The 57,273-nt window shown below is 71.8% G+C and carries 47 protein-coding genes and 1 pseudogene (1 of these 48 only partly in view); 24 read left to right on the forward strand and 24 right to left on the reverse strand.

From position 1 onward, the window contains the following. Positions 1-66 precede the first annotated feature (66 nt). A complete protein-coding gene (locus tag ACFWU9_RS30005) occupies positions 67-2,190 on the reverse strand; it encodes a SpoIIE family protein phosphatase (RefSeq protein ID WP_384323974.1) in 2,124 nt (707 codons plus the stop codon). 340 nt (positions 2,191-2,530) lie between these two features. After that, the gene (locus ACFWU9_RS30010; protein WP_384324068.1) at positions 2,531-3,499 is read right to left on the reverse strand and encodes a Gfo/Idh/MocA family protein; all 969 of its coding nucleotides are present in this window, start codon (positions 3,497-3,499) and stop codon (positions 2,531-2,533) included. A 157-nt stretch (positions 3,500-3,656) separates the two neighbouring features. Between ACFWU9_RS30010 and ACFWU9_RS30015 the strand changes: the two genes are divergently transcribed. Continuing rightward, complete coding sequence (locus tag ACFWU9_RS30015) at positions 3,657-4,988, forward strand: multidrug effflux MFS transporter (RefSeq protein ID WP_384323976.1); 1,332 nt, start codon at positions 3,657-3,659, stop codon at positions 4,986-4,988. Between the two features lie 41 nt (positions 4,989-5,029). Here the strand turns inward: ACFWU9_RS30015 and ACFWU9_RS30020 are convergent, their stop codons facing one another. Continuing rightward, on the reverse strand, positions 5,030-6,346 hold the full coding sequence (locus ACFWU9_RS30020) for a hypothetical protein (protein ID WP_384323978.1): 1,317 nt from the start codon (positions 6,344-6,346) through the stop codon (positions 5,030-5,032). 214 nt (positions 6,347-6,560) lie between these two features. On the opposite strand from ACFWU9_RS30020, the gene ACFWU9_RS30025 reads away from it, so the two are divergent. Then, a complete protein-coding gene (locus ACFWU9_RS30025; protein WP_384323980.1) occupies positions 6,561-7,658 on the forward strand; it encodes a small ribosomal subunit Rsm22 family protein in 1,098 nt (365 codons plus the stop codon). On the opposite strand, the gene ddaH is transcribed toward ACFWU9_RS30025, so the two are convergent. Continuing rightward, positions 7,650-8,507: a dimethylargininase gene (gene ddaH, locus ACFWU9_RS30030; protein ID WP_384323982.1), complete on the reverse strand. Its 858-nt coding sequence runs from the start codon at positions 8,505-8,507 to the stop codon at positions 7,650-7,652. The genes ACFWU9_RS30025 and ddaH overlap by 9 nt on opposite strands. A gap of 195 nt (positions 8,508-8,702) precedes the next feature. Between ddaH and ACFWU9_RS30035 the strand changes: the two genes are divergently transcribed. Beyond that, on the forward strand, positions 8,703-9,335 hold the full coding sequence (locus tag ACFWU9_RS30035; RefSeq protein WP_384323984.1) for a TetR/AcrR family transcriptional regulator: 633 nt from the start codon (positions 8,703-8,705) through the stop codon (positions 9,333-9,335). Positions 9,336-9,636: 301 nt separating this feature from the next. Next, positions 9,637-10,389 (forward strand): bifunctional DNA primase/polymerase, encoded by a 753-nt coding sequence (locus ACFWU9_RS30040; RefSeq protein ID WP_384323986.1) that lies wholly within the window; start codon positions 9,637-9,639, stop codon positions 10,387-10,389. 127 nt (positions 10,390-10,516) lie between these two features. Here ACFWU9_RS30040 and ACFWU9_RS30045 read toward each other — a convergent pair whose 3' ends face one another. Genes ACFWU9_RS30045 through ACFWU9_RS30060 form a run of 4 tightly spaced genes read right to left on the reverse strand, consistent with a single transcriptional unit; the run spans position 10,517 to position 14,586 of the window. After that, on the reverse strand, positions 10,517-11,506 hold the full coding sequence (locus ACFWU9_RS30045) for a hypothetical protein (RefSeq protein WP_384323988.1): 990 nt from the start codon (positions 11,504-11,506) through the stop codon (positions 10,517-10,519). Beyond that, positions 11,503-12,414 (reverse strand): heme ABC transporter ATP-binding protein, encoded by a 912-nt coding sequence (locus ACFWU9_RS30050; protein ID WP_384324070.1) that lies wholly within the window; start codon positions 12,412-12,414, stop codon positions 11,503-11,505. The genes ACFWU9_RS30045 and ACFWU9_RS30050 overlap by 4 nt, the downstream gene beginning before the upstream one ends. Positions 12,415-12,428: 14 nt before the next feature. Then, on the reverse strand, positions 12,429-13,559 hold the full coding sequence (locus ACFWU9_RS30055; RefSeq protein WP_384323990.1) for a FecCD family ABC transporter permease: 1,131 nt from the start codon (positions 13,557-13,559) through the stop codon (positions 12,429-12,431). A 1-nt stretch (position 13,560) separates the two neighbouring features. Continuing rightward, a complete protein-coding gene (locus tag ACFWU9_RS30060) occupies positions 13,561-14,586 on the reverse strand; it encodes a hemin ABC transporter substrate-binding protein (RefSeq protein ID WP_384323992.1) in 1,026 nt (341 codons plus the stop codon). A 181-nt stretch (positions 14,587-14,767) separates the two neighbouring features. On the opposite strand from ACFWU9_RS30060, the gene ACFWU9_RS30065 reads away from it, so the two are divergent. From ACFWU9_RS30065 to ACFWU9_RS30075, 3 genes are all read left to right on the forward strand, one after another. Next, positions 14,768-16,312: an HtaA domain-containing protein gene (locus ACFWU9_RS30065; RefSeq protein ID WP_384323994.1), complete on the forward strand. Its 1,545-nt coding sequence runs from the start codon at positions 14,768-14,770 to the stop codon at positions 16,310-16,312. A 63-nt stretch (positions 16,313-16,375) separates the two neighbouring features. Next, positions 16,376-17,980, forward strand: a complete 1,605-nt coding sequence (locus ACFWU9_RS30070; protein ID WP_384323996.1) for an HtaA domain-containing protein — start codon at positions 16,376-16,378, stop codon at positions 17,978-17,980. Positions 17,981-18,091: 111 nt separating this feature from the next. Next, a complete protein-coding gene (locus tag ACFWU9_RS30075) occupies positions 18,092-18,760 on the forward strand; it encodes a PhzF family phenazine biosynthesis protein (RefSeq protein ID WP_384323998.1) in 669 nt (222 codons plus the stop codon). A 22-nt stretch (positions 18,761-18,782) separates the two neighbouring features. Here the strand turns inward: ACFWU9_RS30075 and ACFWU9_RS30080 are convergent, their stop codons facing one another. Further along, the gene (locus ACFWU9_RS30080; RefSeq protein WP_384324000.1) at positions 18,783-19,445 is read right to left on the reverse strand and encodes a heme oxygenase (biliverdin-producing); all 663 of its coding nucleotides are present in this window, start codon (positions 19,443-19,445) and stop codon (positions 18,783-18,785) included. A gap of 222 nt (positions 19,446-19,667) precedes the next feature. Beyond that, the gene (map, locus tag ACFWU9_RS30085; RefSeq protein WP_384324001.1) at positions 19,668-20,525 is read right to left on the reverse strand and encodes a type I methionyl aminopeptidase; all 858 of its coding nucleotides are present in this window, start codon (positions 20,523-20,525) and stop codon (positions 19,668-19,670) included. A gap of 73 nt (positions 20,526-20,598) precedes the next feature. Between map and ACFWU9_RS30090 the strand changes: the two genes are divergently transcribed. Next, positions 20,599-20,826 carry a hypothetical protein gene (locus tag ACFWU9_RS30090; RefSeq protein ID WP_384324003.1) on the forward strand — a complete coding sequence of 76 codons (228 nt, stop codon included), beginning with the start codon at positions 20,599-20,601 and terminating at the stop codon, positions 20,824-20,826. A gap of 22 nt (positions 20,827-20,848) precedes the next feature. Here the strand turns inward: ACFWU9_RS30090 and ACFWU9_RS30095 are convergent, their stop codons facing one another. Next, complete coding sequence (locus ACFWU9_RS30095; RefSeq protein WP_384324005.1) at positions 20,849-22,174, reverse strand: MFS transporter; 1,326 nt, start codon at positions 22,172-22,174, stop codon at positions 20,849-20,851. 166 nt (positions 22,175-22,340) lie between these two features. After that, positions 22,341-22,970 carry a hypothetical protein gene (locus tag ACFWU9_RS30100; RefSeq protein WP_384324007.1) on the reverse strand — a complete coding sequence of 210 codons (630 nt, stop codon included), beginning with the start codon at positions 22,968-22,970 and terminating at the stop codon, positions 22,341-22,343. Positions 22,971-23,117: 147 nt separating this feature from the next. Between ACFWU9_RS30100 and npdG the strand changes: the two genes are divergently transcribed. From npdG to ACFWU9_RS30115, 3 genes are all read left to right on the forward strand, one after another. Then, entirely contained in the window at positions 23,118-23,828 is a 711-nt protein-coding gene (gene npdG / locus ACFWU9_RS30105; protein ID WP_384324009.1) for an NADPH-dependent F420 reductase, read from the forward strand. Between the two features lie 132 nt (positions 23,829-23,960). Then, positions 23,961-24,134, forward strand: a complete 174-nt coding sequence (locus ACFWU9_RS30110; RefSeq protein ID WP_384324011.1) for a hypothetical protein — start codon at positions 23,961-23,963, stop codon at positions 24,132-24,134. A 175-nt stretch (positions 24,135-24,309) separates the two neighbouring features. Further along, on the forward strand, positions 24,310-27,795 hold the full coding sequence (locus ACFWU9_RS30115) for a BTAD domain-containing putative transcriptional regulator (RefSeq protein ID WP_384324013.1): 3,486 nt from the start codon (positions 24,310-24,312) through the stop codon (positions 27,793-27,795). Positions 27,796-27,893: 98 nt separating this feature from the next. Here the strand turns inward: ACFWU9_RS30115 and ACFWU9_RS30120 are convergent, their stop codons facing one another. The 3 genes from ACFWU9_RS30120 to panB form a co-directional block, all read right to left on the reverse strand. Further along, the gene (locus ACFWU9_RS30120) at positions 27,894-28,754 is read right to left on the reverse strand and encodes an ABC transporter permease (protein ID WP_384324015.1); all 861 of its coding nucleotides are present in this window, start codon (positions 28,752-28,754) and stop codon (positions 27,894-27,896) included. Then, the gene (locus ACFWU9_RS30125) at positions 28,751-29,773 is read right to left on the reverse strand and encodes an ATP-binding cassette domain-containing protein (protein ID WP_384324017.1); all 1,023 of its coding nucleotides are present in this window, start codon (positions 29,771-29,773) and stop codon (positions 28,751-28,753) included. The genes ACFWU9_RS30120 and ACFWU9_RS30125 overlap by 4 nt, the downstream gene beginning before the upstream one ends. Positions 29,774-30,004: 231 nt before the next feature. Then, on the reverse strand, positions 30,005-30,865 hold the full coding sequence (gene panB, locus ACFWU9_RS30130) for a 3-methyl-2-oxobutanoate hydroxymethyltransferase (protein WP_384324019.1): 861 nt from the start codon (positions 30,863-30,865) through the stop codon (positions 30,005-30,007). Positions 30,866-31,073: 208 nt separating this feature from the next. Here panB and ACFWU9_RS30135 point away from each other — a divergent pair, with 208 nt between their 5' ends. From ACFWU9_RS30135 to ACFWU9_RS30145, 3 genes are all read left to right on the forward strand, one after another. After that, positions 31,074-32,702, forward strand: coding sequence for a DHA2 family efflux MFS transporter permease subunit (locus ACFWU9_RS30135; protein WP_384324072.1), 1,629 nt, complete (start codon positions 31,074-31,076; stop codon positions 32,700-32,702). A 91-nt stretch (positions 32,703-32,793) separates the two neighbouring features. Then, on the forward strand, positions 32,794-33,441 hold the full coding sequence (locus ACFWU9_RS30140) for a TetR/AcrR family transcriptional regulator (RefSeq protein WP_384324021.1): 648 nt from the start codon (positions 32,794-32,796) through the stop codon (positions 33,439-33,441). Positions 33,442-33,637: 196 nt separating this feature from the next. Then, positions 33,638-34,663: an endonuclease/exonuclease/phosphatase family protein gene (locus ACFWU9_RS30145; protein ID WP_384324023.1), complete on the forward strand. Its 1,026-nt coding sequence runs from the start codon at positions 33,638-33,640 to the stop codon at positions 34,661-34,663. Positions 34,664-34,687: 24 nt separating this feature from the next. Here the strand turns inward: ACFWU9_RS30145 and ACFWU9_RS30150 are convergent, their stop codons facing one another. The 5 genes from ACFWU9_RS30150 to ACFWU9_RS30170 form a co-directional block, all read right to left on the reverse strand. After that, positions 34,688-36,448: an NAD+ synthase gene (locus tag ACFWU9_RS30150; protein WP_384324025.1), complete on the reverse strand. Its 1,761-nt coding sequence runs from the start codon at positions 36,446-36,448 to the stop codon at positions 34,688-34,690. A gap of 191 nt (positions 36,449-36,639) precedes the next feature. Then, positions 36,640-37,059 (reverse strand): CBS domain-containing protein, encoded by a 420-nt coding sequence (locus ACFWU9_RS30155; protein WP_384324027.1) that lies wholly within the window; start codon positions 37,057-37,059, stop codon positions 36,640-36,642. A gap of 211 nt (positions 37,060-37,270) precedes the next feature. Beyond that, positions 37,271-37,975 carry a DUF305 domain-containing protein gene (locus ACFWU9_RS30160; RefSeq protein ID WP_384324029.1) on the reverse strand — a complete coding sequence of 235 codons (705 nt, stop codon included), beginning with the start codon at positions 37,973-37,975 and terminating at the stop codon, positions 37,271-37,273. Continuing rightward, complete coding sequence (locus tag ACFWU9_RS30165) at positions 37,972-38,625, reverse strand: DUF3105 domain-containing protein (RefSeq protein ID WP_384324031.1); 654 nt, start codon at positions 38,623-38,625, stop codon at positions 37,972-37,974. The genes ACFWU9_RS30160 and ACFWU9_RS30165 overlap by 4 nt, the downstream gene beginning before the upstream one ends. Before the next feature lie 79 nt (positions 38,626-38,704). Continuing rightward, complete coding sequence (locus ACFWU9_RS30170; protein WP_384324033.1) at positions 38,705-39,136, reverse strand: hypothetical protein; 432 nt, start codon at positions 39,134-39,136, stop codon at positions 38,705-38,707. A 136-nt stretch (positions 39,137-39,272) separates the two neighbouring features. On the opposite strand from ACFWU9_RS30170, the gene ACFWU9_RS30175 reads away from it, so the two are divergent. Then, positions 39,273-39,800 carry a MarR family winged helix-turn-helix transcriptional regulator gene (locus ACFWU9_RS30175; RefSeq protein ID WP_384324035.1) on the forward strand — a complete coding sequence of 176 codons (528 nt, stop codon included), beginning with the start codon at positions 39,273-39,275 and terminating at the stop codon, positions 39,798-39,800. Between the two features lie 152 nt (positions 39,801-39,952). Further along, positions 39,953-41,314 (forward strand): type I glutamate--ammonia ligase, encoded by a 1,362-nt coding sequence (gene glnA / locus ACFWU9_RS30180; RefSeq protein WP_384324037.1) that lies wholly within the window; start codon positions 39,953-39,955, stop codon positions 41,312-41,314. A 75-nt stretch (positions 41,315-41,389) separates the two neighbouring features. On the opposite strand, the gene ACFWU9_RS30185 is transcribed toward glnA, so the two are convergent. Both ACFWU9_RS30185 and ACFWU9_RS30190 read right to left on the reverse strand, forming a co-directional pair. Then, complete coding sequence (locus ACFWU9_RS30185; protein ID WP_384324039.1) at positions 41,390-42,148, reverse strand: sulfite exporter TauE/SafE family protein; 759 nt, start codon at positions 42,146-42,148, stop codon at positions 41,390-41,392. A gap of 141 nt (positions 42,149-42,289) precedes the next feature. Further along, entirely contained in the window at positions 42,290-42,802 is a 513-nt protein-coding gene (locus tag ACFWU9_RS30190) for a pyridoxamine 5'-phosphate oxidase family protein (protein WP_384324074.1), read from the reverse strand. A 180-nt stretch (positions 42,803-42,982) separates the two neighbouring features. On the opposite strand from ACFWU9_RS30190, the gene ACFWU9_RS30195 reads away from it, so the two are divergent. Then, positions 42,983-46,051 (forward strand): bifunctional [glutamine synthetase] adenylyltransferase/[glutamine synthetase]-adenylyl-L-tyrosine phosphorylase, encoded by a 3,069-nt coding sequence (locus tag ACFWU9_RS30195; RefSeq protein WP_384324041.1) that lies wholly within the window; start codon positions 42,983-42,985, stop codon positions 46,049-46,051. Here the strand turns inward: ACFWU9_RS30195 and ACFWU9_RS30200 are convergent. Together ACFWU9_RS30200 and ACFWU9_RS30205 are read right to left on the reverse strand one after the other, a co-directional pair. Then, entirely contained in the window at positions 46,036-47,121 is a 1,086-nt protein-coding gene (locus ACFWU9_RS30200) for a phosphatase PAP2 family protein (protein ID WP_384324042.1), read from the reverse strand. The genes ACFWU9_RS30195 and ACFWU9_RS30200 overlap by 16 nt on opposite strands. Before the next feature lie 94 nt (positions 47,122-47,215). Next, positions 47,216-48,274 carry a LacI family DNA-binding transcriptional regulator gene (locus ACFWU9_RS30205; protein WP_384324044.1) on the reverse strand — a complete coding sequence of 353 codons (1,059 nt, stop codon included), beginning with the start codon at positions 48,272-48,274 and terminating at the stop codon, positions 47,216-47,218. 404 nt (positions 48,275-48,678) lie between these two features. Here ACFWU9_RS30205 and ACFWU9_RS30210 point away from each other — a divergent pair, with 404 nt between their 5' ends. The 7 genes and pseudogenes from ACFWU9_RS30210 to pulA form a co-directional block, all read left to right on the forward strand. Beyond that, positions 48,679-49,953, forward strand: coding sequence for an extracellular solute-binding protein (locus ACFWU9_RS30210; protein WP_384324046.1), 1,275 nt, complete (start codon positions 48,679-48,681; stop codon positions 49,951-49,953). Between the two features lie 35 nt (positions 49,954-49,988). After that, a complete protein-coding gene (locus ACFWU9_RS30215) occupies positions 49,989-51,002 on the forward strand; it encodes a carbohydrate ABC transporter permease (RefSeq protein WP_384324048.1) in 1,014 nt (337 codons plus the stop codon). 5 nt (positions 51,003-51,007) lie between these two features. Further along, positions 51,008-51,907 (forward strand): sugar ABC transporter permease, encoded by a 900-nt coding sequence (locus ACFWU9_RS30220; protein WP_384324076.1) that lies wholly within the window; start codon positions 51,008-51,010, stop codon positions 51,905-51,907. 107 nt (positions 51,908-52,014) lie between these two features. Next, positions 52,015-53,718, forward strand: coding sequence for a glycoside hydrolase family 13 protein (locus tag ACFWU9_RS30225; protein WP_384324050.1), 1,704 nt, complete (start codon positions 52,015-52,017; stop codon positions 53,716-53,718). Continuing rightward, positions 53,703-54,764, forward strand: a complete 1,062-nt coding sequence (locus tag ACFWU9_RS30230; RefSeq protein ID WP_384324052.1) for a LacI family DNA-binding transcriptional regulator — start codon at positions 53,703-53,705, stop codon at positions 54,762-54,764. Before ACFWU9_RS30225 ends, ACFWU9_RS30230 begins: the two co-directional genes overlap by 16 nt. A gap of 259 nt (positions 54,765-55,023) precedes the next feature. Further along, positions 55,024-56,406, forward strand: a pseudogene (locus ACFWU9_RS30235) (alpha-amylase family protein); the annotation flags it as partial. 169 nt (positions 56,407-56,575) lie between these two features. Then, positions 56,576-57,273: the beginning of a pullulanase-type alpha-1,6-glucosidase gene (gene pulA, locus ACFWU9_RS30240; protein WP_384324054.1), read on the forward strand. It continues 4,645 nt past the right edge of the window; the window shows 698 of its 5,343 coding nt (coding positions 1-698); its start codon is at positions 56,576-56,578; the stop codon falls past the right edge of the window.

Genomic DNA, 57,273 nt, shown 5'->3' on the forward strand with positions numbered 1-57,273 from the left:
CGGTCGGCGACGGAGCCGGCCCCCTGCGTCGTGCGTCGTGCGACGTACGGAGGCCGGTCCGCCCGGTCAGGGGACGGCGTGCCGGCGCAGCAGCAGGAGAGCGATGTCGTCCAGCCGGGGCGCGGACTCCTCGGCGTAGCGGATGAGCGAGTTGGCGAGCTGGTCGAGGTCCTCGCTCCGATCCCGCGCGACCCGCGCCGCGAGGTCGTCGGTGTTGTGCTCGATGTCCGTGCCCGGGATCTCCACCAGTCCGTCGGTGTACAGGGCGAGCACCGAACCGGGCGGCAGAGGGATCTCGGTGGTGGGGTACTCGGCGTCGGGCTGGATGCCGAGGAGCAGCCCCGGTGGCACGCGGAGGACGTCGGTGGTGCCGGAGGAGTGGCGGAGCAGCGCCGGCGGGTGCCCGGCGCTGGCGATGTGGAGACGGTGGTGGATGAGGTCGAGACGGGCGATCAGACAGCTGGTGAAGAGCCCGGCGTCGAGATCCATCAGGAGCAGATTGGTGCGGGCGAGGAGCTCCCCCGGGGGCGTGTCGGCGTTCGCGTGGGCGTGTACGGCGGTGCGGACCTGTCCCATGAGTGCGGCGGCCGAGGTGCTGTGGCCCTGGACGTCGCCGATCGCCGCGGTGATGGTGGTCGTCCCCCGGACGAGATCGTAGAAGTCGCCGCCGATGTCCGCGCCGTGGGCGGCCGGCAGATACCGGGCGGCGACCTCCAGCCCGGGGAAGCGGGGCAGCGCGCGGGGCAGCAGGGAGGTCTGGAGCGCGTGGGCGAGGGCGTGCTTGGTGTCGTACAGATGGGCGCGGTCCAGGGCCTGGGCGATGAGCCCGGCCAGTGAGGTGAGGACGGCGCGTTCGGCCGGGGGAAAGGCGCGGGGCCGGTCGTAGGAGAGGGTGAGGGAGCCGATGGGGCGGCCGGAGGCGGTCAGCGGCAGGAAGGCCCAGGCGCTCCTGTTCTGGAAGCGGGGCGCTTCGGGGTACTCGTGCAGGAAGTCCGCGAAGGTGGGGAAGAAGACGGGGACGTCGGTCGCCAGGGCGCGCGCGGCGGGGCTGCGGAAGGTCAGGGGAGCGCCGTCGATGCGGTCGATGAACTCGGTGCTGTAGCCGCGGTGGGCGATGACGCGCAGACGGCCTTCGTCGGCCATCAGGATGACCAGGCCCTGGGCGCCGAAGCCGGGCACGATCTGGTCGGCGGCGAGGTCGACCACGTCCTGCACGCCCACGGCCTCGGCGAGTACGGCCGACATGTGCGTCAGATGGTAGAGGCCCATCGCCCCGAACGGTTCGCCGGACGACGAGGTCTCCTGGGGGGTGATGCCCTCCTGTCCGTCGGCGGGGGTGATCTGGACGCTGATACCGCTGCCGCCGGGGTAGAGCTCGAAGTGCAGCGCGGTGTCCGGCGGGCGTACGGCGGTGAACGAGGTGGACCGCCGCGTGATGACCGCGGATCTCCAGCGGTCCTCGAACAACGGGCCGTTCAGCCAGCGCAGCACCTCCCAGGGGTAGTTGCCGACCAGCGCGAGGGGGCCCGCGCCGACGAGGTCGGCCCCGGCGGGATTGATGAAGGTGACCTTGCCGTCGAGGTCGAGTTCGCAGCAGCCGAGAGGGAGGCGTTCGGTGTAGCGGAGCGCGGCCGTGGCGCGGGCGGGGTCCGACTGTCCGGGCGGGGTGGGCAGCAGCCGCGGCTCCCGCGGGGGCAGCAGCGGACGGCCCCGGTCATGGGCCCGCTCGATCAGTCCGGCGGCCTTCCGGCAGAAGGTGGAGACGGCCTCGCTGTCACGCGTACGGAGCCGGGACGGGTGCCGGACCGGCCACAGCAGTGCGATACCGCCCCAGGCCCGGGTGCCGCTGGTCACCGGCAGCGCGGCGAGCATGAAGTCGTACGGCACGACGATGCCCAGCTGCGGGTAGCGGCTGGACATCTCGCCCTGGCTGCCCAGCCACACGGGATGCCGCTGAAGAACGGCGTCCACGACGGGACTTGAGACATCCAGGGGAGCGCGGGCCCACGGCGCGGCGACGCGCGGGGAGACGCCGGTGACCAGCGTCAGCCACAACATCTGCTCGCCGGGCGGCAGCAGATAGAACAGGCCGATCGAGGCGCCCGTGTCGCCCATCACCTCTGTCATCAGTCCGTCCAGGCCACCGAGCCCGGAGCCGGGGTCGGTGTCGGAGTCGGCGGGCTGCGGCACGGCGCTCAGCCGCCCCCGCCGGCCGGCGGGGCGGCGAGGCGAACGCGGCCGAAACGGCTGCGAGCCGCCTCTTCCCGGATCACGGTTTCCTCCTGCCGGTGGCGGCGGGCACGCCACGCGCCTGCCGGTGCGACGGCCGGCGGGTCCGCCGGCCAAGCGCCGGAGAGGGCGGAGCTCCCCACCAGTCGCGGCGAACAAGGTAACCCATAAGCGGACAATAAGCCCGCATTTCTGTGGCGGCATCCCCTCTGCGCCGTACGCCGGAGCGCGCCAGGCCGGAGGCGCGCCGTCCCGTCACGCGGGCCGCCCGGCCGCCCCGCGCCCTTGTCCGGTCCTCCCGTCAGGCCACGTCGTCCACCGGGTAGCGGACGCCGACCCGCTCACGTACCGCGTCCATCGTCCGCATCACCGCCAGGCTGCCCTCCAGCGGCACCAGCGGCGACTCCGTCTCCCCGGCCCGCAGAGCCCGCATCACCTCCGCCACCTCGTGCTGCATCCCCGTCAACCCGCTCTCCACGGTGTGCTGTTCGGGCTCCCGGCCGTCCCGGTGCAGGACAAACGCGTCCGGCGCGAAGAAGCCGCTCGGCAGCTCGATCCGGCCCGCCGTGCCGGTGACCGTCGCGGTCGTCGCGGTCGCGGCGGTCACCGAGCAGCTGAGCAGGGCGGTCGCCCCGGACTCCCAGCCCAGCAGCATCCCCGTGTTGAGATCCACCCCCTCGGGCGACAGGAGGGCGTCCGCCTGTACGCGGTCGGGCTCGCCGAGGATCAACTGGGCGAACGACACCGGGTAGACCCCGAGGTCCAGCAGCGCCCCGCCGCCGAGCGCCGGGTCGCGCAGCCGGTGCTCGGGACCGAAGGGGCCCTGGAGACCGAAGTCGGCCTGCACCGTGCGGACTTCACCGATCGCCCCGTCCGCGATCAGCTCCGTCATCCGCCGGATCACCGGACTGCAGTACATCCACATGGCCTCCATCAGGAAGAGACCCCGCTCACGCGCGAGCGCCACCAACTCGCGGGCCTCGCGCGAGTTGAGCGTGAACGCCTTCTCGCACAGCACCGCCTTCCCCGCCTCCAGGGCGAGCCCCGCCGCCGCGCGGTGCGCCGAGTGCGGCGTCGCGACGTACACCACGTCCACGTCCGGATCGGCGACGAGCCCCTCCCAGCCGCCGTACGCCCGGGGGATCCCGAACCGGTCGGCGAAGGCCTTCGCCGACGCCTCACCGCGCGAGGCCACCGCGACCACCTCGGCGCCCGCTGTGCGCAGCACGTCCGAGGTGAAGGTCGCCGCTATGCCGCCCGTGGCGAGCACGCCCCACCGCGTCGTGCCGTCGCCGCCGCCTCCGACGGCGCTCCCGCCCGCGCCGGTCCCGCTGTCCCTGTCCTGTTCCGCAGCCATCCATGCCCCTTACACAAAAACGTCTCGACCACTCGGCCAGAGCTGAGAGCATAGGGAGGCTTTCAACTACATGGAGATGCGAATGCCGGACGGCGGCCAGAGCACACGCGCGCGCAAAGGACACATACCCAGCCCTCCGGCCGCGACGGGGAGCGACACCGGCGTCGACATCCCCGCCGCACGACGCGCCGGAATCGTCGTCACCCTCGTCCTCGGCGGGCTCACCGCCCTCCCGCCGCTGTCGATGGACATGTACCTCCCGGCACTGCCCGCCGTCACCCGCGCCCTCGGCTCGTCGGCCGCCACCGCGCAGCTCACCCTCACCGCCTGTCTGACCGGCATGGCCCTCGGCCAGCTCGTGGTGGGGCCGATGAGCGACAAGTGGGGACGCCGCAGGCCACTGCTGCTCGGCATGGTCGTCTACGTCTTCGCCACCGCGATCTGCGCCCTGGCCCCCACCGTCGAACTGCTCATCGGCTTCCGGCTGCTCCAGGGGCTCGCCGGCGCGGCGGGCATCGTGATCGCCCGCGCGGTGGTGCGTGACCTCTACGACGGTGTGGAGATGGCCCGCTTCTTCTCCACCCTGATGCTGATCTCCGGTGTCGCGCCGGTCATCGCCCCGGTGATCGGCGGTCAGGTGCTCCAGGTCACCGACTGGCGCGGCATCTTCGTCGTGCTCACGGCCGTCGGGATCGCGCTGACCCTCGTCGTCGTGAAGTGGCTGCACGAGACACTGCCGCGTGAGAGGCGGCACGGCGGCGGCGTCGGCGAGGCGCTCGGCACGATGCGGGGGCTGCTCGCCGACCGGGTCTTCACCGGCTACACGCTGGCGGGCGGTCTCGCCTTCGCCGCCCTGTTCGCGTACATCGCCGCCTCGCCCTTCGTGGTGCAGGAGATCTACGGTGCCTCGCCGCAGACGTACAGCCTGCTCTTCGGGATCAACTCCATCGGTCTGATCACCGTCGGGCAGATCAACGGCCGGCTGCTGGTCGGCCGGGTCAGCATGGACAAGGTGCTGGCCGTCGGCCTGGTCGTCATCACGCTTGCCGGGGTCGCTCTGCTGCTGATGACGAGCGGGGTGTTCGGCGAACCGGGCCTCGTCGCGGTCGCCGCCGGGCTCTTCGTCCTGATGTCCGCGATGGGGCTCGCGATGCCCAACACCAACGCCCTGGCGCTGATGCGGACCCCGCACGCGGCGGGGTCGGCGTCCGCCCTCATCGGTACGGCGTCGTTCCTGATCGGCGCCGTGGCCTCACCGCTCGTCGGGATCGCGGGCGAGGCAACGGCGGTGCCCATGGCGGTCGTCCAGGTGGTGTGCGGAGTCGGGTCGCTGGTCTGCTTCCTGGCGCTGTGCCGACCCTGGCAGTCCCAGCACCTGGCGGCCCGGCCGGCCGGACTCTGAGCCGTCCCCCGGCGTCCGGGGCCCTCACGTCCGCCGGGCGGTCAGTCCTCGTCGCGGCGCAGATAGGCGATCAGATGCGGACTGTCGCTGGAGTCCGTCCAGCGGAACAGCCCCACCCCGTTGGCGTCCCCGCTCGGCAGCCGCACATTGAGCGGCAGCGGCTCGGGCTCACCGGTGAGGAGACTCACCTGTACGGGATCGCCGCCCCCGGACAGGGCCTCCGTCACCGTACGGGCGCTCGTCGCCCCGTACGCCACGCCCGTGTCCGTCACCGACGTCAGCGTCAGCGGCCTCGTGCCGTCCGACTCCTCGAAGCAGTACGCCTTCTTCTCGTCCAGGTCGAAGGCGAGCCTGCCCGCGACGAGATAGCGGCCGTTGGGGGAGGAGACGAGCTGCGGGTCGGCGCTCGGGTTGATCGCGGGCTTACGGCACCGCACCTGCGCCACCGTCTTGCCGGTGTCCAGGGCCTGCACCACCCACATCTCATGGGTGGCCGCGTCCTTCGCGCCCTTCTTCTTCTGCCACTTGGCGAGCACGTGCTCGGCCGACATGGACGCCGGCACCCCGGACTTCGGGTCGGTGCCCTTCGGGGCGACCTTCCGGCTGAACCAGCCGCCCCGCACCCAGAACTCCTTGGCGCCGCTCACCAGCAGACCGCTCGCGGTCACGCCGCGCACCTCGGTCAGCTTCTTGCAGTTCGGGCAGCCCTTCGGGAAGCCGAGCGAGCCCGGCGCCGTGCGGGACACGTCGCCGGTCGCGGGGTCGACGACCGCGCTGACGGCCTTGCCGTCGCTGATCAGAATGCCGGGGCCGGTGCCGGTGACGGTCGGCGCGTCCGTCCAGGGCACCTCGACCCGCCGCTGTTCGCCGGTCGTCGCGTCGTACACGTCGAGGGAGACGAGCGAGTCGGCCGACGCCAGCGCGTACTCGCCGAGCCGGCCGTAGGACCAGGTCACGAAGTACTGCTTGTCGCCCTTGGTCACCGAGAGGAGCCGGGGGTAGCGGTCCACCGGCGCCAGCGGCCGCCACGCCTGGCCCGACCAGCCGGCCTTCCCGGTCTCCGTGTACTGGGTACGCAGCTGGTACCGGCTGTCGTCGACCCGCGCCAGATAAGCGACGAGACCGTTGGCCGAGGCGACCGCGTACTGCGGTGAGACGTCCTCGATCTCCCAGCCGCGCCGGGTGTTGTAGGCGTCCGGCACGTTCAGCTGTGTCTCGGGACCCGAACCGCCCACCGGCTTACCGGGTTTGGCGTCGTCGTCCTTGGTGCCGCCGCAACTGGCGAGAACGAGGAGCATCACCAGGATCAGCACCCCGGCGATGAGGGTGACGCGCACGATCTTCTGCCGCTTGGTCATCAAGGACATCGGCGTCAGACCGCGAGCACGGTAAAACGACAACTTGGTCCCCCCGCGAGCACGGTGTGGCGATGGAGCGGCAACGGCCGTCAGCGTAGCAACTGGGCCGGTACCCGCCGCAGTCCGTTCGACCCCGATTCCCTGCCCGTCAGCTGCCCGCCAATTGTCGGACAGGCGGATTCCGGCCACATTCGGGGCGCCTACACTTTCGGCGGTGAACGCCTCCCTCCGCACCGCCGAAGATCTCCGCGCCGCGCTCGCGGGACTGCTCGACGGACTGCCGCCCAGCAAGGCCGCCCAGGCCGTCGAGCGGCTGATCGCCAACTACCGGGGGGTCACCCCGACCGGCACGCCCCTGCTGCGCGACCGCTCAGACGTCGCCGCCTACGCCGCGTACCGGATGCCGGCCACGTTCGAGGCCGTACGGTCCGCGCTCGACGCGCTCGCGGACGCCGCGCCCGGGTGGACGCCGGGCAGCCATGTGGATGTGGGCGGGGGCACCGGGGCGGCGGTCTGGGCCGCCGAGGCGACCTGGCCGGCGGCCGAGAACGGCGGCGGCGGTGCCGGTGCCACTGCCGGTGGGCGGTCCACGAGCGTCCTCGACTGGGCCGAACCCGCGCTCGCCCTCGGCCGCGAGCTGGCCGCCGGGTCCGGCGCGCCCGCGCTGCGGGACGCCGAGTGGCGCCGTACCAGGATCGGCGCGGGCCTGAGGCTCCCGGCCTGCGACCTCGTCACCGTCAGCTATGTCCTGGGTGAACTCACCGACGCCGATCGCGGCGCCCTCGTCACCGAGGCCGCGCGCGCCGGACAGGCCGTGGTGATCGTGGAGCCGGGGACGCCCGACGGCTACGGACGGATCATCGAGGCCCGCGACCTGCTGATCGGGGCGGGCCTGCGCGTCGCCGCGCCCTGCCCCCACAGCGGCGCCTGCCCCATCGAACCCGGCGCGGACTGGTGCCACTTCGCCGCCCGCGTCAGCCGGTCGTCGCTGCACCGGCAGGTGAAGGGGGGCTCGCTGGCGTACGAGGACGAGAAGTTCAGCTACGTCGCCGCGGTGCGCTTCGGCGCGGAGCCGGTACGGGCGCGGGTGACCCGCAAGCCGCAGACGCGCAAGGGGCAGATGCTGCTCGACCTCTGTACCAAGGACGACGGGCTGCGGCGCGAGACGGTGAGCAAGCGGCACGGGTCGCTGTACCGGGCCGCGCGCGACGCGTCGTGGGGCGACGGGTGGCCGCCCCACGACGGGCCGGAGAGCGAGCCGGACGGCGCGCCATCGAGCCATGCACCGGACGGCGCGCCCGGCTCAGGCTGAGAGCCGCAGCTCCCGCCGTACGTCCAGTTCCTGCTCCGGGCGCAGCTCCTGCGTACAGCACTTCACACTGCCCCCGCCCTTGAGCAGCTCGCCCAGGTCCATGGCGATCGGCTCGAAGCCCCGGCGTCTGAGCGGTGCGAAGAGCCCGGCCGCCGCCTGCGGCAGCAGCACATGGCGGCCGTCGCTCACCGCGTTGAGCCCGAGGGCCGCCGCGTCCGCCTCCTCCGCGATCAGCGCGTCCGGGAAGAGCCGGGCGAGGACGGCCCGGCTGCCGGGCGAGAAGGCGCCGGGGTAGTACATGACCTCGTCGGCCGCGTCGTCCAGGACGCAGAGCGCGGTGTCCAGGTGGTAGTAGCGGGGATCGACCAGATCGAGTCCGATCACCGGCCGTCCGAAGAACTCCTGTGCCTCGTCGTGCGAGAGGGGGCTGGACCGGAAGCCGCGCCCGGCCAGGATGTACGAGCCGGTGACGGCGAAGTCGCCCTCCCCCTCGTTGATGTGGGCCGGCTCATGGATCTCGGTGAAGCCGCGCGCGCGGAACCAGGCCAGATGGGCCTCCGCCTCCCCCGTGCGCTCGGGGTGCGCGAACCGTGCGCCGAGCACCCGGCCGTCGATGACGGTGGCGCCGTTGGCCGCGTACACCATGTCGGGCAGGTCGGGTCGGGGTTCGAGCAGGGAGACGGTGTGACCGAGAGCGCGGTAGCGGTCGCGGAGCACCTCCCACTGCGCGACGGCCAATGGAATGTCCACCGGTTTCGACGGATCCATCCACGGGTTGATCGAGTACGTCACTCTGAAATGCGCCGGTGGGCACAGCAGATAGCGCCGGGGGAAGGCGTCACGAGGCAACGAAGGCTCCTCACGAACGATGGGGGCGCACGGGGTGTGTGCGTCGATCCATGGTCCACCCCCGAAGCGTGTTCGGGCAGTGATCCGTTCGAGTGGTTCCCGGAGGGGCGGCATCGGGTGGGCGGCGCGGTCGCGGACGCACCGAGGTGCCGTCGGGCGAGACGCCGCGTCTCGCTAGCCTGGTAGGCTGGCGGAATGGCTGAAAGCAAGGCACCGGACTCCGCCCGCCGCAGTGAGAAGTCGCGCCGCGCGATCTACGCCGCCGCCCTGTCCCTGGTGGGCGAGACCGGCTACGCGAAGACCACGATCGAGGGCATCGCGGCCCGCGCGGGCGTCGGCAAACAGACGATCTACCGCTGGTGGCCGTCGAAGGCCGCCGTCCTCCTCGAAGCCTTTCTCGACCTGGGCGAACAGGCCGCCGAGGCGGCCGGCGGCGGCGACGGCGCCTACGAGATCCCGGACACCGGCGATCTCGCGGCGGACCTCAAACTCGTGCTGCGCGCCACGGTCGACGAGCTGAACGACCCCAGGTTCGAGGCGCCGACCCGCGCGCTCACCGCCGAGGGCATCGTGGACGCGGCGATCGGCGCCCAGTACGTGGAGAGACTCCTGGAGCCTCAGATCGCGCTCTACGTACGGAGGCTGCGGGCGGCGCAGGAGGCGGGCACCGTACGCGACGACATCGACCCGCGCACCGCCCTTGAGCTGCTGACCGGCCCGGTCCTGCACCGCTGGCTGCTGCGGACGCTGCCGCTCACACACGAGTACGCGGACTCCCTGGTCGACTACGCGCTGAACGGACTGGCACCGAGATCATCGGGTCGCTGACCCGGGTGGGTCCCCCTGCCCCGCACGGCTTCCCACCGGCTCTTTCGGACATCTCGCGGCACTGAGTGCCGCACACGCGTCCGGTCCTGTACGGGGTGGGTTCCCGGCCACGCCGGATGTGTCGAACACCACCGGTGCCCATCGCCCGCATCGGTGGCTGATTTCCCGAAATAGCCTGTGATGAGGCCCGGTGATGGGCATCCGGCCCCCTACCCCGGTTGAGGAGTGCGGCCCCCCGAAGCGCAGGATGGTGCGAACATGGAAGAGTCCGAGAGGGCCGATGCATGAGGTGAGGGGATAGATGGGCGACGATTTCGGCCGCTACCGCGGCACTGAGGGCAGGGTTTCCCAGTGGCTGCGCCGACTCGCCAGAAGGACCGACGACGGTCCGGCGTCCGCCCAGGACCCCGACGCCCGACTGGCACTGCTCCTCGCGGTGGCCGCCGCCGGTATGCCCGTCTCGCCCGCCGCGCACCCCCTCGGCTACCGATGTTCGTGCGAACGCATCGGCTGCCCCACCCCCGCCAGACATCCGATCTCCTTCGCCTGGCAGACACAGTCCACGACCGACGAGGCCCAGATCGAACGCTGGGCCACGAACCAGCCCGAGGCCAACTTCATCACGGCGACCGGTCTGGTCCACGACGTCCTCGACGTCCCGCTGGAGGCGGGCAGCAGGGCGCTGGAGCGGCTGCTCGGCGCGGGGATCGACGTCGGTCCGGTGGCCGACTCCGGCGGTGACCGGATGCTCTTCTTCACCGCCACGCGCGGCACGCCCGAGGACGAGGACGAGTGGTGGCCCTGTGAACTGGACTGCCACCCCGAGACGATGGACGAGCACCCCGGCTTCCGCTGGCACTGCCGGGGCAGTTATGTCCTCGTACCGCCGGCGAGGCTGCCCGGCGAGCTGTCGATGACCTGGCTGCGGGGCCCCGAGCATCCGCTGCCCGACCCGCTGACGCTGCTGGAGTCGCTGACGGACGCGTGCGCGCGGTACGCGGGCGAGAACCACGAGCTGGACCCGCACCCGGTGGCCTGGCCGCTCGGCCGCTGACCACCGGAGCGACCACCCGGAGACGACGACCACCGGGAGCGGTCACCGGAGCCGGACCGCCGTCGGATGACGGTCCGCGCCCCGCGCCCCGCGGGGGGTCGCTCGACGCGCGTCCCCCCGAGGGGTGTCAGGAGCCCTCGGCCCCTATCACTCCTTGCAGCCGGCTCACCACGTTCACCTGGTCCGCGTCGGCGCCGCCCGGCTTCACCACCGCCGCCTGGCTCGACACCCACTCCTTGGTGAGGGTGTTGTCCACCTCGCCCGTCATCAGCGCCTTCACATCGGAGCTGACCCGGGGGGTGAAGCCCTCGGCGGCCGTCTGCCGGTCGAAGTACTTGATCGCGAAGAAGACGAGCGCGCCGCCGTCCTCCGTGGCGAGGGCGAGAGGAGCGAAGTCCCCGGTGTCCAGGCGCTGGTCGCTGTACTGGATGGTGAGACCGGGCAGCTTGGCGTTCTTCGCGCGGATGTCGCGCCACTCGTCGGTGTGCGGTCCCGCCGCGAAGTGCTCGGGCTCGCCGTCCTTCAGATACGAGATGTACTCGGCGCCCACGTCGCCGGGCGCGACCGCCGGTGACTCGCTGTCGGCGGGCGCCGGTTCGACGAAGCCGTCCTTGTCCCTCTTGAACTCGGGGAACTCGTCCGGTGTGAGGATCGCGAGATAGGCGACCTCCCACAGCTGGTCGGCCCCGTTGCGTACGAAGACCAGGACCCAGCGGTTGTCCCCGGGGCCGTCGTCCTCGTCACGGTTGCTGTCGGTGTCGGCGACGAACCAGCGCGGCCAGCCCGCCTTCTTGGGGATGAGGAACTTGGCGTCGGTCAGCTCCAGTGGCTGGTGCTTGGCGTTGCCCTCGGGGTCGGTGATGCTTCTGGCCTTGAGCCCGGCCTGGTTGATCGCGCCCAGCGCACCGGTGACCCGGCCGGCGTCCAGCCCCGGGTCGTACGCCTTGTCCGCCTTGTTGTACGCCTCGGTGAAATCCGCGAGGGCCTGGGCCGCCTCGGACCTCTTCGCGCCCGGCAGCACCGCCAGTTCCCCGTGGACCGTCATACACCCACTCGCGACCAGCGACATCACCGTCGCAGTCGCCAGCCCCGCCGCTGCCCGCATCGGCCTTCTCATCGGTCGCCTTCTGCTCCGTGACCCCCACTGACCGTCCGAACCCTACCGGTCCGCCTCGGCACCACGAGCGGAGTCCCGGTACGCGGGTGCGGGAAGACCTCGACGGGCTGTCGGTAGACACGGCCGAGGAGTTGGCCGTCGAAGACGTCGGCCGGCGGGCCGTCCGCCACGATCCGTCCCTCGTGCAGGACGGCGGCCCGGTCGGCGTGCGCGGCGGCCAGCCCGAGGTCGTGCAGGACGACGACCACCGCGTCACCGGCCGCCGCGCGGGCCCGGCAGACGCGCAGGACCAGCTCCTGATGGCGCAGGTCGAGCGCGGCGGTCGGCTCGTCGAGGAGGAGCAGCGGGGCGCGTTGGGCGAGCACCCGGGCGAGCATGACGCGGGCGCGTTCGCCGCCGGAGAGCGCGGAGAAGGGGCGCCGGGCGAACTCGCCGACCTCGGTGGCCGCCAGCGCGTCGGCCACGGCCGCGTCGTCGTCCGCGGCCGACGCCGTGCCCGCCCACGGGGCGCGGCCCATCCGGACGACCTCCTCCACCGGGAACGGGAAGGAGACCGTGGCGGCCTGGGGCAACACGGCCCGCCGTAGGGCGAGTTCGGGCGCCGACCAGCCGTGGGCGGGGCGGCCCGCGATCCGTACCCCGCCGTCGGTGCCCGGGCCGCCGATGGGCAGATCGGCGGCGAGCGCCGCGAGGAGCGTCGACTTGCCGGCCCCGTTGGGTCCCACGAGCGCCAGCACCTCACCCGCGCGTACGAGAAGGTCGACCCCGCCGAGGACCGCGCTTTCCCCGAGCCGCACCCGCAGCCCGCGCGCCTCGGCCACGACGTCCCCGGGCGCGACGGGGGCGGGCAACTCCCGCCCCCGCACGGTGAACAGGCCTCGGACCACGCTGTGCGCCGTGGTCTTCATGAGCGTGCCGGCCCTCATGCCCAGCCCCCCTGCCCGCGCCGTGTCCTGCGCAGCAGCCAGAAGAAGAACGGACTGCCGAAGAGCGCCGTCAGTACGCCCAGGGGCAGTTCGGCCGGGGCCGCCACCGTACGGGCCGCCAGATCGCCCGCCAGCAGGACCAGCGCGCCTCCGAGCGCGCTGCCGGGCACCAGGAAACGGTGGCCGGGGCCGTTCGCCATCCGCAGCAGATGCGGGACCAGCAGGCCGACGAAGGTGATGATCCCCGCCACGGCGACGGCGGCGGCCGTCAGGAGCGCCACGACCAGGACCAGGACGATCCGGAGCCGTTCGACCTCCACGCCCAGATGTCTCGCCGGCCGCTCGCCCAGGGCGAGCAGGTCCAACTTCCGTGCGTAGAAGGGCGCGACGGCCAGACCGATGAGCGCGCACGGCAGTACGGCGAGCACCTTGGGCCAGGTCGCCTGGGCCAGCGAGCCGAGCTGCCAGAAGGTGATCTGGCTGATCTGCGCGTTGTCGGCGACGAAGACGGCCAGCCCGATGAGCGCGCCCGCGAAGGCGTTCACCGCGATGCCGGTGAGGATGAGCGTGACGACCTCCGTACGGCCGCCGGAGCGGGACATGGCGTACACGAGCAGCACCGTCAGAAGCCCGGAGACGAACGCGCAGACGGTGACCGTCCAGTTGCCGAGGAAGCTCAGGCCGAGCGCGATCGACGCGACGGCGCCGACCGCCGCGCCCGCCGAGATGCCGATGACCCCGGGCTCGGCGAGCGGGTTGCCGAACACGCCCTGCATCAGGGCGCCCGCGCAGCCGAGCGAGGCGCCGACGAGCAGCGCGAGGACCACCCGGGGCAGCCGGACCTTCCACAGGACGCTCTCGGGAACCCGTTCGAGCGCGGCACCGCCGAGTCCGGTCCGGTGCCGCACGGAGGAGAGCACGTCGCCGAGCGGGATGTCGTACGCGCCGAGCCCGGCGGAGAGCAGACAGAGCACCAGCAGCGCACCGAGCAGCCCCGCCGTCAACAGCCAGGTCCTCCCCGGCCGTCGAGACGGCTTCCCGGGGTTCTTGCCGGAACTCTTCGCGGAACTCCTGCCGGGCGGGGAGGCGTCCGGCGGCGCGGTGGTCACGGTGGATGTGCCCGTCATGTCACTCGCCGTCCGGGTGGAGCTGCTCGACCAGGGACGCGAGCACCTGGTCCGTACGGGGCCCGTAGTTGAGCAGCACGCCGTCGTCGACCGCGAGGAACCGGCGGTCGAGACCGGCGGGTGTCTCGGCGACGCCCGGGATCCTCACCAGGCCGTCGGGACCTCCCACCGATTCGAGCCCCTTGGTCATCAGCAGGATCGCGTCGGGCGCGGCCTTCGCCAGCGCCTCACTGGTGATCGCGGTGAAGTCCTTGTCGAGCCCCGACTCCTTGCCCGCGTCGACGGCGCCCGCCGCCTCCAGCAGCGAACTCACCCCGGAATCACGGCCGCCCAGCAGATAGACGGACGCCGAGCCGCGCAGATAGAGGAACGCGACGCGCGGCTTCGCGCCGTCGCCGGACGCCGGGATCCGTTTCCGTACGGCGGCGATCCGCCCGGCCGTACGCGAGCTCAGCTCCTCGCCCGCCGTGTCCACGCCCAGCGCGTGCGCCACGGCCGTGATGCGCCTGCCGACGTCGTCCAGGCTCCTCGCGGGCTCCACGACGAGCAGGGGGATTCCGGCGTCCCGGATCTGGTCGACGGCCTCGGCGGGCCCTGTGGTGGTCTCGGCGATGACGAGTGTCGGTCTGAGGGAGAGGACGCTCTCGGCCGAGACGTCGTGCGCCCGGGTCACCACGGGCAGTTTCTCCGCCTGTTCGAAGGTGGCGGTGATGTCACGGGCCACGACGTGTCCGCCGAGGCCGAGGGTGAAGACGATCTCGTTGAGCGATCCGGTCAGCGGGACGATCCGGTCGGCGGAGGTGACGGTGACCTTCGTCCCGTCGGCGGAGTCCACGGTGACGGGCAGTCGCGGCTCGGGGACGGTGGCCAGCGGCTCGACCCGGTCGGCGGGGGCCGTCGCCGCCGCGCCCTTCGCGGTCCCGGCGCCGCTGTCAGCCCCGCCGTCGTCGCCTCCGCCGCAGCCGGTGGCGAGCAGGGTGAGGGTGAGCACCGAGATGACCGCGCCCGCAAGGCGTTGAGTGCGCACGGAGTGCACCGTCCCGTCGTTGTGTGGAGTCCCGTTGAGGCGCCCGGGGCGGAAGGGTTCCGAACCGAGCTGGAGATAGCTTAGGTTAGCCTTACCTTGCTTACCAGGTCCGGGGTGGCTCAACCGGGCTTCTTCGGCGTGCCCGTGGCCGCCGCCGTCTCCCTCGTAGGAGTGATCTCTGATGCTGTCGTCCAGACCGGTGCGCCCACTCACCGTCGCGCTGCTCGCCGTGCTCCTCGGGGCCCTGCTCCCGGCGGCGACGGCTCACGCGGCGGACCGCACCGTGAAGGGCGGCAGGCTCGACTGGGGCATCAGGTCCTCCTTCCAGAGCTATGTCACCGGGCCCGTGGCGGGCGGCAGTTGGAGCCTGACCGGAGGCGCGGCGACCGTGGGCGGCGGCCGGTTCAGATTCCACTCCGCCTCCGGGACGTACGACCCCGAGGGCGGCGCGCTGAGCGCCGGATTCAGCGGCGGCGTCCGGTTCGTCGGCCACACCAGGCCCGACGGTTCGCACGAGCTGGACCTGACCGTCGGCCGGCCCACGGTCCGGATCTCCGGCGGCCGGGGCACCCTCTACGCCGACATGACCAGCAAGGCCAGGGGGAGCGGGAAGGTCACCACGTCGTCGCAGGTCCCGCTCGCCTCGCTCGACCTCGGCGGGATCGACATGAGGGGCGGCGGCAGCCCGGTCGCCCTCACCAACGTCCCGTCGACGCTCACCGCACAGGGCGCGACCGCGTTCGCCGGGTACTACACGGCGGGGACACCGCTCGACCCGGTCAGCCTCTCCGTGGACATGGCCGAGGCGGAGAACCCGGCGGATCGGCCTCCGAGGAAGCCCGCCGAGACCGACAAGGGCGCCGGCGAGGGCTCGGACAGGACGGAGGGCGAGCGGGCCGGGGGCGCTCTGGAGGACGGCGCCGTCGACTGGGGCGTACGCCGGACCTTCCGTGAGTACGTCACCGGCTCGATCGCCAAGGGCCGTTGGACGCTCGACGGTGGCGCCCAGGACGGCGGAGCGCTCTTCCGCTTCCCGCGCGGGAAGGGCACGTACGACGCGAAGAAGCGGACGCTCGACGCCGACTTCGCCGGCAGCGTCCGCTTCACCGGAACCCGGCTGGACCTGACGCTGAGCGCCATCAGCGTGAAGGTGAGGGGCGGGAAGGGCACCCTGGCCGCCGATGTGGCGAGCGACGGGAAGGCGCCGGAGAAGGCAGTCCCGCTCGTGACCTTCACCGCCGGGGACCTCACCCCCAGGAACGGCCTCGCCGCACTCACCGAGGCCCCCGCCACGCTCACCGGGCCCGGCGCCGAGGCCTTCGGCTCCCTGTACCGGGCGGGCACCCCCATGGATCCCCTCTCACTCGCCGTCGCCCTCGACCCGAAGGCGAAGCTGCCCGCGCTGCCCGATCTGGGCAGCGGCGCCGAGGCGTCTTCGGAGCCGGCGTCCGGCGCGACGACCGGCGGGCCCACCAAGCCGGCGGAGGTGGACGATGCCGCGTCCACCTCCGCCTCCTCGTCCGCCTCCTCCCGGGCCCTCACCTACGGAGGGATCGGCGCGGGTGTGCTGCTCGCCGCCGTCCTGGCGGTGTACGTCGGCGTCCGCCGCCGTAACGCGGCACCGGCGACGGCGACGGCGGCCGGGGCCGATGACGGTGCCGACGCCGTCGCCGATTCGGCGGGCGGCCCGGACACCGGTTCCGGCACCCCAGCCGACGGAATCTGACCTCCCCCCGCACCCCACCCCCCTCCTTCAGCGCCTTCCCACTCATCGAGGAGACCCCCGAACATGCCAGCCACCCGTCGTCCCATCGCCCTCGCCGCGGCGGTCGCCACCGTCGTGGCCGTCGGCGCCACCGCGCTCGCCGTCCCGGCGTTCGCGTCCGACAGCACCCCGTCCGCGCCCGCCGTGGCCGCCGCGCCCGAGGCTCCCGCCGCTCCCGCCGCGCCGCGGCTCGACCTGAAGGACGGCACCCTGGAGTGGGGTTTCAAGGAGTCCTTCCGCAAGTACCTGCTCTCGCCCGTCGCGAGCGGGAAGATCACGGCCGCCGACGGTGCGACCCAGGCCACCGGCAACGGCGTGTTCACGTTCACGGGCGGCACCGGCACCTACGACACGGGCACGCACGCCACCGCCACCGCCTTCGAGGGAAGCGTGCGCTTCGAGGGTCACCACGGCGTCCTCGACATCAGGTTGAGCGATGTGAAGGTCAACACCGGCCGCGAGAGCGGGGAGATCACCGCCGACGTCACCAGCGTGACCGAGGGGGAGTCCACGACACGCGACGACGTGCCGATCGCCGATCTCGATCTGACGGCCGTGCGGCCGGGCCAGGGCGAGAACGGCGCGATGGTCTTCAAGGACATCCCCGCCGAGCTGACGGCCGAGGGGTCCGAGGCCTTCGCGGGCTTCTACGCCGCGGGCGCGCCACTGGATCCGGCGACGCTCTCCGTGACGGCGGACAGGCCGCCCACGGACGACCCCACTGACGAGCCGACCGACGACCCCACCGACGACCCGACGGACGACCCCACTGACGAGCCCACCGACGACCCGACGGACGAGCCCACCGACGAGCCCACGAACCCGGCCGTCGTGGACGGCGCGATCGTCGACGGGAATCTCGACTGGGGCGTCAAGAAGAGCTTCCGTACGTATGTGACGGGCCCCGTCGCCAAGGGCAAGGTCGAACTCGCCGACGGCGCGGCCCAGTCGGGCGAGGCGTACCGCTTCCCCGGGGCCACCGGCACCTTCGACGCGGACACCGGGACCCTCTCCGCCGACTTCGGGGGCTCGGTCCGCTTCCTGGGCCACGAGGAGGAGGGCTCCTACGTACTCGACCTGGAGCTCAGCGGTCTGGAGGCCGAGGTCCGGGACGGCGGGGGCACGCTCGTCGCGGACGTCACCACCAAGGACCGGGAGACCCACGAGGTCTCGACCTTCGAGGACCTGACGATCGCCACGCTCGACCTGCCGGCCGGTGACCTGGAGGCGGAGAACGGAGTCGTGACGCTGGACGCCGTACCCGCCTCGCTGACGGCGGACGGCACGAAGGCGTTCGGCGGCATGTACCGGGCGGGCGAGGCGCTGGACGCCGTCACCGCGGCCGTCTCCCTCACGGACGACGCCCAGCTCCCGGGCGGCGCTGCGGGCGGGGGCTCGGGCGGTACGACAGGTGGCACGGGCACCACGGGCGGCAGCGCCGGTACGGCCGGCGGGGGCACCGTCGGCGGCTCGGCCGGGGGCGTGGGAAGTCTCGCGAGCACCGGCGCAGAGGTCCCGACCGGCGCGCTGACCGGCGCGGCGGGCGCGCTCGCCGTCCTGGGCGCCGCCGCCGTGTACGCCGCCCGGCGCCGCAACCCCGCCAACGGCGAGAGCCGACCCGCGAGTTGAGCCTTCGGGCACCATGAGGGGGCAGGGCCGTACCGCGGGAGTCGCGGCACGGCCCTGCCCGTCCGGCACACCTCGTACGTGATGTTCAACGGCTGATGTTTCAATGCCTGCGTGACTGACATCGGCACCGGCGGCATCGAAGTACTGAGCGTCTTCTGCGGGGGCGACGGGCGGCACGGCAACCCGCTCGGCGTCGTACGGGAAGGCCGTGCCTATCCCGACGAGGCGTCCCGGCAGGCGCTCGCCGCCGAACTCGGCTTCAGCGAGACCGTGTTCGTGGACGACCCCGAGCGCGGCCAGGTGGACATATACACCCCCGGGCTGCGGCTGCCGTTCGCCGGGCACCCGCTCGTGGGGGCCGCGTGGCTGCTCGACCTGGAGCTGGTCAACCCGCCCGTCGGCGAGGTGTGGGTGCGCCAGGACGGCGAGTTCACCTGGATCACGGCGCGCCCCGAATGGGCCCCGCCGCGCACCCTGCGCCGCTACGCCACGGCCGCCGAGGTCGAGGCGCTACCCGCGCCTCCGCCGGGCGAGGGCTGGCTCTACGCGTGGGCGTGGGAGGACGAGTCCGCGGGCCGGGTCAGGGCGCGTGCCTTCCCGCGCCGCGACGACGGCATCGTGGAGGACGAGGCGACGGGCGCGGCGGCCCTGCTGCTCACCGCCGAGCTGGGGCGGGCGCTGAACATCACACAGGGCCGGGGGTCGCAGATCCTCACCGCCCCCGGCCCTGACGGCTCCGTCGAGGTCGGCGGACGGGTGCGTCTGCTCCCGTCGCGCTGACCCCCGTCCCCGGCGTCCCCCCTCAGGCGCTGAGGGGGAACTCGCCCTCCAGCTCGTGGAACACGGCGCCGTTGAAGTCGAACGCCCGCTTGCACTCCTCGATGATCCGCTGCTTCTCCAGATCGTCCACCGGCACCGCGTCCAGCAGTTCGCGGTAGGCGCGCTTGAACGCAGCCGGGTTGGCGATCTCGTCGAAGACGTAGAAGCGGACCCCGTCGCCCTTGCGCGCGAAGCCCCAGGTCTTCTCGGCCATGTCACGCACGACCTGGCCGCCGGAGAGATCCCCCAGATAGCGGGTGTAGTGGTGGGCGACATAGCCGCCGGGCCAGGTGCGGGCGCACTCGGTGACCCGGGCCGCGTACGCGGCGGTGGCGGGCAGCGGCTCCAGGCCCTCGCGCCAGTCGGCACCGCGCAGATGCGTGAGGTCGCGCTCCAGGGCGTCGGTGCGCATCAGCTCGGGCCGCAGGAAGGGACCGGCGACCGGCTCTCCTTCGAGGGTCCCCGCGGCGTCCTCCAGCGCGCGGTACACGAACCAGAGCTGTTCGGTGTAGCGCGTGTACGCCTCCACCCCGAAGCGCTGCCCGAGCAGGTCGCTCATGAAGGTCGAGGTGTTCACCTCGGCGTGCTTCTCGTGCGAGGCGACACGGATCATCGTCGAGAACGGAGTGGTGGCGATTGCGTCCAAGGCGGGCCTCCGAGGCCGATGGGAACGGAAGAACCAGACCGGGATCCGGCGCGGCGGCAGGGGCGCCTGCCTTCGCCGATCCTCCTACTTAGGCTTACCTAAGTCAACTGGTTCCCGACGTCCTGTCGGTAAAAGGGATACCCGCCGGCCGCGCGGGGGACACCCGCCACCGGTGTGGCCTCCGCGAACGGCCGAGCTGGTCAGGGGGGCGGCCGAGACGGCTCAGGGCAGGGTCAGGATCTCCGCGCCGGTCTCCGTCACCACGAGTGTGTGCTCGAACTGGGCGGTCCGCCTGCGGTCCTTCGTCACCACGGTCCAGCCGTCGTCCCACATCTCGTACTCATGGGTGCCCAGCGTGAGCATCGGCTCGATGGTGAAGGTCATGCCGGGCCGCATCACGGTGGTCGCGTGCGGGCTGTCGTAGTGCGGGATGATCAGCCCGGAGTGGAAGGACGAGTTGATGCCGTGCCCGGTGAAGTCCCGGACCACGCCGTAACCGAAGCGCTTGGCGTACGACTCGATGACGCGGCCGATGACATTGATCTGCCGGCCGGGCCTGACGGCCTTGATGGCCCGGTTCAGCGCCTCCCTGGTCCGCTCCACCAGGAGCGTGGACTCCTCGTCGACATCGCCGCAGAAGTAGGTGGCGTTGTTGTCGCCGTGCACGCCGTTGATGTAGGCGGTGACGTCGAGATTGACGATGTCGCCGTCGCGCAGCACGGTCGAGTCCGGGATTCCGTGGCAGATGACCTCGTTGACCGAGGTGCACAGCGACTTCGGGAACTCCCGGTAGCCGAGGGTGGAGGGGTACGCCCCGTGGTCGACCATGAAGTCGTGGGCGACCCGGTCGAGCTCGTCGGTGGTGACCCCGGGCGCGATGTGCTTCGCGGCCTCCTCCATCGCCCGGGCGGCGATCCGCCCGGCGGTCCGCATCAGCTCGACGGTCTCCTCGCTCTGCACCTCGGGCCCGGTGTACGGGGTCGGCTGAGGTTTCCCGACGTACTCGGGACGCCGGATCTTCGCGGGAACGGAACGGGCGGGGGAGAGCTCCCCGGGCACGAGCAGTGACTGGCCAGACATGCGAACGAGTCTAACCAGCGTTCAAAAGCCCCCAGTGGGGCAGCATGCCGTTCACCAGAGGAAGGAGCCGACGATGGCCCTGTTCAAGAAGCGCGCGGCGGGTAAGCCGGGCGAGTGGTACTACTGCCTGGAACACAAGAAGGTCGAGGAGGGTCCGGACTGTCCGGCCAAGGACCGCTTCGGGCCGTACGCCTCCCGGCAGGAGGCGGAGCGCGCCATGGCGACCGCGGCCGAACGCAACGCCGACTGGGAGACGGACCCGCGCTGGCACGACAGGCCGGAGGAACCGCCCCGGGGCTGATCCCGCGTCCGGCCGTCCGGCGTCAGGCCACCGCCCCTGGCGCCGGGGCCTCCACGGCGGCCCCGTCCGCCGCCGCGAGCTGAGCCTCCTGACGCGCCTTGCGGCGCAGCGCGTCCTCGTCCGTCTCCGAGTCGTACGTCATCAGCTTCGGCAGCACCGCCGCCAGCAGTCCCACCGCCACCACGCACGCCACCCCGCCGCTCCAGACCGCCGGACGGGTGCCGGTCCAGCCCGCGACCGTGCCCGCGCGGACCTGGCCGAGCTGGGGGCCCACGCTGTACGACAGCACCTCCAGGCCCGCCAGTCTGCCGCGCAGCTCCTCGGGGATGGTCTGGTTCCAGATCGTCGAACGGCCCAGTCCGCTGAGCATGTCGCCGGCGCCCGCCAGGACGAGACAGAACAGCACCAGCCAGATGTTCGGCATCCAGCCCGCGAAGGTCATCGCCAGGCCCCAGCCGCCGGCGCCGAGCACCACCATCAGGCCGTGCCGCCGGATCTTCGAGGCCCAGCCGCTGGTCAGGCTGACCAGTACCGAACCCAGCGGAATCGCCCCGTACATCAGCCCGAGCGCCCACTCCGCCTCCAGGTCCTCCGCGAGGAACGGGAAGATCGCGAGCGGGAAGGCGAAGAACATCGCGCTCAGGTCGACCGCGTACGTGCCCAGCAGCACCGGCTTGCTCCACGCGTACCGGGCGCCCTCGGCGATCCCGCGCAGCGACGGCTTCCCCGCCTCCTTGGAAGGCGGCGCCGGCCGCAGCCGCAGACACATCAGTACGGAGGCGACGAACCCGGCCACGGTCAGGGCGTACGCCGTCGCCGTCCCCGAGAGCGCGACCACCACACCCGCCACCGCGGGCCCCGCGACCGCGGCGGTCTGCCAGCGCAGCGCGTTGAGCGCGGCGGCGGCCGTCGTCTGGGCGTGCGGCACGATCCGCGCTATCAGCGAGTCCAGCGCGGGCCGCTGGACACCGGCCAGCGCGGAGACGCCGGCGGCCACGACGTACAGCGGCCAGAGGGCCGGACGCGGCAGCAGGGCGTTGATCAGCAGGACGACCGCGAGCAGTCCGAGGCAGGCCTCGGAGAGCAGGATCAGTTTGCGGCGGTCGACCGCGTCGGCGAGCGCCCCGCCGTACAGCCCGAAGACGATCAGCGGGACCAGCTCGACGGCGCCCATCGCGCCCACCGCGAGGGGCGAGTCGGTGAGGTCCTTGATCTGGAGCGGCAGCGCGATCATGGCCATGGAGCTGCCGAAATAGGTCACCAGCCCCTGGATCCAGAGGAGTCGGAACTCGCGCAGAGTACGCAGCGGGGTGAGGTCCGGCAGGATCGCGGACAGCTTTCTGGTCACGAGAGGCCATGCTCCGTCGTGGCCGCCGCGCCGGGCAACTCCTTTAGCCGGCCCCCGCCCCCGACCGGCCGACCGTCACCCCGGACCGGCCGGCCCCGCCCCGCCCCGGACCGGCCGCCCCCGCCCCGGACGCCCGCCCGTCACAGCCGTGCCGGCGCCCGGGAGATCACCAGCGGGCGGGCGGCGGTGCCGTCAGCTGGTCGACGAGCCGCGACAGCCGGTCCCGGAAGCGGCGCCTGCCGCGCGCGTCCGGCAGGCTGTTCTCACCGGCCGCCGCGCTCACCAGATGCTGGACGATGTCGAGATCGACGCCCGCCGCGCCCTCCTGGGACGCGTCCGGCGGCCGGGGGGCGATCGTGAGCGCGTCGTGCGCCAGCCCCACCACCTCGGAGTCCCCGCTGCCCAGCGACAGCACGGTCGCCCCGGCCCGCCGCGCGTCGTGCACCCGCTCCAGCAGCCCGCCGTCCGGCCGTTCGGGCGCCACCATCAGCAGCGTCTCGCCCCGCCCCGCCGCTTGGAGCCTGCCGAGCCCGACGGCCAGATGCGGGGGATCGCCCGGCCGCACCCGGTGCCGTACGAGCAGCGGTGTCAGCTCCGGGCGGCCCGACCAGGCCGCCTCGTCCACCAGATGCGCGGCCAGATGCCACGGCTCGTACGCCCGGGTCCCGACCAGCAGCAGCCCGCCCCCGTGCGGCACGACCGAGGACCGCAGGGACGCGGCGAACCGGCGGGTCGCGGCCGGCCACTCCGTTCCGGACAGGACCTCACGGAGAAGGGCGACGCGTACGGCATCCATGGGCCGGGATCCTGCCGCAGCGCCACGCCCCGCACCGGAGGTCAGCGCGGCGTCACCCGAACGGGTCATTCCGGCTGTGCGGTGGGCCAGTCGGGACGGTGAGGGTCGCGCCGGGCGGCCCCCGTACCGGCAAGTACTGTCGAACTCATGACTTCAACTGACAGTGGCAGCACGCCGAAGCCCCCCGCGAAGGACCCCTGGGAGCTTCCCGATGTCGCGGATCTGACGGTGGGTGTTCTCGGCGGCACCGGCGACCAGGGGCGCGGGCTCGCCTACCGGCTGGCACAGGCCGGGCAGAAAGTGATCATCGGCTCCCGGGCCGCCGAGCGTGCCGAGGCCGCCGCCGCCGAACTCGGCCTCGGTGTGGAGGGCGCGGAGAACTCCGAGTGCGCGCGCCGCAGCGACATCGTCATCGTCGCGGTGCCGTGGGAGGGCCATGCCAAGACGCTGGAACCGCTCAGGGACGTACTGGCCGGCAAGCTCGTCGTCGACTGCGTCAACCCGCTCGGCTTCGACAAGAAGGGCGCCTACGCGCTGACGCCGGAGGAGGGGAGCGCCGCCGAACAGGCCGCCGCCCTGCTGCCCGACTCACGCGTGACCGGCGCGTTCCACCATCTGTCCGCCGTGCTGCTCCTGGACCCCGCGGTCGCGCGGATCGACACGGACGTGATGGTGCTGGGCGAGACGCGGGCCGACACCGACATGGTGCAAGCGCTGGCGGCGCGTATCCCCGGTATGCGGGGGGTGTTCGCGGGACGGCTGCGCAACGCGCACCAGGTGGAGTCGCTCGTGGCGAACCTGATCTCCGTCAACCGCCGCTACAAGGCGCACGCGGGCCTGCGCGTCACCCACGTCTGACGGCGGGCGGGGCCGGAGCGGGGCCCCGGGCGGACCGGGCGGGCCGTACCGCATCGGAGGGCGGCCGGGGCATGGGGGACACTGGGCGGTGGCTGTACGCACGTCCTCACGCCCCCGACAGGAGCCGACCCCATGCCCCGCCTCGCTCTGTACGCCCTCGTCGTCTGCCTCCTGGCCATCGCGGCGGCCGTGGTCTCCTTCGTGCGGGGGAACTGGCTCGGCGTCGGCTGGGTGCTGCTGGCCGGGCTGTCCTCGAACATGGCGTGGTACTACCTCCGCCGGTCGAGGGCGACCGCCCCGCGCTAGCCGCACGCGCCACCCGACGGACCCGGTGCGGGGGCCCGCCCGACCGTACGAGCGACACGCGGGAAAACGTCTCGCGCGGGGGACCGAGTTCCGGCGAGGGTGGGGTACGGAGCCGGTGCCATGCGGAGTCGGCGCGTACGGAGGGGGTGGGCGTACGGAGGGGGAGAGGCGGCACATGCGGGGCGGGGACGTGGTGGAGCGGGCGGCCGGGCGGATTGTCGTACCGGACAATGGTGACGTGCGCTACCGGCTTCTCGGCCCCACCAGGGCACTGCGCGCCGACGGCACCCCGTACGCCGTCGGCGGACCGAGGCTGCGCGCGCTGCTGACCGTCCTGGCGCTGCGGCCCGGCCGGACCGTCCCGGTGGCCACCCTCGTCGAGGAGGTCTGGGACGGCGACGCGCCCGCCGACGCCGCCGGCGCCCTCCAGGCCCTGGTCAGCCGGCTCCGCCGGGTGCTCGGCGCCGGGGCGGTCGTCTCCGACACCGGCGGGTACCGGCTCCGCGCCGACCCGCAGGACGTGGACCTGTACCGCTTCGAGCGGCTCACCGCCGAGGGCACCAGGGCCCTGGACGACGGGAGCCCCGAGCGGGCCGCCGAACTGCTGGACGAGGCCCTGGGTCTCTGGCACGGTCCCGCGCTGTCCGACCTGCCCGACCGCAGCGCCGAGTCGGCGCGCTGGGAGGCCCGCCGGCTGGGCGCCCGCCGGGCCCGGCTCACGGCGGCGCTCGCCCTCGGCATGGCGGAGGAGGCGCTGCCGGAGCTGGCGGCGCTCTGCGACGACCACCCGATCGACGAACTGCTCCAGGCGCTGCGTATCCGCGCGCTGCGCGACGTGGGGCGTACGGCCGAGGCGCTGTCGGCGTACGAGGACGTCCGCCGCGACCTCGCGGCCAGGCTGGGCGCGGACCCGGGACCCGAACTGCGCTCGCTGCACAAGGAGTTGCTCAGCCCGGACGAGCACGGGGACGGCGACAGGCCGGGCCCGGCGCCCCGGACGGGGCCCGCCGGTTCGGTCGACGGGGCCGCGCCCGGAGGTCAGGCGCCGCCCGGCACACCCCGGCCCGCGGTCGCGGCGGAGACGGCGACCACGCGCGGCACCGCCGTCCCGGCGCCGGGCCCCGCGCCCACACCGCCGGCCCCCTCACCCACCGGCAACCTCCGCGTCTCACTGACCAGCTTCGTCGGCCGGGACGCCGACCTGGCCGCCCTCCAGGGCGACCTCCAGGACGCGCGGCTCGTCACCCTGCTCGGCCCCGGCGGCGCCGGGAAGACACGGCTTTCCCAGGAGGCCGCCGCGGCGGCCGACCCGGGTGGCTGGCCCGACGGGGTGTGGCTGGCCGAACTCGCGCCCGTGGACGACCCGGAGACCGTGCCCGAGGCCGTACTCCTCGCGCTGGGCGCCCGCGAGACCGTACTGCGCGGCGCCGGTGCCGAGGGGCTGCGCGCCGTCGACCCGGGCGCCAGCGACCCCCTCGTACGGCTCGTCGAGCACTGCTCGCGCCGGCGCATGCTGATCCTCCTCGACAACTGCGAGCACGTCGTGGACGCCGCCGCCCGGCTGGCCGAGGAACTCCTCGCCCGCTGCCCCGGCGTCACCGTCCTCGCCACCAGCCGGGAACCGCTCGGCGTGCCCGGCGAGGTCGTCCGCCCCGTCGGCCCACTGCCGGACCCCATGGCGCTGCGGCTGCTCGCCGACCGCGGCGCCGCCGCCCGGCCCGGCTTCCGTACGGACGAGGACCCGGCCGCGGCCGACGAGATCTGCCGCCGCCTGGACGGGCTGCCGCTCGCGATCGAACTGGCCGCCGCCCGGCTGCGGATGCTCACCCCCCGGCAGATCGCCGACCGCCTCGACGACCGCTTCCGGCTGCTGACCGGCGGCAGCCGCACCGTCCTGCCGAGGCAGCAGACGCTGCGCGCCGTCGTCGACTGGTCGTGGGACCTGCTCGACTCCGGCGAACGGACCGCGCTGGGCGCCCTGTCCGTCTTTGCGGGCGGCTGCGACCTGGCCGCCGCCGAGGCCGTCTGCGGACCCGACGCGCTGGAACTGCTCGGCTCCCTCGTCGACAAGTCGCTCGTGGTCGCCTCCCCCGGCCCCGACGGCGCGATGCGCTTCCGGCTGCTGGAGACCGTCCTGGAGTACGCCGGTGAGCGGCTGGACGAGTCCGGGGGCCGCGCCGCCGCCGAGCGCCGCCATCTCACGCACTACCGGGAGCTGGCCCGGCTGGCCGACCCCAAGCTGCGCGGCCCGGAGCAGCTCCGGTGGATCGAGCGGATCTCGGTCGAGTACGAGAACCTGCGCACCGCGCTGCGCCACGCCGTCGCCACCGAGGACGAGCACGAGGCGCTCTGCCTGGTGCACTCCCTGGCCTGGTACTGGCACATCCGCGACATGCGCACCGACGCCCGGCACTGGTCGGGCGCCGCCGCCGAACTGGGCCCGGACCCCTTCGACCCGCCGGTCACCCCCGCCCCGCCGATCTACGAGCGATGCACGGACGCGCCGCCGCCGATGGCGCCGGAACAGCTCCAGGAGGCGCGGCGCGGGGCCCGGCTGATCCAACTCTCCAACATGGACCACGACTTCGACGTGTGGACCTCGCCCGAGGCCCTGGAGTGGCTGCACCGCGTCAGTGAGGTGTACCGGCCCGGTCTGCCGCAGACCTGCCGTACGCCCGGCTCGCTCTGGTTCTTCTCGATCCTGCTGACGGGGCAGTCCGACCGGCTCCGTGAGGTGACCGACGCGACCGTCCGGGCGTGCCGGGACTTCGGCTACGAGTGGGAGCTCGCCTCCGCCCTCCAGGTGCGGGCCAACATTCTCGCCAACCGGTCCGAGTGGGTCGGCGACGCGAGCCGGGACGCCAACGAGAGCCTGGAGATCTTCACCAGGATCGGCGACGCGTGGGGCGCGGCCGAGGCCCTGTCGGCGCGTGCCGAGGCCTTCGAGCGCAACGGTGAGTTCGAGCGCTCGGCGGCCGACTTCCGCGCGGCCATCGACAACGCCCGGCTGCTCGGCGCCGAGGCGCAGATCTCGCTCCTGCGCACGCGGCTGGCGGGCGTGATGATGGAGACGGGCGACGGCGCGGAGGCCGAGGCGACGCTGCGCGAGATCCTCGCCCAGACCGCCCGGCGGGACTACGAGGCCGAGCCGGCCGCCCGGCTCTATCTGGCGATCTGGCTCGGCCGCACCGGACGCGCCGGCGAGGGCCGCCGTGAACTCGACGTGCTGCGCGAGGACTTCAGCCGTTCCAATCTCGCCCTGTTCGAGGGCTTCGTGTTCGGCCTGCTCTCCTGGCTGGAGAATCTCGACGGGCACTACGCGGAGGGGCTCGACCTCTCACGGCGGGCACTGGACCATACGCGCGACCCGATGTCCCGGGTGGTCGCCCCGCAGATGCCCGCCGTCCATCTGCTCACCGCGGGCTGGGCGCTGGCCGGGTTGGGCGACCCGGAGCGGGTACGGGACGGGGCGCGCCTCCTGGGCGCGTACGAGGCCCACCTGCCGACCGGCCACTACTCGACCTCGCAGGAGCGCGAGTGCCGGGAGGCGGCGGATGCCACGGTCCGCGCCGGGGGGCTTGAGGGCGCCGCGTACGAGAAGGCGCTCGCCGAGGGTCGCGCGCTCACCCTCGACGAGGCCTTCGAACTCGCCGGCGCCTGAGGCGCCTTCGACCTGCCTGCGGTCCGGAGGGACCTGCCTCCTGCCCGGAGGACCGGCCTTCTGCGCGGAGGACCGGTCTCCCGTCCGGAGGCGTGTCCTCAGGTCTTCTTGCGGAACTTGGCCACCGCGATCGGCGCCGTCACCACCGTGATCACCGCCGACCACGCCAGCGTCAGCCACAGGTCGTGCGCGACGGGCCCGCCGATGAACAGCCCGCGCGCCGCGTCGGCCAGATTCGACAGCGGGTTGTAGTCGGTGAAGTTCTGGAGCCAGCCGGGCATGGTGGACGGCGGGGTGAAGATCGAGGAGCCGAACTGGAGCGGCATCAGCACCAGGAAGCCCACCCCCTGCACGGCCTGCGCCGTCTTCACGGTCAGACCGATCAGGATGAAGATCCACATCAACGACGCGCCGAACAGCAGCGAGAGCCCGATCGCACCCAGGACGTGGAGCGGTGAGGTCTCGACCGACATCCCGAGGATGAAGCCCACGATCAGCAGGATCGTGAAGGCGACGATCATCCGGCCGACCTCGACCACGATCTTCGCTATCAGGACCGACGACCGGGCGATGGGCATCGTCCGGAACCGGTCCATGACCCCCTTCTGGAAGTCCTCGTTGATACCGCTGCCGACGGCCATCGAGACGTTGAGCCCCATCATCGCCATCAGACCGGGGACGAGATAGCTCACGTACTCCGACTGGTTGCCCTTGCCCGCGACGGCCCCGCCGAAGACGAAGACGAAGAGCAGCGTGAAGACGATCGGCATCAGCAGGACGTCGAACATCGACTCCGGGTCCTGCTTGATCTGGAGGACGTTGCGGCGCGCGAGGGCGCCGATGTGCCGCAGATTGCCCCGGAGGCCGATCCGGCCCTCGTCGGCGGCGGTTCTGACGGAGTGCTCGGTCCGGGGGACCGGCGCGGGCTCCGTGACTTTGGTCGTTGTCGCCGTACTCATGCCGCGACCCCCTTCAGCTGTGCGTCGGTCTCCGTGTCGTCGGACTGGTCGCTCGTCTTCTCACCCGTGATCGCCAGGAACACCTCGTCCAGGCTGGGCAGATGGGTGCCGATGTGCGCGATGTCGAAACCGCGCCCGCCCAGCAGCCCGATGACGGCGGTCAGTTGCTCGTCGGCGAGGATCGGCACGAAGAGCATTCCGTCGTGGATCTGCGACCCCGCGATGCCGTCCAGGCCCGTCTCGCTCAACGCCAGCGCCATCTCCGGCAGCCGGCCGGGGTCGCTCGGGCGGATCTCCAGGGTCCGGCCGCCGACCTTCGCCTTCAGCTCGTCGACCTTGCCGCCCGCGACGACCCGGCCGCGGTCGATGACCGTCAGCTCGCTGGCCAGCTGCTCGGCCTCTTCCATGTACTGGGTGGTGAGCAGGACCGTCACGCCGTCGGCGACCATCCGCTGGACCTCCGCCCACACCTCGTTGCGCGTGCGGGGGTCGAGGCCCGTCGTCGGCTCGTCCAGGTAGAGCACCGCGGGCTTTCCGATCATCGACGCCGCGAGGTCCAGGCGCCGGCGCATTCCGCCGGAGTACTGGAGCACCGGCTTCTTCGCCGCCTCCGTGAGGGAGAAGCGCTCCAGAAGCTCGTCGGCCCGCCTGCGGGCGGCCGGACGGGCCAGATCGAGCAGCCGCCCGATCATGTACAGGTTCTCCCAGCCGGAGAGCTTCTCGTCGACCGAGGCGTACTGCCCGGTGAGGCCGATGGTGCGGCGGAGCTGTCGCGGCTGCTTCACGACGTCGAAGCCGGCGACGACCGCCGTGCCCGCGTCGGGCAGGATCAGGGTGGAGAGGCAGCGTACGAGGGTGGTCTTACCGGCGCCGTTGGGGCCGAGGACACCGAGGACGGTGCCCTCACGCACGTCCAGGTCCACGCCGTCCAGCGCCTTGGTCGCACCGTAGTGCTTGACCAGGCCCCGCACCGTGACGGCCGTGGTGCCGTCGGCAGGGGTTGTGTCGATTCGCGTCATGCCGCTGATCCTGGCATCCGCCACTGACAAGGGACCGACAGGCGACCGACAGCCTGCCGACACGGAGCTGTCGGGCATGTCACGACCGGTGCCGAAGGCGGGCCCTGAGGAGTCCGCCTTCGGAGGAGTCCGCCGTCGCCACCGGGAAGGGGCCCCGGGAATGCCGACAGCCCGCCGATGGGGGATGTCGGCGGGCTGTCTTCTGTTGCGGCAGTGGCTGCGGTGGTGGGACTAGTGGAAGGTGTGCTCTTCCTGCGGGAACGTTCCTCCTGCGACCTCGTCCGCGAACGCCTTCGCGGCGTCGCCGAGCGTCTGCCGGAGGTTCGCGTACTGCTTGGTGAAGCGCGGCACCTTGCCACCCGTGAGACCCACCATGTCGGTGTACACGAGCACCTGCGCGTCGGTGTCGGGACCGGCGCCGATGCCGATGGTCGGGATGGACAGCGACCGGGTGACCTCGGCCGCCAGCTCGGCGGGCACGAGCTCCAGGACCACGGCGAACGCCCCGGCCGCCTGCGCCGACTTGGCGTCGTGCAGCAGCCGGTGAGCGGCCTCGTCGCCCCGGCCCTGCACCCGGTAGCCGAGGGTGTTGACCGACTGCGGGGTCAGCCCGAGGTGGGACATGACCGGGATACCGGCCTGGACGAGCAGCTCCGTCTGCGGCAGCGAGCGCGCCCCGCCCTCCAGCTTGACCGCGCCGACCCCGGCGTCCTTGACCAGCCGTGTGGCGCTTCGCAGGGCCTGGACGGGCCCTTCCTGGTACGAGCCGAAGGGGAGGTCACCGACAACGAGGGCGCGCTTGGTGCCCCGTACGACGGCCGCGGAGAGCATCGTCATCTCGTCGAGCGTGACCGGTACCGTGGTCTCGTAGCCGAGATGGACGTTGCCCATCGAGTCGCCGACGAGCATGACCGGGATGCCGGCCTCGTCGAAGACGGAGGCGGTCATCGCGTCGTAGGCGGTGAGCATGGGCCACTTCTCGCCGCGTCGCTTGGCGGCGGCGATGTCGTGGACGGTGACGCGGCGGGTGCTGGTGCCGCCGTAGAGCGACTTGCTGTCGCCGGAGGGGTTCTGCGCAGCCTCGGACTTCATGGCGTACGGCTCCTTCGTCATCTCGAGGCGCCCTGACGGCGTCCCCGGACCGAGTCCATGGTGGCATCCGATGACCGTCGACGGGAAGTGGGGCTGGTCCGCCCGGGAGGTCCATTGGGTAAAGAATTTACAATACGAGACGGTCTCGTATTGAAATGGGCCTAGGCTCGTCGCCATGTCCACACCCTCACCGTCGTCGCCCTCACCGATGTCCGGGCCGGCCGGCGTCCACGACTCGGCGCCCCGGGTCCCCGAAGCCGTTCACCGGCGCCGCTGGGCCATCCTCGGCGTCCTCATGTTCAGCCTGCTGATCGTGGTGCTCGACAACTCGATCCTGAACGTCGCGGTCAAGACGATCGCGAGCCCCGAGCCCGTCGGCATCGGCGCCACCCAGAGCGAGCTCGAATGGGCGATCAACTCCTACACCCTCGTCTTCGCCGGTCTCCTCTTCACCTCCGGACTCCTCGGCGACCGCGTCGGCCGCAAGAAGGTGCTGCTCTTCGGCATCGCCGTCTTCGGCGTCGGCTCCGCCCTCGCCGCGATGTCCGGATCGCCCGGTGAACTCGTCGCGTACCGGGCCCTGATGGGCTTCGGCGCCGCCTTTGTGATGCCGGCCACCCTCGCCGTCCTGATGAACGTCTTCGAGCGGGACGAGCAGCCCAAGGCGATAGGCATCTGGGCCGGCAGCGTCGGACTCGGCATCGCCATCGGCCCGATCACCGGCGGCGTCCTGCTCGAACACTTCTGGTGGGGCTCGATCTTCCTGATCAACGTCCCCGTGGTGATCGTCGGGCTGATCGCGATGTGGCTCCTGGTGCCGGACTCCAAGGACCCGAACCCCGGCCGGGTCGACCCGGTGGGCGTACTGCTCTCGATCGTCGGCCTCGTCCTGCTGGTGTACGGGATCATCCGCGCGGGCGAGCTGGCGGACTTCACCGACGCCACGGTGCTGGCCTCGATCATCGGCGGTCTCGCCGTCCTGGCCGGGTTCGTCGTGCACCAGAAGCGCAGCGACCACCCGTCGATCGACATGTCCTACTTCAAGAAGCCGGCGTTCTCGGCCGCGGTCGCCGCGATCGCCCTGGTCTTCTTCGCGCTGATGGGCGTGACCTTCTTCTCGGCCTTCTACCTCCAGAGCGTGCGCGGCTACAGCGCCCTCGACTCGGGTCTGCTGATCCTGCCGCTCGCCGTGGCGCAGATGGTGTTCGCGCCGCGCGCGCGGCTGGTCGTCGACCGGTTCGGCGCCCGCGCGGTCTGCACCGTCGGCATGCTGCTCGTCGCCGTCGGCCTCGCCGCGTTCGCCCTCTTCGACGCCACCACGCCCGTCTGGGTGCTCTGTGTGGTCTTCTTCGTCCAGGGCGCCGGAATGGCCCACATCATGCCGCCGGTGACCGTCGCCGTGATGCAGGCCCTGCCGCGCGAGAAGGCCGGCTCGGGATCGGCGGTCAACAACACCTTCCGCCAGGTGGGCGGAGCGCTCGGGATCGCCGTACTGGGCTCGCTGCTCTCCACCACCTACCGGGGCGAGATCGAGGGACACCTCGGCGCCGTGCCGGCCGCCGCGCGTGACACGGCGGGGGAGTCGATCGAGGCGACCATGGCCGTCGCCGGGAAACTCGGCCCCGCGGGCGGCCCGTTGATCTCCTCCGCGAACGACGCCTTCCTGACCGCGATGCATGTCACCGCCCTCGGCTCCGCCGCTGTCGCGCTGATCGGCACGGTCGTCGTGGCGCTCTTCATGCCGGGGCGCCCGGCACCGCAGGAGCCCGCCCCGAAGGAGCGGACCGGGCCGCGGGCGGAGCCGCCGGCCGAGCCCGCGCCCGCTCTGCGCGACTGAGCGGTTTGTCGACCGCGCCAGCCGACGTCGGCGACAATCGACCGGGTCGCACGGCGTACGGCGTGGCGCGGGCAGGGCGAAAGGTGATCCATTGCGAGGGCAGGAACAGGGCGGGGAACGGGAGCCCAGGCGGGGCCGGCCGCGCAGCGAGGCGGCCGAACGGGCGATCGTCCAGGCCGTGGTGCGGCTTCTTGAGGAGGGCGAGCCGCTGGCCGGGCTCTCCATCGAGCGCATCGCGCGCACGGCGGGCGTCGGCAAGGCGACCATCTACCGGCGCTGGCGCGACAAGGAGGAGCTCTTCGTCGACGTCCTGCGCGACATCGAGCCGCCCGAACCCGCCCTGTCGGGCACCTCGGGCCTCGCCGACATCCGCGTCTGCCTGGAGTCCCTGCGCCACCGCGGTCTCGCCCAGCGCAACTCGACCCTCCTGTACAGCGTCTTCGCGCAGATGAAGAGCCACCCGAAGCTGTGGGGGGCCTACCAGTGCACCGTGGTCGAGCCCCGGCGGGCCGCCATGAGGGCGGCGGTCAGCCGCGCCGTCGCCGCGGGCGAGCTCCGCGACGACATCGACGTGGAGCTGATGGACGAACTGTTCGCCGGACCCATGCTCGTCCGCACCATCCACCGCAAGGACGCCCCGCTCGACGACGACCTCTCCGAGCGCATCATCCGGGCGCTGCTCGAAGGCCTGCGCCCGAGAGACACTCCCCGGGGACCCGCCCCGGAGACCGGGAACTGACCCCCGGCCGCCTGTCCACGCCGAACGTGCCTGTTCCGTCACAGCCGTCCCCCGTCCGCCCGCGTCCGGAACCCACCGCCCCTCACCCGTCGTCCTTGTGCCCGTACGGCCGTCGCAGGGGGGACGGCAGGGAAAGGTCCCGTCATCGCCTAGGGTCGATGGCGGGCGTGCACGGCAAGGCAGTGAGGCAGGCGGAATGACGCAGGAGTACACAGCTGAGGTCCGGGTGGACGGCGCCGAGGACAACGAGCCTCCCACCGGCCGTTTCCGGGCCTACATCGACCGCTGGCGCGGCGACCGCGGGATCTGGCGCAGGGGCGCCGTCCTCGCGGCCCTCGCCGTCCTGACGGCGCTGCTGATGATCCTGCACGCCCAGATCCCCAACCGCATCGGCAACTTGGGCAGTCTCATGGAGACGTTCCTGCCGTGGCTGGGGCTTCTGATCCCGGTGATCCTGGTGGCCGCGGTGGTACGGCGCTCCGCCACCGCGCTGGTCGCGCTCCTGCTGCCCGCCGTCGTCTGGGTCAATCTCTTCGGCGGGCTGCTCTTCGACAAGTCGGGCGGCGGCGGCGATCTGACGGTCGCCACGCACAACGTCAACGCGGAGAACTCCGACCCCGAGGGAACCGCGCGGGAGATCGTGGAGTCCGGCGCGGACGTCGTGGCGCTGGAGGAGCTGAAGGCGTCGGCCGTTCCCACGTACGAGAAGGGGCTGGCCGGGACGTACAAGTACCACTCGGTGCAGGGCACCGTGGGTCTCTGGAGCAAATACCCGATGACCGCCAGCCGCCCCGTCGACATCCGGATGGGCTGGACCCGCGCGATGCGCTCCACGGTGACGACGCCGCAGGGCGAGGTCGCCGTCTACGTGGCGCACCTGCCGTCCGTCCGCGTCAAGCTGCACGCCGGATTCACCGCCAACCAGCGCGACAACAGCGCCGACGCGCTCGGCGAGGCGATCGCGGACGAGCGGATCGAGCGGGTCGTGCTGCTGGGCGACCTCAACGGCACGATGAACGACCGCTCCCTGAACGCCGTGACCTCACAGATGCGTTCCACCCAGGGCGCCGCGGGCCACGGCTACGGCTTCAGCTGGCCGGCCGCCTTCCCGATGGCGCGGATCGACCAGATCATGGTCAAGGGCGTCGAGCCGATGTCGTCGTGGACGCTGCCCCGGACGGGCAGCGACCATCTGCCGATCGCCGCCCGTATCGAACTCTGAGTCCCGGCGGGCCCCGGGGCCCGTTCAGGGGCTCGGCGACTCCCGCCAGCGGTTGGTGATCGGCAGCCGCCGGTCCTTGCCGAAGCCCTTCGCCGAGATCTTGGTGCCCGGCGGATACTGCCGCCGCTTGTACTCGGCCGTGTCCACCATGCGCAGGGTCTTCGCGACCAGCGCGGGGTCGAAGCCGGCCGCGACGATCGCGTCCTTGCCCTGGTCGCGGTCGACGTACATCGCCAGCAGCCGGTCCAGCACGTCGTAGTCCGGCAGTGAGTCCGTGTCGACCTGGCCGGGGCGCAGTTCGGCGCTCGGCGGCTTGGCGATCGAGTTCTCCGGGACGGGCGGGGTCTGGCCGCGTTCCACGGCGGCGCGGTTGCGCCAGCGGGCGAGCCGGAAGACCGTCGTCTTGTAGACGTCCTTGATCGGGCCGTACGCGCCGACGGAGTCGCCGTACAGCGTCGAATACCCCACCGCCAGCTCGGACTTGTTCCCCGGCGCCAGGACGATCTGGCCCTCCTGGTTGGACAGGGCCATCAGCATCGTGCCGCGCAGCCGCGACTGGAGGTTCTCCTCCGCGAGCCCGGTCAGGCCGAGCGCGCCCATGTACGCGTCGAACATCGGCTCGATGGGAACGGTACGGAAGTTCAGCCCCGTACGGCGCGCCAGCTCGGCCGCGTCGCCGCGCGAGTGGTCGGAGGAGTACTTGGACGGCATCGAGACGCCGTGGACGTTCTCCGCGCCGAGCGCGTCGCAGGCGATCGCGGCGACGAGCGCGGAGTCGATACCGCCGGAGAGACCGATCAGGACCGACCTGAACCCGTTCTTGGCGGCGTACGCCCGCAGGCCCACCACCAGGGCGGAGTAGACCTCCTCGTCGTCGTCCAGCCGCTCCGCGTAGCCACCGGTCAGCTCCGGCTCGTAGGCGGGGACGGGGTCCTCGGAGAGGACGACGTGGTCCACGCGCAGCCCGTCGTCCACGACGCCGCCCGGCGGTTCGGCGGCGGCCGCCGGCAGATCGAGGTCCAGGACCACACAGCCCTCGGCGAACTGCGGCGCGCGCGCCACGACTTCGCCGTACGCGTCGACGACGATCGAGTCGCCGTCGAAGACCAGCTCGTCCTGGCCGCCGATCATCGCGAGATAGGCGGTGGTGCAGCCCGCCTCCTGGGCGCGCTTGCGTACGAGTTCGAGCCGGGTGTCGTTCTTGGCCTGCTCGTAGGGCGAGGCGTTGATCGAGAGCAGCAGACCGGCCCCGACGGACCGGGTGGCCGGGACCCGGCCGCCGTCCTGCCAGAGGTCCTCGCAGATGGCGAGCGCGACGTCGACGCCGTGCACCCGTACGACGGGCATGGTGTCGCCCGGGACGAAGTAGCGGTACTCGTCGAAGACGCCGTAGTTCGGCAGATGGTGCTTGGCGAACGACAGCGCCACCCCGCCCCGGTGCAGCACGGCGGCGGCGTTCTGCGGGGAGCCCGCCGGCCGGCCGATCCGCGGCCGGTCCCGCTCGGACCGGTCGAGATAGCCCAGCACGACGGGCAGCTCCCCGAAGCCCTCGGCGTCGAGCCGCTCGGCGAGCGCGCGCAGCGCGTCGCGGGAGGCCTCGACGAAGGACGAGCGCAGGGCCAGGTCCTCGACGGGATAGCCGGTCAGCACCATCTCGGGGAACGCGACGAGATGCGCGCCCTGCTCGGCGGAGTGCCGGGTCCAGTGCACGATCGCCTCGGCGTTTCCGGCGAGATCGCCGACGGTCGAGTCGATCTGATTCAGAGCGAGACGTAGTTGAGGCACAACTCCACTGTAATCGTCTTTCTGACGCGATGGGGTCCCGAGGCGTGTGCGACGCGTGTGTGAGCCGCACCACGGGGCGGCGGGCCCACACAGCCGCGCCCTGAGCTCCTTCGACGCCTCCGGGCGGCTCCCGGTGCCTCCGGTGCCGTTCCCGGGCCTCCCCGGCGGCTTCCCGGCGGCTTCCCGGCGGCTCAGCCGGTCGCGTAGACCCGTTCCACCCAGGCGGCGATCTGCCCGTCGCTCAGGTGCCGCGCGAGGTCCGCCTCGCTGATCATGCCGATCAGGCGCTTGTTCTCGATCACCGGCAGCCGGCGGATCTGGTGCTCCTGCATCTCCTGGAGCACGTCGTCCACCTCCGCGCCCGCGTCGATCCAGCGCGGTGTGCCCCGCGCCATCTCGGCGGCCGTGATCTTCGCCGGGTCGCGGCCCGCGGCCACACAGCCGACGACGATGTCGCGGTCGGTCAGGATGCCCGTCAGCCGCTCGTCGACGTCGGCGATGGGCAGGGCGCCCACGTCCAGGTCCCGCATGAGCTGCGCGGCCCGGTCCAGGGTCTCGTGCGAGGGGATCCAGTCCGCCCCGGGATGCATGATGTCTTTGGCCGTGGTCATGGGGTTCGTCCCTCCTGAATGCCGTCCGCCCCGAGCGCACCCATCGTCACGGACTCGAACGGGTGTACGCGACCGCTGTCACCCGAACGGGTGAAACGCGGATTCGGCGGGCCCCCGGTCCCGGCCCGAACGGCGCCGCCCCCGCCCGCGGAGACGATCTCCACGGACGGGGGCGGCGGCGCGTGTCCAGGGTCGCGCCCGACAGCCCGCGTCAGGGGCGCGGCTTCGCGCCCCGGGCCTTCAAGAGGTCGGCCATCAGATCCAGTTCGGACTGCTGCGCCGTCACCATGCCTTCGGCCAGGGCCTTCTCCGTGCCGACCGCGCACAGGTCGGCGCAGCCCCGGGCCATCGTGACGCCGCCCTTGTGGTGGTCGGTCATCAACTGGAGGTACAGGATCTCCGCGGCCTTGCCCTTGGTGGTCCGGAGGGTCTCCAGCTCGGTCTTCGTCGCCATGCCGGGCATCAGCGAACCGTCACGGACCTCGTGGCCGCCGTGGTCCATGCCCTCCATGTCGTCCATGCCGGCCATCTCGTCCGTGTTGTCCGTGCCCGCGTGCGCGCCGCCCCGCTCCATCCAGGCCATCGGCTCCCCGTCCGTGGAGACCTTCGGCAGCTTCCACATGTCGAGCCAGCCCAGCAGCATGCCGCGCTGGTTCGCCTGGGTGTTGGCGATGTCGTACGCGAGGCGGCGCACCTCCTCGTCGTCCGTGCTGTCCCGCACGAGGAACGACATCTCCACCGCCTGCTGGTGGTGGACCGCCATGTCACGCGCGAAGCCCGCGTCCGCCGAGTCCGCCGTGGGCGTGGCGGCCGCCTCGGACGAGCCGTCGCTCCCCGCGGAGGCGACCGTGGCCGCCCCCGCGAACAGCAGGGCGAGGACGACCGCCGTGATGGCCGCCCAGCTCGTGCGGGTCACTGGGCACCCATTCCGCCGGTGCACGCGGCACCGGGCTCGGGCGTCTGCGGGCCCTGCACGTACTTCGCGAAGAACTGCTCGACCCGCGGGTCCTTCGAGCTGTCGACGGTGACCTGCTTGCCCCACGCGGTGAGCATGATCGGGCCGGCCTGCTCCTTGACGGGGCTCATCAGCGAGTACTGCGTCTTGCCCACCAGCTCACCGAGCGCCTTCACGTCGGCCTCGGGCGCCTTGTCGTTGTACGTCACCCAGACCGCACCGTGCTCCAGCGAGTGCACCGCGTTGACGTCCGGTACCGGCTCCTTGTAGACGTCGCCCGCGCAGTTCATCCAGACCTGGTTGTGGTTGCCGCCGACCGGCGGCGTCTGCGGGTACTTGACCGCCTCGGCGACGTGGTCGCGGCCCAGCTTCTTCGCGTCCCAGGACTTCTCGCCCTTCACGGGCTCGGCCGCGGCCTGCTCCTGCTCCTTCTTCTCCTCGGACTCCTTGTTCAGCACGAACGCGCCGAAGCCGACGAGAGCCGCCACGACGACCGCGCTCGCGGTGATCGTGATGATGCGGTTACGGCGCTCACGCACGCGCTCGGCGCGGCGCATCTGCTCTATTCGGGCCTTGCGCTCGGTGCTCTGGGTCTTGGACTTGGAAGCCATGGTGTCTGTTCGTCCTTCTCGGAAACCTGCGGAACGGGGGTGGGGGAGTTACGGGCACCCGGTGGGGGCGCGGGCCCGGCTACGTCCGCAGTACTTGAAGGACGTGAAGATCCGGCGCGCGGGGAGACGCTCCGGACCGGGACACCTGGCCGGTGCCGGGCGGCGGTGCGGGGCGCGCGGGGCTCACGTCGCCGGTGCCGAGCGGGTCGGCGGGATGCGGCGCGGTGAGCACGGCCGGACTCGGATGCGGCAGGAAGCGGCAGCCGCTCGGGTCGTACGGGCAGGTGTACTCGGCGCCCGCGGCGGGCCCGGCGGCCGGGCCCTCCCTGTCCGTACGGAGGGTGATGCCGGTGCGCGCGGTCTGTGCGGCCGCCTCCGCGCGCGGCGACGAAGACGCCGAGTGGTGCGTGTCGACGGGGTTCAGACAGAAGTAGAGAGCGGCGAGCAGCGTCGCCACGGCGCTGAGCAAGGCCGTGGGACGCGCGTGACGTATGCGCTGTCGTCCCCCCATGGGCGCAGATCGTAGTCCGTACAGGTGGCCGAGCAGGAGTACGCAGGGGGTACCGAGTCCGGAACGTGGCGTGCCGCCGGGTCGGGCGGCCGCACGGGAGGGGTCCGCGGGGGCTCCGGCGCGGTACAAAGAGGTCATGGCCGACCCCCCGGAACCTCCGCCGAGCGAGCCCGACGTCGACGCCGTGACCCGGGCGGTCCTGATCGCCTCACGGCTGCTCGTCGCGGTGTCCGTCCGTTCCCTCACCGCCGTCCAGGACCGGGTCACCCTGCCCCAGTTCAGGCTGCTGAAGGTCCTCTCCGAGCACGGCGGTGCCAACCTCGTCTCGCTCGCCGACCGGCTCGGGGTGAACCCCTCCACCGCGATGCGCATGGTCGACCGGCTCATCGCGGCCGGGCTCGCCGAGCGCGGCGCCAACCCCGGCAACCGGCGGGAGACGGTGCTGCGGCTCACGGACGAGGGCGGAACGCTCGTGGCGGACGTCTCGGCGGCCCGCAGGCGCGAGATCACGGCGATCGTCGAGCGGCTGGCCCCCGAGCAGCGTACGGCGCTCGTGGAGGCCCTGACGGCGTTCACCGAGGCGGGCGGTGAGCGGCCCCTGCCGGGCGACGACGGGGAGCCGTACCCGCTCGGCTGGTCGGACAGCGCCGCTCCAACGCACTGAGGCGCGCGGGACGGGGCGCGTGTCCGACAATGCTTTAGTACTCCGGTGTGCAACCTTCCGGAAATCCTGTGGTGTCATGCTCGGGTGCCCCGGTGTACTCGGCAGCGTGGGAGCAGGCGGCCTGACCGGCAAGGATGGGTAGGACAGCAGACATGGACAAGCAGCAGGAATTCGTCCTCCGGACCCTCGAGGAACGAGACATCCGCTTCGTACGCCTGTGGTTCACCGATGTGCTCGGCTTCCTCAAGTCGGTCGCCGTCGCCCCCGCCGAGCTTGAACAGGCATTCGACGAAGGCATCGGCTTCGACGGCTCGGCGATCGAGGGCTTCGCGCGGGTGTACGAATCCGACATGATCGCCAAGCCCGATCCCGGGACCTTCCAGATCCTGCCCTGGCGCGCGGAGGCCCCCGGCACCGCGCGGATGTTCTGCGACATCCTGATGCCGGACGGCTCCCCGTCGTTCGCGGACCCGCGCTACGTCCTGAAGAGGATCCTCGCCCGGACCTCGGACCTCGGCTTCACCTTCTACACCCACCCCGAGATCGAGTTCTTCCTCCTCAAGGACAAGCCGGTCGACGGCAGCCGCCCGACCCCCGCCGACAGCTCCGGCTACTTCGACCACACCCCGCAGAACGTGGGCATGGACTTCCGCCGCCAGGCCATCACCATGCTCGAATCCATGGGCATCTCCGTGGAGTTCAGCCACCACGAGGGCGCCCCCGGCCAGCAGGAGATCGACCTGCGGTACGCCGACGCGCTCTCCACCGCCGACAACGTCATGACCTTTCGCCTGGTCATGAAGCAGGTCGCGCTGGAGCAGGGCGTCCAGGCGTCGTTCATGCCGAAGCCGTTCAGCGAGTACCCGGGCTCCGGCATGCACACCCACCTCTCCCTCTTCGAGGGAGACCGCAACGCGTTCTACGAGTCCGGTGCGGAGTACCAGCTCTCCAAGGTCGGCCGGTCCTTCATCGCCGGCCTGCTCAAGCACGCGGCGGAGATCTCGGCCGTCACCAACCAGTGGGTCAACTCCTACAAGCGCATCTGGGGCGGCTCCACGCGCACGGCCGGCTCGGGCGGCGAGGCACCCTCCTACATCTGCTGGGGCCACAACAACCGCTCCGCGCTGATCCGCGTCCCGATGTACAAGCCCGGCAAGACCGGCTCCGCGCGCGTGGAGGTCCGCTCCATCGACTCCGGCGCGAACCCCTACCTGACGTACGCGGTCCTCCTCGCCGCCGGCCTCAAGGGCATCGAGGAGGGCTACGAACTCCCGGCGGGCGCCGACGACGACGTATGGGCGCTGTCGGACGCGGAGCGCCGCGCGATGGGCATCGAACCGCTGCCGCAGAACCTGGGCGAGGCGATCTCACTGATGGAGCGCAGCGAACTGGTCGCCGAGACGCTGGGCGAGCACGTCTTCGACTTCTTTCTGCGCAACAAGAAGCGCGAGTGGGAGGAGTACCGCTCCGAGGTGACGGCCTTCGAACTGAAGGCCCTGCTGCCGGTGCTGTAGCCGCCCGTCGGCGGGCGCCCGTCCGGCGCTCGCGGCGGGGGCGCGCGGGCGCTGAGCCGGGTCCTACGGCGTGGCTCAGCGCACCAGCAGCTGGAGACCGCCCAGCACCGTCGCGCCGATCACCAGTCGTTCGAAGACCCGCTGGTCGATCCGGTCCACGCAGAACTTGCCGATGAGGGCGCCGGGCAGGACGAAGAGCACGAGCTGGGCGTCCAGCAGCAGCGAGTCGGCGTCGATCAGGCCGAGTCCCGCGCTGAAGGGCACCTTCGTGGTGTTGACGATCAGGAAGAACCACGCGGACGTGCCGAGGAAGCCGAGCTTCCGGAAGCCCGCCGACAGCAGATACATCGACATGACGGGCCCGCCCGCGTTGGCGACCATCGTCGTGAAGCCGCCGAGCACCCCGTACGAACGCGCCTTGACGCGGCCCCTGAACGACACCGAGTCCCCCGGGGCGTCCTCTTCCGGCGCGTGCCGGCGCCGCCACATCGTCACGCCCGCCATCAGCAGGAGGATCGAGCCGATCGACACGCGTACGGCTCCGTCGTCGGCCCACAGCATGAAGAGGGTGCCGACCACCACACCGGCGGCGACGGCGGGGAAGAGCCGCCACAGGGTCGGCCAGTGCGCGTGGCGGCGGTAGGTGAGGACGGCGATGGTGTCGCCCACGATGAGGATCGGCAGCAGCACACCGGTCGACTCACGGGCCGGCAGCACGGCGGCGAACACCGCGAGGCTGACCGTATTGGCACCGCTGACCGCCGTCTTGGAGAAGCCCACCAGCGCGGCGGCCCCGGCGAGGGCGACGAATTCCCACATGCTGATCGTGTCCATGGCGATAACCCATGCTACGACCACGCGCCCGTCCCACCTCGGGCGCACCACAGCCCCGACCGCCGATGCCGCGCGGACCCGATGCCGAAGGCGTCCACCGCCTCGCGCGCGAGAGGTCCTCCGATACGGGCCGCCGAACGGTCAGGCGAACCGCCAGCGGGTCTGGCTGTACGGGGACTTGGCGAAGCCGAAAGCCGTGCGGGGGGTGACCCCGAACACCAGGGCCGGGCCCTCGGCGCCCACGAACGCGCCGTCCTTCACGTCGAAGTGCCAGACCGAGCCGTACTTCCGCTCCCACATGGCGGCCAGCTCGCGCAGCCGCGCGTCGTCCGTCTCCAGGACCGCCTCGCCCTCGACCACCAGGTCCTGGCCCTCGTTCAGGGCGTTCGCGCCGGTGGTCAGGACGACCTCCCGGTTCTCCCGGAGGTTCATGACCTTCCGCTCCCGCTCGCCCGAGCTGAAGTACAGCGCGTCCCGCGACCAGACCGTCAGCAGCGGGGTGACATGCGGCCGGCCGTCGGGCCGTACGGTCGACAGCCAGAAGATCTCGGCCTCCGTCAGCCGGGTCACCGCGTCGGCCCAGTCCTCGGCGACGGCGGTCGGGTGGCTGTAGCGGGCGTCCAGATAGGTGCTGGCCGGTTCCTTGTGCGCCATGGCGCGGTCCTTTCGGGAGTGGTCCGGTACGGAGGCGAGCGGGAGTACGCTCACGACCCTTCCGCAAGTGACGACCCGCCGCGACACCAGGACTCGTCGCCCGACCGGCACACCGGCCCCGTCGGAGTGACGGAGTACTAGGCTCGGGCCCGGACCTCGAACGGACAGAAGAAAGGCCGGATGACGGTGCAGGGACGCAGGAGCAGTACCTTCACCCGTCTGCTCCGGCACGGCTTCACCGATCCGTCCGCCGCCGAGGACCTGCTCGGGTCCCCCGGCATGGTCTCCGTACGCGGCGACTCCGTCCTCCTCGACGCGCTGGGCTCCACCGCCGATCCCGACCTGGCGCTGCGCGGCCTCGTGCGGCTGGTCGAGGCGCACGAGGACGACGACCGGCACGTCCTGCTGGACACCCTGATCGCGGCCAAGCCGCTGCGGGACAGGCTGCTGGGTGTGCTCGGGGCGTCCGAGGCGCTCGGTGACCATCTGGCCAGGCACCCCGCCGACTGGCGGGTCCTCGTCACCTACGAGTCCACCGATCTGCACCCCGGTGTCGCCGAGTTCGAGACCGGGCTCGCCGAGGCGCACGACGTCGACACGCTGCGCGTCGCCTACCGCCGGTGTCTGCTCCCCCTCGCCGCCCGCGACGTCTGCGGCACGACCGACGTCGCGCAGACGGCCGCCGAGCTGGCCGACCTCGCCACCGCCACCCTGCGCGCCGCGCTCGCCATCGCCCGAAGCGCGGCCCCCGAGGACGCCGCGCTGTGCCGGCTCGCGGTCGTCGCGCTCGGCAAGTGCGGCGGCCAGGAGCTGAACTACGTCTCCGACGTCGACGTCATCTTCGTCGGCGAGCCCGCCCACGCCGTGCTGAACGAGCGCCCGGCGGGCGCCGACGACACCGACACCTCGAAGACCGAGGGCAAGGCCCTCCAGGCGGCCACCCGGCTCGCCGCCCATATGATGCGGATCTGCTCCGAGACGACCGCCGAGGGCACCATCTGGCCCGTCGACGCCAATCTGCGCCCCGAGGGCCGCAACGGACCGCTCGTCCGCACCCTTTCCAGCCATCTCGCCTACTACCAGCGCTGGGCCAAGACCTGGGAGTTCCAGGCCCTGCTCAAGGCCCGCGCGGTCGCCGGGGATCTCGCGCTCGGCAGGGACTACGTGGACGCCGTCTCGCCCATGGTCTGGCAGGCCGCCGACCGCGAGAACTTCGTCCCCGACGTACAGAAGATGCGCCGCCGCGTGGTCGACAACATCCCCGTGGGCCAGGTCGACCGTGAGCTGAAGCTCGGCCCCGGCGGACTGCGGGACGTCGAATTCGCCGTACAGCTCCTTCAGTTGGTGCACGGCCGCAGCGACTCCTCGCTGCGCAGCGGCACCACCCTCGTCGCCCTGCGCGCCCTCGCCGCCGGCGGCTACGTCGGCAGGACCGACGCGGCGCAGCTCGACGAGGCCTACCGCTTCCTGCGGTCCATGGAGCACCACATCCAGCTGTTCCGGCTGCGCCGTACGCATCTGGTGCCCGACGACGAGGCCGACCTGCGCCGCCTCGGACGCACCCTGGGGCTGCGGACCGAGCCGGTCGGCGAGCTCAACAGGGCGTGGAAACGCCACACCTCGATGGTGCGGCGGCTGCACGAGAAGCTGTTCTACCGGCCGCTGCTCGACGCCGTGGCCCAGCTCGCCCCCGGCGAGATCCGGCTCAGTACGAAGGCGGCGGGCCAGCGCCTCGAAGCGCTCGGCTACGCGGACCCGGTGTCCGCCCTGCGGCATCTTGAGGCCCTGTCGTCCGGCGTGAGCCGCAAGGCCGCCATCCAACGCACGCTGCTGCCCGTGCTGTTGGGATGGTTCGCGGACTCCGCCGACCCCGACGCCGGACTGCTCGGCTTCCGCAAGGTGTCCGACGCGCTCGGCAAGACGCCCTGGTATCTGCGGCTCCTGCGCGACGAGGGGGCCGCCGCCGAGAACCTGGCCCGGGTGCTCTCCGCCGGCCGCCTCGCCCCCGATCTGCTGCTGCGCGCCCCGGAGGCGGTCGCCATCCTCGGCGACCCGAACGGGCTCAAGCCGCGCGGCCGGGACCATCTGGAGCAGGAGGTGCTCGCAGCCGTCGGACGGGCCGAGACCGCCGAGATCGCGGTCGCCGTCACCCGCGGGGTGCGCCGCCGCGAGCTGTTCCGCACCGCCGCCGCCGACATCATCGGCTCCTACGGCACCGAGGAGAGCCCCGCCGAGGAGGACCCGGGCGCCCTCGTCGACCGGGTCGGCAACGCCGTCACCGACCTCAACTCCGCCACCCTGGCGGGCGCCCTGCGCGCCGCCGTGCGCCAGACCTGGGGCGACACCCTGCCCGCCAGGTTCGCGGTCGTCGGCATGGGCCGCTTCGGCGGCCACGAGCAGGGTTACGGCTCCGACGCGGACGTCCTGTTCGTCTACGAGCCGCGCGAGGGCGTCGACGACCACGAGGCGGCCCGCGCCGCCAGCACCGTCGTCTCCGAGATGCGCAGACTCCTCCAACTGCCCACGGCCGACCCGCCGTTGATGATCGACGCGGACCTGCGCCCGGAGGGCAAGACCGGCCCGCTGGTGCGCACTCTCGCCTCCTACGCCGCCTACTACCGCCGCTGGTCGCTCGGCTGGGAGAGCCAGGCGCTGCTGCGCGCCGAGCCGATGGCGGGGGACGCGGAACTGGGCCGCGACTTCATCGAGCTGATCGACCCGCTCCGCTACCCGGCCAACGGCCTCACCGAGGCCGCCGTACGGGAGATCCGCCGGCTCAAGGCCCGGATGGAGTCCGAGCGGCTGCCGCGCGGCGCCGACCCCAACCTGCACACCAAACTGGGCCGGGGCGGGCTCTCGGACGTCGAGTGGACGGTCCAGCTCATCCAGATGCGGCACGCCTGGGAGGTGCCGGCCCTGCGGACGACCCGTACCCGCGAGGCGCTGACCGCCGCGCGGAGCGCGGGCCTGATCTGCGACGAGCACGCCCAGATCCTCGACGAGGCCTGGGTGCTGGCGACCCGGGTGCGCAACGGCGTGATGCTCGTGCGCGGCAGGGCGGGCGACACCTTCCCGTCGGACGGCCGTGAACTGGCCGCCATGGGGCGGTACTTGGGCTACGGCCCCGGGTCGATGGCGCCCGGCCCCACTCCGTACAACGGGCACACCGGCGACATGATCGACGATTATCTGCGGACCACCCGCCGGGCTCGCGCGGTGATGGAGGAGCTGTTCTACGGAGCGCTCTGAGTGGAGGGCTCGCTGTGCGTCGGAGGCCCGTGGGGGCTGGACGGCGCGCGTCGCGGCGACGGCGCGGTCCTGGCGGCCTGGCCGGTCCTGGCGACCTGCGCGGGCGGGGCGAGCTGTGCGGTCCGGGTCGTCTGCCCCGTGGGCTCCGGGGCGCTCCCCGGTGCGGGAGTGCCCGGGCGGGCGCCGGGGCGCCGGAGCCACCGTCGCCGTCTCGGGCGCTCGTCCTCGTCCTCGATCAGCTGCGGCAGCTGGTGCGGGAGCGCCCGGTACCAGACGTAGCTGACACCGAAGCCGAAGGCGAGGCAGATTATGCCGCCCACCGCGTCCAGCCAGAAGTGGTTCGCGGTGGCGACGATCACGATCAGCGTCGCCGTCGGGTAGAGCAGTCCCAGGATTCTCACCCAGGGCGTCCTGGCCAGGGCGAAGATGGTCAGCCCGCACCAGAGCGACCAGCCGATGTGCATCGAGGGCATCGCCGCGTACTGGTTCGACACGGCCTTGAAATTGCCCGAGGCCATCGAGCCCCAGGTCTCGTGGACCTGCACCGTGTCGATGAAGTTCTGCCCGTTCATCAACCTGGGCGGCGCGAGCGGATACAGATAGTAACCGAACAGTGCCGCACCGGTGGTCGCGAAGAGGATGAGTCTGCTGGCCGCGTAACGGCCCGGGTGGCTGCGGTAGAGCCAGACCAGCACGGCGATCGTGACGATGAAATGGAGCGTCGCGTAGTAGTAGTTCATGGCGACGACAAGCCATGTCACCGAATTCACGGCATGGTTGACGCTCTCCTCGAACGCGAGGCCGAGCGAACGCTCCACGCCCCAGATCCAGTCCGCGTTGTGCAGGGCCTGCGCCTTCTGCTCGGGCACCGCGTTACGGACCAGTGAGTACGTCCAGTAACTCACCGCGATCAGCAGGACTTCGAACCAGAGGCGGGGGTGGCGCGGCGACCTGATCCGGCGCAGCCGACCGAGGGGCGACCCGGGGCCGGACGCGTCGGCCGTCGCACCCGCGAGGGGTGTCGGCGGGGCCTTCGTGCCTTCCGGAATCTTCACGGTCGTTTCACCCATGGAGAGAGAGTCTGCCAGATTTCCGCCTTCGACCGATCATCCCTCGGGTGGGTCCTGACCGCATGCGCTACGCCCTGGGGACGACTCCTCGACCCTACTCCCGACCGGTTTCTCCCGGGGATCGCCCCAGGGGGCCGGGCGCCGGACCTGAGGCGGTTGAACCGCGAACGACCAGCTCCGGCATGAAGACGAACTCGCTGTGCGGAGCCGGTGTACCACCGATCTCCTCCAGAAGCGTACGGACGGCGGCCTGGCCCATCGACGGCACCGGCTTGCGGATCGTGGTGAGCGGCGGATCGGTGAACGCTATGAGCGGCGAATCGTCGAAACCGACGACCGACACATCGCGCGGCACGTCCCTGCCGAGCTGTCTGGCGGCCCGGATCGCGCCCAGCGCCATCATGTCGCTCGCGCACACCACCGCCGTGCAGCCGCGCCCGATGAGCGCCGTCGTGGCCGCCTGGCCGCCCTCCAGCGTGTACAGGGAGTGCTCGATCAGCTCCTCCGTCTCCTCGGAGGTCAGTCCCAGCTGCTCGCGGACCGTCGCGCGGAAGCCCTCGATCTTGCGCAGGACCGGCACGAACCGCTTGGGTCCGACGGCGAGACCGATCCGGCGGTGGCCCAGCGAGACGAGATGCGTCACGGCCAGCCGCATCGCCGCCCGGTCGTCCGGCGAGATGAACGGCGCCCGGACCTTGGGCGAGAAGCCGTCGACGAGGACGAACGGCACGCCCTGGGCGCGCAGTTGCTCGTACCGCTGCATGTCCGCCGAGGTGTCGGCGTGCAGACCGGAGACGAAGATGATGCCGGAGACACCGCGGTCGACGAGCATCTCCGTCAGCTCGTCCTCGGTGGAGCCGCCGGGGGTCTGGGTGGCGAGGACCGGTGTGTAGCCCTGACGCGTCAGCGCCTGGCCGATGACCTGGGCGAGCGCGGGGAAGATCGGGTTCTCCAGCTCGGGCGTGATCAGTCCGACGAGGCCGGCGCTGCGGCGGCGCAGCCGCACCGGGCGCTCGTAGCCGAGGACGTCGAGTGCGGCGAGTACGGATTCGCGGGTGGCCGTGGCAACACCCGGCTTACCGTTCAGTACGCGGCTGACCGTCGCTTCGCTGACCCCCGCCTGGGCTGCGATGTCGGCTAGCCGTGCGGTCATGGAAGTGGACTGTACCGGGCGCTTGCCGGGATTGCCCACCACGCGCCCGGATCGGCCGGCGCCACCGGCCCGGCGGTGGCGGGGGAGAGGCGGTGGAGGGCCGGTGCAGGGCTTGCAGGGCCTTGCGGATGGGTCGTCGGCAAAATCTTGCAACACCTTGCGGGACCTTCCCTCCGGGCGCTCCGCACGCCCGGCGGGCCCGTATCGCCGGAAGGAGACCGCACTTGCCAGTCGGCGGACTCCCCGTCAAGAACCCTCGCGGCAACTGTGCGGACACGTGCATGTAACGATCAAGGCAGCTTGCAGGAATCTTCCGCAAGCTCTTTCGGCCTTCTTTCATCCTTGTTACCTTCACGTCGACCCGGCGCCGCGACGGAGCGGTACGGCAGTTGAAGGAGTTTCAGATGCGACGTGGCATAACGGCCACCGCCCTGGTCGCGACCCTGGCGCTCGCGGCGACCGCCTGCGGCGGCGGCGACGAGGAGTCCTCGGGCAAGTCGGGCTCGGGAGAGCTCGAGGGAACGGTCACCTGGTGGGACACCTCGACGGTGGGCAGTGAGGACAAGGTCTTCAAGAAGCTCGCCGAGGACTTCGAGGCCACGCACAAGGGCGTCGACGTCAAGTACGTCAACGTGCCGTTCGGCGAGGCGCAGAACAAGTTCAAGAACGCCGCGCAGTCCGGCTCCGGCGCCCCCGACGTCATCCGCTCCGAGGTCGCCTGGACGCCCGAGTTCGCCGATCTCGGCTACCTCGCGCCGCTGGACGGCACGCCCGCCCTGAAGGACGAGAAGGACTTCGTGCCGCAGGCGGCGGCCTCCACCAGGTACGACGACAAGACGTACGCCGTCCCGCAGGTCATCGACTCCCTCGGCATCTTCTACAACAAGAGGCTGTTCAAGGAGGCGGGGGTCGAAGTCCCCACGACCATCCCCGAGTTGAAGACCGTCTCGAAGGCGGTCAAGGACAAGACCGGCAAGACCGGGATGTATCTGCGCGGCGACGACGCGTACTGGTTCCTGTCGTTCCTGTACGGCGAGGGCGGCGACCTGGTCGACGCCAAGGAGAAGACCGTCACCGTCGACAGTCCGGCCGGCGTCAAGGCCATGGAGGTCGTGAAGGACCTCGTCGACTCCGGCGCCGCCAAGACGGACGCCACCGACGGCTGGGAGAACATGCAGGCCGCCTTCAAGGGCGGCGACGTGGCCATGATGATCAACGGCCCGTGGGCGATCGCCGACACCTACGCCGGACCGCAGTTCAAGGACAAGACCAATCTGGGCGTCGCCCCGGTGCCCGCCGGCTCGGCCGGCCAGGGCGCCCCGCAGGGCGGCCACAACCTCGCCGTCTACGCGGGCTCCAAGAACCTCGACGCCTCCTACGCGTTCATCGAGTACATGTCCTCCGCCGAGTCCCAGGCGCGGATCACCACCGAGCTGAACCTGCTGCCGACCCGGACCTCGGTCTACGCGCGGCCGGAGGTCGCGGAGAACGAGATCGTCGGCTTCTTCAAGCCGGTCGTCGACAAGGCCATCGAGCGCCCCTGGATCCCGGAGACCGGCAGCCTGTTCGCCCCGCTGGTGACCGAGTACACGAAGGTCCTCACCGGCCAGACGACCCCCGAGAAGGGCGTCGGGGCGACCGGCGACTCCTACCGCGATCTGCTCAAGGACTGGAAGTAGGAGACGGAGCGAGAGGAAGGAAGGCAGGCCGGCTGATGGCTGTCCACACCGGCCAGTCGGTGGCGAAGGCCGCGGGCGACTCGGAAGTCGCCCGCGGCCGGAGCCGCGGCACTGGCAAACCCCCGGGCGGGCTGCGGCGTTCGCTCTCGACCCACTGGTACGCCTGGGCCATGGTCGCCCCCGTGGTGGCCGTGATCGGCGTGATCGTCGGATACCCGCTGGTCCGCGGTGTCTATCTGTCGCTGACCGACGCCAACGAACGCAACGTCGAACGGAACATCGGCGTCAACCACCTGCCCGCCACCTACGAGTTCGTCGGACTCGACAACTACGCCGACGCGCTGACGGGTGGTCAGTTCCTCTCCACACTCGGCTGGACGCTGGTGTGGACCGTCTCCTGCGTCGGTCTGACCTTCGTCCTCGGCCTCGCCCTCGCCAACATCCTCAACCGCCGGATCGCGGGCCGCTCCGTCTACCGGATGATGCTCATCCTGCCCTGGGCGGTCCCCGGCTTCGTCTCCGTCTTCGCCTGGCGCTTCCTCTACAACGAGGACCGCGGCCTCCTCAACAGACTGCTCGCTGGCGGCGGCATCGACGCCGTGCCGTGGCTCAACGACCCGACCTGGGCCAAGTTCTCGGTCATCGCCGTGAACATCTGGCTCGGCGTGCCGTTCATGCTCGTGGCCCTGCTCGGCGGACTCCAGTCCATCCCGGGGGAGATGTACGAGGCCGCCGAGATGGACGGCGCCGGCCCCTGGCAGCGCTTCCGGCACATCACCATGCCGGGCCTCAGGTCCGTCAGCGCGACCGTCGTCCTGCTCAGCACCATCTGGACGTTCAACATGTTCCCGGTGATCTTCCTGCTGACCAGGGGCGGGCCCGGCGAGGCCACCCAGATCCTGGTGACCCAGGCGTACAAGTTCTCCTTCGAGATCAGCCCGCGCGACTTCGCCCAGTCCTCCACCTGGGGCGTGCTGATCCTCGTACTCCTGATGATCTTCGCCGTGGTCTACCAACGAGTCCTCCGCAAGCAGGGAGATACCTGGTGACCGCCGTGACCGGTCCGCAGACGAGCACCACGAGCACACCGACCGCCTCTCCCGCGCGACCGCCCGCGAAGGTACGGCGCCGCGGCGAACGCTCCAGGGCCGCGTCCGTCGGTCTGCACGCCACCCTGATCGCGGCGTCCGTCATCGCGGTCTTCCCCGTGCTCTGGGTCCTGCTGACGTCGCTGAAGCCCGCCGCGTACGCGACGACCACGGACTTCTTCAAAGAGACGACGTTCGAGAACTACACCAAGCTGCTCGACGACACGCCGTTCCTCACCTGGTTCGGCAACTCGCTGCTCATCGCCGGATTCACCACCGTGCTCGGTGTGTTCACCGCCGCCACCACCGGCTACGCCGTCAGCCGCTTCCGTTTCCCCGGCAAGCGCGGTCTCATGTGGACGCTGCTGGTCACGCAGATGTTCCCGATGGCGGTCCTCATCGTGCCGCTGTACAACATCATGTCGGACCTGGGCCTGCTCAATCAGGCCGCCGGACTGGTGATCACCTATCTCACCATCGCCGTGCCGTTCTGCGCGTGGATGATGAAAGGCTTCTTCGACACCATCCCGCGCGAGATCGACGAGTCCGGCATGGTCGACGGGCTGACCCCGTTCGGCACCTTCTGGCGGCTGATCCTGCCGCTCGCCAAGCCGGGCCTGGCGGTGACCGCGTTCTACTCCTTCATCACCGCCTGGGGAGAGGTGGCCTACGCCTCCGCGTTCATGGTCGGCGACGAGAACCTCACCCTCGCCGGCGGGCTCCAGAAGTTCGTCAACCAGTACGGGGCCCAGTGGGGTCCGATGACAGCGGCGTCCGTCCTGATCGCGATACCCGCGGCGATCGTCTTCCTGTTCGCCCAGCGTCATCTGGTGACCGGCGTCTCCGCCGGGGCCGTCAAGGGCTGACGGTACGTCAGCCCGACCGTACCTCCGCACCACAGCGACAGTGACAGCGGCGCCGGGCCCGACCACGACCCGGCGCCGCTCCCACCCAGAGACCCCCCAGGGACGACATGACCCAGCACCTCGCTGCCCCTTCCGCCGGCACGTCCGACGACGCCCCGGGCCACCGCTCCGGCTGGTGGCAGGACGCGGTGATCTACCAGGTCTATCCACGCAGCTTCGCCGACTCCGACGGCGACGGCATGGGCGATCTCGAAGGCGTACGGAGCCGGCTGCCGTATCTGCGCGCGCTGGGCGTCGACGCCGTCTGGCTCAGCCCCTTCTACGCCTCGCCGCAGGCCGACGCGGGCTACGACGTCGCCGACTACCGCGCCATCGACCCCATGTTCGGCTCCCTCCTCGACGCGGACGCGCTCATCCGCGACGCCCACGAGGTGGGCCTGCGCATCATCGTCGACGTGGTGCCCAACCACTCCTCCGACCAGTACGAATGGTTCCGCCGCGCCCTTCGCGAAGGCCCCGGCTCGGCGCTGCGCGACCGCTACCACTTCCGCCCCGGCAAGGGCGCCACCGGCGAACTCCCGCCCAACGACTGGGAGTCCATCTTCGGCGGCCCCGCGTGGACCAGGACCACCGACCCGGACGGCACCCCCGGGGAGTGGTACCTGCATCTGTTCGCCCCCGAGCAGCCCGACTTCAACTGGGACCACCCGGCCGTCGCCGACGAGTTCCGCTCCATCCTGCGCTTCTGGCTCGACATGGGCGTCGACGGCTTCCGGGTCGACGTCGCCCACGGACTCGTCAAGGCACCCGGGCTGCCCGACGTCGGCGGCGGCGGTCAGCTGGGGCTGCTCGGCAGCAGCGAGTACGGCCTGCCCTTCTTCGACCAGGACGGTGTGCACGAGATCTACCGCAGCTGGCGCACCATCCTCGACGAGTACCCCGGCGACCGGATCGCCGTCGCCGAGGCCTGGACGCCGACCGTCGAGCGCAGCGCGAACTACGTGCGCCCCGACGAGATGCACCAGGCGTTCAACTTCCAGTATCTGAGCACCTTCTGGGACGCCGCCGCGCTCCGCGACGTCATCGACACCTCGCTCGCCGCGATGCTCCCCGTCGGCGCCCCCACCACCTGGGTGCTCTCCAACCACGACGTCACCCGGCACACCACCCGCTTCGCCCACCCCGTCCCCCTCGGCACCCAGCTCCGGGAGGCGGGCGACCGCGAACTCGGGCTGCGCCGGGCCCGCGCCGCGACCCTGCTGATGCTCGCCCTGCCCGGCTCCGCCTACCTCTACCAGGGCGAGGAGCTGGGCCTGCCCGACGTCACCGACCTCCCCGACGAGGCCCGGCAGGACCCCTCGTACTTCCGCGCGGCCGGCCAGGACGGCTTCCGGGACGGCTGCCGGGTACCGATCCCGTGGACCCGCGAGGGCGGCTCGTACGGCTTCGGCCCCGGCGGCAGCTGGCTGCCGCAGCCGGCCGGCTGGGGTGAGCTGAGCGTCGAGGCGCAGACCGGGGTGGCGGGCTCCAGCCTGGAGCTGTACCGGGCCGCCATCGCCGCCCGGCGCGCCCACCCCGGCCTCGGGGCAGGGGCCTCGGTCGACTGGCAGGACGCGCCGGAAGGCGTGCTCGTCTTCGCGCGCCCCGGCTTCCTCTGCACCGTCAACACGACCGGCGCGCCCGTCCGTGTCCCGGTACGCGGGAGCCTGCTGCTGGCCAGCGGCCCCGGCACCGTCACCTTCGACGGCGCCGCCCCCGGCGCCGGGGAGGCCGAGCTGCCCGCCGACACCACGGTGTGGTGGACGGTGTGACACTGCCCCTCCCCAGGCCGGGAGCCGGTACGCCACGGCTCTCCGACATCGCGGGACAGGCATCGGTCAGCGAGGCGACGGTGAGCCGGGTGCTCAACGGCAAGCCGGGCGTCGCCGACAGCACACGCCAACGGGTGCTCGCCGCGCTCGACATCCTCGGGTACGAGCGCCCCGTACGGCTGCGCCGGCGCAGCGCCGGGCTGATCGGTCTGGTGACCCCGGAGCTGATCAACCCGATCTTCCCGGCGTTCGCCCAGGCCGTGGAGCAGGTCCTGGCCGGGCACGGCTACACACCGGTCCTCTGCACCCAGCTGCCCGGCGGGGCGACGGAGGACGAACTGGTCGAGCAACTCGTGGAGCGCGGCGTCGGCGGCATCGTCTTCCTGTCGGGACTGCACGCCGACACCTCGGCCGACCCGTCGCGCTACGCCGAACTCATCGAGCGCGGCGTGCCGTTCGTCATGATCAACGGCTGCAACGACCGGGTCAGCGCGCCGTTCGTGTCCCTGGACGACCGGGCGGCCATGCGGATGGCCGTCGGGCATCTGGCCGATCTGGGACACCGGCGGATCGGGCTGGCGACGGGACCGCTGCGGTACGTGCCGTCGGCGCGCAAACGCGAGGGTTTCGTCGACGCGCTGGCCCGCACCCTGGGCCTCCCGCGCGAGGAGGCCGAGGAGTGCGTCTGCTCCACGCTGTTCAGCGTGGAGGGCGGGCAGGTCGCGGCCGGCGCGCTGCTCGACGAGGGCTGCACGGGAATCGTCTGCGCCAGCGACATGATGGCGCTGGGCGTGGTGCGGGCGGCCCGCGAACGCGGGCTGCGCGTCCCGTACGACGTGTCGGTGGTGGGCTTCGACGACTCGCAGCTGATCGCCTTCACCGACCCGCCCCTCACGACGGTCCGCCAGCCCGTGCAGGCGATGGCGGGGGCGGCGGTGGGCGCGCTGCTGGAGGAGATCGGCGGCAGCCCCGTGCAGCGCACGGAGTACGTCTTCCAGCCGGAGCTGGTCGTACGGGGGTCGACGGCCGGCGTACGACCGGTCTGAGAGGGGCGCGGTGTGCCGTACGGGGGCGGCACACCGCAACATCTTGCGACGGCTTTCGCACGTCGAACAGGCTGATATTTCCCCGGTGTTACCCAGTGGTGTCCAGAGGGTTGACCGGGCCGGGCGGGCCTCGTACGGTCTGCTCGCGACAAGCTTTTGCTTTCTTGCAGCAAGAACATTCAGGAGCCTTGAGGGCGGGGCGCGTTGCCCTGCGAGGTCTCTCCCCGATCCCCGCACCTCCCCCCACGCAGGAGGAAACATGGCACGCAGAGCTCCCGCCCTCGCTCTCGCCCTGGTGGCGGGCGCGGCGGTACTCGTCGCACCCGGCAGCCCCGCCCAGGCGGTGCCCCCGGGCGACAAGGACGTCACCGCCGTCCTGTTCGAGTGGCGGTTCGACTCGGTCGCCAGGGCCTGTACCGAGAGCCTCGGCCCCGACGGATACGGCTACGTCCAGGTCTCCCCGCCCCAGGAGCACATCCAGGGCGGCCAGTGGTGGACCTCGTACCAGCCCGTCAGCTACAAGATCGCGGGCCGGCTCGGTGACCGCGACGCCTTCCGGTCCATGGTCAACACCTGCCACGCCGCCGGGGTGAAGGTCGTCGCCGACGCGGTCATCAACCACATGTCGGCCGGCTCGGGCACCGGCACCGGAGGCACCTCGTACGCCAAGTACGAGTACCCCGGCATCTATTCGGGCGCCGACATGGACGACTGCCGCTCGCAGATCAACAACTACGGCGACCGGGGCAACGTCCAGAACTGCGAACTCGTCGGCCTCGCCGACCTCGACACCGGCGAGGACTACGTACGCGGCCGAATAGCCGCCTATCTGAACGACCTGCGCTCGCTGGGCGTGGACGGCTTCCGGATCGACGCCGCCAAGCACATGCCGGCCGCCGACCTCGCCGCGATCAAGTCACGGCTCGGCGACCCGAACGTGTACTGGAAGCAGGAGGCCATCCACGGCGGCGGCGAGGCCGTGTCGCCGAGCGAGTACCTGGGCACCGGAGACGTACAGGAGTTCCGCTACGGCCGGAGCCTCAAGCAGGTCTTCCTGAACGAGAACCTGGCCTACCTGAAGAACTTCGGCGAGGGCTGGGGCTTCATGCAGAGCGGCAGGTCCGCCGTCTTCGTGGACAACCACGACACCGAGCGCGGCGGCGACACCCTCAACTACAAGAACGGCGCCACCTACACGCTGGCCAACGTCTTCATGCTGGCCTATCCGTACGGCTCGCCCGACGTGCACTCCGGCTACGAGTTCGGCAACCACGACGCCGGACCCCCCAACGGCGGCACCGTCAACGCCTGTTACTCCGACGGCTGGAAGTGCCAGCACGACTGGCGCGAGATCTCCTCCATGGTCGGCTTCCGCAACGCCGCCCGCGGCCAGGCGGTCACCGACTGGTGGGACGACGGCGGTGACCGGATCGCCTTCGGCCGCGGCTCCAAGGCGTACGTCGCCATCAACTCCACCGGCTCCTCCCTCAGCCGCACCTTCCAGACCTCGCTGCCCGCCGGAGGCTACTGCGACGTGCAGAGCGGCAACGGCGTCACCGTGAACGGCTCCGGCCAGTTCACCGCGACCCTCGGCGCCAACACGGCGGTCGCGCTGCACGCCGGGGCCCGCACCTGCGGGGGCTGACACCCACCGGCACCCGGCCGAACGGACCGTCCGCCGTACCTCCCAAGACCCATCTCTCGCCACCCCCCGCACCATCCGGCCGCCCGGCGACGCGCGCACCCGACCCCACCGCACCACGCGCCGTCGCCGGGCCGGCCTTCCCGTACGTACTCCGAGGAGATCCCGCGTGATTCGCCCGCCCCTGCCCGCGTTCGGGCGCAGAACAGCCGTCGGCGTCGTCGCCGCGGCCCTGTGCGCGGCGCTGGTGCCCGCGCTGCCGGCCGTCGCAGCCCCTGCCCCGGCCCCGGCGCCGCCGTCGGACGCCAGGCTCGCCGGGGAACCGGCCCGCCACGATCTGACGCGGGAGCAGTTCTACTTCGTGCTGCCCGACCGCTTCGCCAACGGCGACCGGTCCAACGACCGGGGCGGGCTCACCGGTCCGCGTACCACGACCGGTCACGACCCCGCCGACAAGGGCTTCTACCAGGGCGGCGACCTCAAGGGGATCACCGACCGGCTCGACTACATCAAGGGCCTCGGCACCACCGCCATCTGGATGGCGCCGATCTTCAAGAACAAGCCGGTCCAGGGCACGGGCGACGACGTCTCCGCCGGCTACCACGGCTACTGGATCACCGACTTCACCCAGGTCGACCCGCACTTCGGCACCAACGCCGAGCTGGCGAAGCTGATCGACAAGGCCCACGACAAGGGCATGAAGGTCTTCTTCGACGTCATCACCAACCACACGGCCGACACCGTCGACTACGCGGAGAAGAAGTACGGCTACCGCCCCAAGGGTTCCCATCCCTATCTCGACAAGGACGGCCGCCCCTTCGACGACCGCGAGGGCGTGGGCCGCGTGGACGCCGACGCGTTCCCGTA

This window comes from Streptomyces sp. NPDC058653 (genome assembly GCF_042716895.1).
Classification (GTDB): domain Bacteria; phylum Actinomycetota; class Actinomycetes; order Streptomycetales; family Streptomycetaceae; genus Streptomyces.

Excerpts from the sequence above, each read along its gene's own strand:
- ACFWU9_RS30015 (WP_384323976.1), top strand. The coding sequence starts at position 3,657 with ATGGAGATGCGAATGCCGGACGGCGGCCAGAGCACACGCGCGCGCAAA.
- ACFWU9_RS30020 (WP_384323978.1), bottom strand. The coding sequence starts at position 6,346 with ATGACCAAGCGGCAGAAGATCGTGCGCGTCACCCTCATCGCCGGGGTG.
- ACFWU9_RS30035 (WP_384323984.1), top strand. The coding sequence starts at position 8,703 with ATGGCTGAAAGCAAGGCACCGGACTCCGCCCGCCGCAGTGAGAAGTCG.
- ACFWU9_RS30040 (WP_384323986.1), top strand. The coding sequence starts at position 9,637 with ATGGGCGACGATTTCGGCCGCTACCGCGGCACTGAGGGCAGGGTTTCC.
- ACFWU9_RS30045 (WP_384323988.1), bottom strand. The coding sequence starts at position 11,506 with ATGAGAAGGCCGATGCGGGCAGCGGCGGGGCTGGCGACTGCGACGGTG.
- ACFWU9_RS30050 (WP_384324070.1), bottom strand. The coding sequence starts at position 12,414 with ATGAAGACCACGGCGCACAGCGTGGTCCGAGGCCTGTTCACCGTGCGG.
- ACFWU9_RS30055 (WP_384323990.1), bottom strand. The coding sequence starts at position 13,559 with ATGACGGGCACATCCACCGTGACCACCGCGCCGCCGGACGCCTCCCCG.
- ACFWU9_RS30065 (WP_384323994.1), top strand. The coding sequence starts at position 14,768 with ATGCTGTCGTCCAGACCGGTGCGCCCACTCACCGTCGCGCTGCTCGCC.
- ACFWU9_RS30070 (WP_384323996.1), top strand. The coding sequence starts at position 16,376 with ATGCCAGCCACCCGTCGTCCCATCGCCCTCGCCGCGGCGGTCGCCACC.
- map (WP_384324001.1), bottom strand. The coding sequence starts at position 20,525 with ATGTCTGGCCAGTCACTGCTCGTGCCCGGGGAGCTCTCCCCCGCCCGT.
- ACFWU9_RS30090 (WP_384324003.1), top strand. The coding sequence starts at position 20,599 with ATGGCCCTGTTCAAGAAGCGCGCGGCGGGTAAGCCGGGCGAGTGGTAC.
- ACFWU9_RS30100 (WP_384324007.1), bottom strand. The coding sequence starts at position 22,970 with ATGGATGCCGTACGCGTCGCCCTTCTCCGTGAGGTCCTGTCCGGAACG.
- npdG (WP_384324009.1), top strand. The coding sequence starts at position 23,118 with ATGACTTCAACTGACAGTGGCAGCACGCCGAAGCCCCCCGCGAAGGAC.
- ACFWU9_RS30110 (WP_384324011.1), top strand. The coding sequence starts at position 23,961 with ATGCCCCGCCTCGCTCTGTACGCCCTCGTCGTCTGCCTCCTGGCCATC.
- ACFWU9_RS30115 (WP_384324013.1), top strand. The coding sequence starts at position 24,310 with ATGCGGGGCGGGGACGTGGTGGAGCGGGCGGCCGGGCGGATTGTCGTA.
- ACFWU9_RS30120 (WP_384324015.1), bottom strand. The coding sequence starts at position 28,754 with ATGAGTACGGCGACAACGACCAAAGTCACGGAGCCCGCGCCGGTCCCC.
- ACFWU9_RS30125 (WP_384324017.1), bottom strand. The coding sequence starts at position 29,773 with ATGACGCGAATCGACACAACCCCTGCCGACGGCACCACGGCCGTCACG.
- panB (WP_384324019.1), bottom strand. The coding sequence starts at position 30,865 with ATGAAGTCCGAGGCTGCGCAGAACCCCTCCGGCGACAGCAAGTCGCTC.
- ACFWU9_RS30135 (WP_384324072.1), top strand. The coding sequence starts at position 31,074 with ATGTCCGGGCCGGCCGGCGTCCACGACTCGGCGCCCCGGGTCCCCGAA.
- ACFWU9_RS30145 (WP_384324023.1), top strand. The coding sequence starts at position 33,638 with ATGACGCAGGAGTACACAGCTGAGGTCCGGGTGGACGGCGCCGAGGAC.
- ACFWU9_RS30155 (WP_384324027.1), bottom strand. The coding sequence starts at position 37,059 with ATGACCACGGCCAAAGACATCATGCATCCCGGGGCGGACTGGATCCCC.
- ACFWU9_RS30165 (WP_384324031.1), bottom strand. The coding sequence starts at position 38,625 with ATGGCTTCCAAGTCCAAGACCCAGAGCACCGAGCGCAAGGCCCGAATA.
- ACFWU9_RS30170 (WP_384324033.1), bottom strand. The coding sequence starts at position 39,136 with ATGGGGGGACGACAGCGCATACGTCACGCGCGTCCCACGGCCTTGCTC.
- ACFWU9_RS30175 (WP_384324035.1), top strand. The coding sequence starts at position 39,273 with ATGGCCGACCCCCCGGAACCTCCGCCGAGCGAGCCCGACGTCGACGCC.
- glnA (WP_384324037.1), top strand. The coding sequence starts at position 39,953 with ATGGACAAGCAGCAGGAATTCGTCCTCCGGACCCTCGAGGAACGAGAC.
- ACFWU9_RS30185 (WP_384324039.1), bottom strand. The coding sequence starts at position 42,148 with ATGGACACGATCAGCATGTGGGAATTCGTCGCCCTCGCCGGGGCCGCC.
- ACFWU9_RS30190 (WP_384324074.1), bottom strand. The coding sequence starts at position 42,802 with ATGGCGCACAAGGAACCGGCCAGCACCTATCTGGACGCCCGCTACAGC.
- ACFWU9_RS30195 (WP_384324041.1), top strand. The coding sequence starts at position 42,983 with ATGACGGTGCAGGGACGCAGGAGCAGTACCTTCACCCGTCTGCTCCGG.
- ACFWU9_RS30200 (WP_384324042.1), bottom strand. The coding sequence starts at position 47,121 with ATGGGTGAAACGACCGTGAAGATTCCGGAAGGCACGAAGGCCCCGCCG.
- ACFWU9_RS30205 (WP_384324044.1), bottom strand. The coding sequence starts at position 48,274 with ATGACCGCACGGCTAGCCGACATCGCAGCCCAGGCGGGGGTCAGCGAA.
- ACFWU9_RS30210 (WP_384324046.1), top strand. The coding sequence starts at position 48,679 with ATGCGACGTGGCATAACGGCCACCGCCCTGGTCGCGACCCTGGCGCTC.
- ACFWU9_RS30215 (WP_384324048.1), top strand. The coding sequence starts at position 49,989 with ATGGCTGTCCACACCGGCCAGTCGGTGGCGAAGGCCGCGGGCGACTCG.
- ACFWU9_RS30225 (WP_384324050.1), top strand. The coding sequence starts at position 52,015 with ATGACCCAGCACCTCGCTGCCCCTTCCGCCGGCACGTCCGACGACGCC.